Source organism: Blautia sp. An249, assembly GCF_002159835.1.
In the GTDB taxonomy this organism is placed as follows: Bacteria; Bacillota; Clostridia; order Lachnospirales; family Lachnospiraceae; genus Blautia_A; species Blautia_A avistercoris.
In genome coordinates this window covers 57,672-105,277 of record NZ_NFJL01000014.1, presented here as the reverse complement: position 1 = coordinate 105,277, position 47,606 = coordinate 57,672, and the positions used below count along the sequence as shown (strand labels likewise).

At 43.8% G+C, this 47,606-nt stretch carries 38 protein-coding genes and 2 pseudogenes; 17 read left to right on the top strand and 23 right to left on the bottom strand.

Annotated elements, in window-relative coordinates; genetic code table 11:
- Positions 1–340 precede the first annotated feature (340 nt).
- From B5F53_RS13560 to B5F53_RS20130, 6 genes are all read left to right on the top strand, one after another.
- Positions 341–1,159 (top strand): helix-turn-helix domain-containing protein, encoded by an 819-nt coding sequence (locus tag B5F53_RS13560; protein ID WP_087224292.1) that lies wholly within the window; start codon positions 341–343, stop codon positions 1,157–1,159.
- 127 nt (positions 1,160–1,286) lie between these two features.
- Positions 1,287–1,559 (top strand): DUF3847 domain-containing protein, encoded by a 273-nt coding sequence (locus B5F53_RS13555; RefSeq protein WP_242970322.1) that lies wholly within the window; start codon positions 1,287–1,289, stop codon positions 1,557–1,559.
- A 218-nt stretch (positions 1,560–1,777) separates the two neighbouring features.
- Positions 1,778–2,044, top strand: a complete 267-nt coding sequence (locus B5F53_RS20370; protein WP_242970321.1) for a MobA/MobL family protein — start codon at positions 1,778–1,780, stop codon at positions 2,042–2,044.
- Positions 1,981–2,910 (top strand): MobA/MobL family protein, encoded by a 930-nt coding sequence (locus B5F53_RS13550; RefSeq protein WP_242970320.1) that lies wholly within the window; start codon positions 1,981–1,983, stop codon positions 2,908–2,910. Before B5F53_RS20370 ends, B5F53_RS13550 begins: the two co-directional genes overlap by 64 nt.
- Before the next feature lie 72 nt (positions 2,911–2,982).
- Positions 2,983–3,441 carry a VOC family protein gene (locus B5F53_RS13545; protein WP_087224288.1) on the top strand — a complete coding sequence of 153 codons (459 nt, stop codon included), beginning with the start codon at positions 2,983–2,985 and terminating at the stop codon, positions 3,439–3,441.
- Positions 3,442–3,490: 49 nt separating this feature from the next.
- On the top strand, positions 3,491–3,631 hold the full coding sequence (locus B5F53_RS20130) for a hypothetical protein (protein WP_204246939.1): 141 nt from the start codon (positions 3,491–3,493) through the stop codon (positions 3,629–3,631).
- Between the two features lie 368 nt (positions 3,632–3,999).
- On the opposite strand, the gene B5F53_RS13540 is transcribed toward B5F53_RS20130, so the two are convergent.
- Positions 4,000–4,482, bottom strand: coding sequence for an NADH-quinone oxidoreductase subunit NuoE family protein (locus B5F53_RS13540; protein ID WP_162610611.1), 483 nt, complete (start codon positions 4,480–4,482; stop codon positions 4,000–4,002).
- Complete coding sequence (locus B5F53_RS13535; RefSeq protein ID WP_087224284.1) at positions 4,472–4,924, bottom strand: Rrf2 family transcriptional regulator; 453 nt, start codon at positions 4,922–4,924, stop codon at positions 4,472–4,474. The genes B5F53_RS13540 and B5F53_RS13535 overlap by 11 nt, the downstream gene beginning before the upstream one ends.
- Before the next feature lie 310 nt (positions 4,925–5,234).
- On the opposite strand from B5F53_RS13535, the gene B5F53_RS13530 reads away from it, so the two are divergent.
- Both B5F53_RS13530 and B5F53_RS13525 read left to right on the top strand, forming a co-directional pair.
- Complete coding sequence (locus tag B5F53_RS13530) at positions 5,235–6,215, top strand: NAD-dependent protein deacetylase (protein ID WP_087224282.1); 981 nt, start codon at positions 5,235–5,237, stop codon at positions 6,213–6,215.
- Positions 6,212–7,048, top strand: coding sequence for an NAD-dependent protein deacetylase, SIR2 family (locus B5F53_RS13525; protein ID WP_242970319.1), 837 nt, complete (start codon positions 6,212–6,214; stop codon positions 7,046–7,048). The genes B5F53_RS13530 and B5F53_RS13525 overlap by 4 nt, the downstream gene beginning before the upstream one ends.
- Before the next feature lie 18 nt (positions 7,049–7,066).
- Here B5F53_RS13525 and B5F53_RS13520 read toward each other — a convergent pair whose 3' ends face one another.
- The 16 genes from B5F53_RS13520 to B5F53_RS13445 form a co-directional block, all read right to left on the bottom strand.
- Positions 7,067–7,702, bottom strand: coding sequence for a DUF3786 domain-containing protein (locus tag B5F53_RS13520; RefSeq protein WP_087224280.1), 636 nt, complete (start codon positions 7,700–7,702; stop codon positions 7,067–7,069).
- A gap of 233 nt (positions 7,703–7,935) precedes the next feature.
- A complete protein-coding gene (locus B5F53_RS13515) occupies positions 7,936–8,244 on the bottom strand; it encodes a DUF2442 domain-containing protein (protein WP_087224278.1) in 309 nt (102 codons plus the stop codon).
- Between the two features lie 16 nt (positions 8,245–8,260).
- Positions 8,261–8,521 (bottom strand): DUF4160 domain-containing protein, encoded by a 261-nt coding sequence (locus tag B5F53_RS13510; protein WP_087224276.1) that lies wholly within the window; start codon positions 8,519–8,521, stop codon positions 8,261–8,263.
- Between the two features lie 447 nt (positions 8,522–8,968).
- Positions 8,969–11,593 carry a pyruvate, phosphate dikinase gene (ppdK, locus tag B5F53_RS13505; protein ID WP_087224274.1) on the bottom strand — a complete coding sequence of 875 codons (2,625 nt, stop codon included), beginning with the start codon at positions 11,591–11,593 and terminating at the stop codon, positions 8,969–8,971.
- A 193-nt stretch (positions 11,594–11,786) separates the two neighbouring features.
- Positions 11,787–13,034 (bottom strand): 6-phosphofructokinase, encoded by a 1,248-nt coding sequence (locus B5F53_RS13500; protein ID WP_087224272.1) that lies wholly within the window; start codon positions 13,032–13,034, stop codon positions 11,787–11,789.
- Positions 13,035–13,268: 234 nt separating this feature from the next.
- Positions 13,269–14,663, bottom strand: a complete 1,395-nt coding sequence (locus B5F53_RS13495; RefSeq protein WP_087224270.1) for a glycine--tRNA ligase — start codon at positions 14,661–14,663, stop codon at positions 13,269–13,271.
- A gap of 94 nt (positions 14,664–14,757) precedes the next feature.
- On the bottom strand, positions 14,758–15,513 hold the full coding sequence (recO, locus tag B5F53_RS13490) for a DNA repair protein RecO (RefSeq protein ID WP_087224269.1): 756 nt from the start codon (positions 15,511–15,513) through the stop codon (positions 14,758–14,760).
- Positions 15,510–16,421, bottom strand: coding sequence for a GTPase Era (gene era / locus B5F53_RS13485; protein WP_330396208.1), 912 nt, complete (start codon positions 16,419–16,421; stop codon positions 15,510–15,512). Before era ends, recO begins: the two co-directional genes overlap by 4 nt.
- Positions 16,422–16,437: 16 nt before the next feature.
- Positions 16,438–19,368 carry an insulinase family protein gene (locus B5F53_RS13480; protein ID WP_087224267.1) on the bottom strand — a complete coding sequence of 977 codons (2,931 nt, stop codon included), beginning with the start codon at positions 19,366–19,368 and terminating at the stop codon, positions 16,438–16,440.
- 61 nt (positions 19,369–19,429) lie between these two features.
- A complete protein-coding gene (locus tag B5F53_RS13475) occupies positions 19,430–20,047 on the bottom strand; it encodes a DUF6553 family protein (protein ID WP_087224265.1) in 618 nt (205 codons plus the stop codon).
- A gap of 8 nt (positions 20,048–20,055) precedes the next feature.
- Complete coding sequence (gene glf, locus B5F53_RS13470; RefSeq protein WP_087224263.1) at positions 20,056–21,174, bottom strand: UDP-galactopyranose mutase; 1,119 nt, start codon at positions 21,172–21,174, stop codon at positions 20,056–20,058.
- A gap of 119 nt (positions 21,175–21,293) precedes the next feature.
- Positions 21,294–22,826, bottom strand: a complete 1,533-nt coding sequence (putP, locus tag B5F53_RS13465) for a sodium/proline symporter PutP (RefSeq protein ID WP_330396207.1) — start codon at positions 22,824–22,826, stop codon at positions 21,294–21,296.
- Positions 22,827–22,919: 93 nt separating this feature from the next.
- Positions 22,920–23,453 (bottom strand): DUF5662 family protein, encoded by a 534-nt coding sequence (locus B5F53_RS13460; protein WP_087224259.1) that lies wholly within the window; start codon positions 23,451–23,453, stop codon positions 22,920–22,922.
- A complete protein-coding gene (locus B5F53_RS13455) occupies positions 23,431–25,341 on the bottom strand; it encodes a Type II secretory pathway, pullulanase PulA and related glycosidase (protein WP_087224257.1) in 1,911 nt (636 codons plus the stop codon). Before B5F53_RS13455 ends, B5F53_RS13460 begins: the two co-directional genes overlap by 23 nt.
- Positions 25,342–25,366: 25 nt before the next feature.
- Positions 25,367–26,119: an exodeoxyribonuclease III gene (locus tag B5F53_RS13450; RefSeq protein WP_087224255.1), complete on the bottom strand. Its 753-nt coding sequence runs from the start codon at positions 26,117–26,119 to the stop codon at positions 25,367–25,369.
- Between the two features lie 31 nt (positions 26,120–26,150).
- On the bottom strand, positions 26,151–27,701 hold the full coding sequence (locus B5F53_RS13445; RefSeq protein WP_087224253.1) for a ClC family H(+)/Cl(-) exchange transporter: 1,551 nt from the start codon (positions 27,699–27,701) through the stop codon (positions 26,151–26,153).
- A gap of 182 nt (positions 27,702–27,883) precedes the next feature.
- Between B5F53_RS13445 and B5F53_RS13440 the strand changes: the two genes are divergently transcribed.
- On the top strand, positions 27,884–28,258 hold the full coding sequence (locus B5F53_RS13440; RefSeq protein WP_087224251.1) for a DUF1292 domain-containing protein: 375 nt from the start codon (positions 27,884–27,886) through the stop codon (positions 28,256–28,258).
- 102 nt (positions 28,259–28,360) lie between these two features.
- On the opposite strand, the gene B5F53_RS13435 is transcribed toward B5F53_RS13440, so the two are convergent.
- From B5F53_RS13435 to B5F53_RS13415, 5 genes are all read right to left on the bottom strand, one after another.
- Positions 28,361–29,554 (bottom strand): YibE/F family protein, encoded by a 1,194-nt coding sequence (locus tag B5F53_RS13435; protein WP_087224249.1) that lies wholly within the window; start codon positions 29,552–29,554, stop codon positions 28,361–28,363.
- Positions 29,555–29,557: 3 nt separating this feature from the next.
- The gene (locus tag B5F53_RS13430) at positions 29,558–31,162 is read right to left on the bottom strand and encodes an alkaline phosphatase (protein WP_087224246.1); all 1,605 of its coding nucleotides are present in this window, start codon (positions 31,160–31,162) and stop codon (positions 29,558–29,560) included.
- A gap of 154 nt (positions 31,163–31,316) precedes the next feature.
- A complete protein-coding gene (locus B5F53_RS13425) occupies positions 31,317–34,637 on the bottom strand; it encodes a leucine-rich repeat protein (RefSeq protein ID WP_087224244.1) in 3,321 nt (1,106 codons plus the stop codon).
- A gap of 30 nt (positions 34,638–34,667) precedes the next feature.
- A complete protein-coding gene (locus B5F53_RS13420; RefSeq protein ID WP_162610610.1) occupies positions 34,668–37,427 on the bottom strand; it encodes a leucine-rich repeat protein in 2,760 nt (919 codons plus the stop codon).
- A gap of 192 nt (positions 37,428–37,619) precedes the next feature.
- Positions 37,620–40,169, bottom strand: a complete 2,550-nt coding sequence (locus B5F53_RS13415) for a CAP domain-containing protein (protein ID WP_087224240.1) — start codon at positions 40,167–40,169, stop codon at positions 37,620–37,622.
- Positions 40,170–40,390: 221 nt separating this feature from the next.
- On the opposite strand from B5F53_RS13415, the gene B5F53_RS13410 reads away from it, so the two are divergent.
- From B5F53_RS13410 to B5F53_RS13360, 8 genes and pseudogenes are all read left to right on the top strand, one after another.
- On the top strand, positions 40,391–41,056 hold the full coding sequence (locus tag B5F53_RS13410; RefSeq protein WP_087224238.1) for a nitroreductase family protein: 666 nt from the start codon (positions 40,391–40,393) through the stop codon (positions 41,054–41,056).
- 236 nt (positions 41,057–41,292) lie between these two features.
- Positions 41,293–41,667, top strand: a complete 375-nt coding sequence (locus tag B5F53_RS13400; RefSeq protein WP_001129922.1) for a TnpV protein — start codon at positions 41,293–41,295, stop codon at positions 41,665–41,667.
- A gap of 366 nt (positions 41,668–42,033) precedes the next feature.
- Positions 42,034–43,953, top strand: coding sequence for a tetracycline resistance ribosomal protection protein Tet(O) (gene tet(O) / locus B5F53_RS13395; RefSeq protein WP_000691758.1), 1,920 nt, complete (start codon positions 42,034–42,036; stop codon positions 43,951–43,953).
- A 51-nt stretch (positions 43,954–44,004) separates the two neighbouring features.
- Positions 44,005–44,178, top strand: a complete 174-nt coding sequence (locus B5F53_RS13390) for a cysteine-rich KTR domain-containing protein (protein ID WP_002779755.1) — start codon at positions 44,005–44,007, stop codon at positions 44,176–44,178.
- 490 nt (positions 44,179–44,668) lie between these two features.
- Positions 44,669–45,178 carry a sigma-70 family RNA polymerase sigma factor gene (locus tag B5F53_RS13375; protein WP_105116765.1) on the top strand — a complete coding sequence of 170 codons (510 nt, stop codon included), beginning with the start codon at positions 44,669–44,671 and terminating at the stop codon, positions 45,176–45,178.
- Positions 45,179–45,272: 94 nt separating this feature from the next.
- Positions 45,273–45,698: a sigma-70 family RNA polymerase sigma factor gene (locus tag B5F53_RS13370; protein WP_000323895.1), complete on the top strand. Its 426-nt coding sequence runs from the start codon at positions 45,273–45,275 to the stop codon at positions 45,696–45,698.
- An 83-nt stretch (positions 45,699–45,781) separates the two neighbouring features.
- Positions 45,782–46,256 (top strand): annotated as a pseudogene (locus B5F53_RS19655) (RNA polymerase sigma factor).
- A 154-nt stretch (positions 46,257–46,410) separates the two neighbouring features.
- Positions 46,411–47,443, top strand: a pseudogene (locus tag B5F53_RS13360) (AAA family ATPase).
- Positions 47,444–47,606 lie beyond the last annotated feature (163 nt).

Below are 47,606 nucleotides of genomic sequence, written 5' to 3'. Positions count from 1 at the left end.
GGAAATGGAGCGGCTGGAAGCGAAGCCGGAAACCACCGTGGAGAACACCGAGGAAACCACCGAGGGAACCACGGAGGAAGCCAAGGCTGCGGCTTAGTAGTACGGGCGGTTTTACTACTGTTTCTACTACTTCCCATAGCAAAGACGTGAGGGGTTATGAGAGGAAACGTGAGTATCTTCCACTATCGAAAATGCCGGAAAAGCCCGGAGTGATGGGCTATACCGGCATATAAGAACTTCTAAAGAGATAATCGAAAATCTATCAAACTATTCAACTTATAGTTCGTGTACGGTGGCTGATAAAAATTGTAAAGTGTAGCATGAAAGGAGGCATATTGTAGTGAATCAAATTGATACAGGAAGATTTATTGCAAGTTGCAGAAAAGAAAAAGGGTTGACGCAGGCACAATTAGCAGAAAAGTTAAATATTACTGACAGGGCTGTTTCAAAATGGGAAACAGGAAAATGTATGCCTGACTCATCTATCATGCTGGAACTTTGCAATATCTTAGATGTTACAGTCAATGAACTATTAAGTGGAGAGAGGATAGAAATGAATAATTACGAAGAAAAAGTCAATGAAAATCTCATTGAGTTTAAGAAAAAAGATGAGAATAACATGAATAAGAATACCATAATTTCAACAATATACACAATTGCTATGGTAATTGGTATTCTCGTATGTTGCATATGTGATATTGCTATTTCGGGAACATTGACATGGTCACTTATTGTGCTTAGTTCTATATTGGTCACATGGATAGCATCTTTTCCTGTTATATTGTTGGGAAAGAAAGGGGTGTTAGTGGCGATGATTGCTATTAGTATCCTAATTGTACCTTTTATGTACACATTAAGTATTTTGATAAAAGTCAATGGGATATTCAGCATCGGCACAATTATGTCAATTATTTCACTTGTATTTCTGTGGATAGTTTATGTTTTATATTATCGACTTAAAGAACGAAAACTATTGGCAACAGGAATTACATTTTTGTTTGCAATCCCATTTACGATTTTGATAAACGGTACATTGTCAAAAATGATTGGAGAGCCTGTGATTGATATTTGGGATATATTATCTGTATTTATTTTGTTGATTGTAGCAGTTGCTTTTATTATTGGTGATTATGCACGAAAAAATGGTTATGTAAGATAAATCCCAGTTTGTAGAACTCATTCACAACTAAATAACCGCTACCCTCACAGTAGCACCACCGAGCAGGAAATCCCGAAACGGACTTCCTGCTTTTCTTATGCCCGAAATCAGAAAGGAGATTGTAACCATGACAGACATTGAAGAAAAGATTGCAAAAGCCGAGGAAGAAATCCGGCAGTTGCAAAACAGAAAGCGGAAACTTCTCAATCAGAAAAAGGACGCAGAACGCAGGGCGAGGACACACCGCCTTATTGAGCGTGGGGCGATACTGGAAAGCCTGTTGGAGAAGCCGGAGCAGTACAGCAACGAGCAGATAAAGGGCTTGTTGGAGATTGCTTTTCAGACCGCACAGGCACAGGAGCATTTACGGAAAATCGGGGAAGAAAACGGGGAGAATTAAATCTCCCTTGCTTAACAAGGGCGCACTTATACACCTTTACAGGTGTGTGCGCTCTGCCGAGGGCTTGTATCAGCGTTCCGCTGATACAGGGGAGCTACACTCCCCTACGGGGATTTCATTCCCTACCCCTTGTGTACTTCACGCCAGACGATACCCTGCTTTGCAGTCTATCGTCTGCCATGAAGTCTGAATATACCGCCCGAAAGGAGGTTGACAGCGTGGCGATATATCATTGCAGTATTAAGATAATCAGCAGAGGGAAAGGCAAGTCAGCCGTTGCCGCCGCTTACCGAAGCGGAGAAACCCTCACAAACCACTATGACGGCGTTACCCATGACTTTACGAGGAAAGGCGGTATCGTGCATACGGAAATCCTCTTGCCGCCCCATGCGCCGCCGGATTTTGCAGACCGTTCTATCCTTTGGAACAGCGTGGAGAAAATGCAAACCGCTATCTTGCGGCGCAGGACAGACCAGAGCGCATAGACCACCGTTCCTATAAGCGGCAAGGCATAGAGCAGATACCTACCGTCCACATGGGCGTTGCCGCCACCCAAATGGAGCGCAGAGGGATTGTGACGGAGAAAGGCGAGCATAACAGAGAGATACGGGAGCAAAACCGACTGTTAAAGGAAGTCAAACGCCGGATTGCCGCCCTCACAGCATGGATAAAAGAAAAGGCTTCACAGGCAAAGGAAAATCAATCGGTCAATCCTTTCCCTTCCGTTCCTATCCCTTCCGAGCGTCCAGAACAGCCGCTTACCCTTTTAGAATTGCTTGACCGAGCCTACACAGAAGCCGCCAAGCCGCAAAGCCGGTACGGGAAAATCCAAGACTTGAAGTTGTACGCAAAGGCGTTTCAATTCTTGCAGAGCAGGAATATCACTACCCTTGTGCAGTTGCAGGAAGTTGTGTCGGATATGAAAAAGCGGTACTGGAATACCAATGGGGAAATCAAACAGACGGAAAAGCTACTCCATGAGCGCAAGGAACTGATAAGCCAAGCCGAGAAATATCTGGAACACCGCCCCACCTACAAGGCGTATATGCAGACCAAGCCCAAGAAGCAGGACGCATTTTTTGAGAGCCACCGAGCCGCATTGATTTTGTACCAAAGTGCCGAGCGTTATCTCAAAGAGCATTTAGGGAAAGACAATGTGCCGAAGCTGAAAGCATGGAAAGCCGAAGTTGCCGACCTTACCCAAAAGAAAAGCCGCTTGTACGGCAGTTTGCAGACCTTGAAAGCGGAGGTACAGGAAGCCGAAGCGGTCAAGAAGTGCGTGGAACAGGCGGTACAGCCGGAACAGACCAGAGCCAAGACGCAGAACAAGCGGCGTGATATGGAATTGTGATTGCGCCGAAGAAATGGTATAATAGCAATAACGAAAATCAAGAAAATTTTTCTATTTGTGGAGGTAGGGAAAATGAAAATGAAAAATCCTATGTTGGTGGTAACCGATATAGATAAATCAGTCGAGTTTTATAAAAAGATTTTTGGACTTCATGTGATTATGGATTTTGGAGCGAATAAAACTCTAACAGGCGGTTTGGCTTTGCAGACAGTTGAAACCTATAAAGACTTTATCGGGAAAAGCGATATTTCTTTTGGTGGCAATAACTTTGAAATTTACTTTGAAGAAGATAATTTTGATGAATTTGCGGATAAGCTGAAAGAATGTGATGTTGAATATGTCCACCCTATTGTAGAACATTCATGGGGACAGCGTGTTGTTCGTTTCTATGACCCGGATAAACATATTATCGAAGTTGGCGAGAACATGAAAATAGTATGCAAGCGTTTCTTAAACAGTGGAATGACACCAGAACAAGTAGCAGAACGCATGGACGTACCCATGAAATTTGTCAATGCCTGTATGCGTTAAATACCAGCTTGTAGAACAGAGAAAATTGGAATTTGAGGAGGATTTTGTAATGAATGATTTTTGGCTTTTAGTTTTGATTGTTGTGCTTCTTTTAGGTGGAGGCTGTTCACTGGCTGGTACTTTTTGGAGTAGAAAGTATTGGCAGGACAGAAAAAATAAAAAGAATGAAACGGATAAAGATAAACAATAAATCCCTGTTTGTCACTTTGAAAATGCCTTGTATTGTTACGCAGTAGGCGGCTTCAAAATCGCAAAGACGATATTTTATACCTTTGCCCTCAAAAATGGGCTTCTATTGCGTAACACAGCCATTGAAAACTGAATAACCGCTACCCTCACAGTAGCACTACCGAGCAGGAAATCTTGAAAAGGACTTCCTGCTTTTTCTTTTGCCAAAATCAGAAAGGAGAGCCTATGCAAGAAAACACTCAAACAGCCATTAAGACCACCGCCGCCCAAGGCTCAGTATCTTCCTCACATTTTTCTTCTTTCTCCGGTCTTCTGGCCGGATTTCGTCAGTCTCTTCCGGCTCCCAGCATTTCTTGCGACGACAACCAGTTACGCATGGCGTGAAATGCAGCTTTTCACAACATCCAAAGCCTGCTCAACTGTCATATAGGAAAATAATTCGCCGTTTATGGTAAGATTAGGGCCGTCCTTACAGCGCTTCATACAATTCTGGGTAGTGAAGTAAATCTGTTTGTCCCGGGAAAATCCGTCCTTTCCTATCTGAAGCTCCTTTTTCAAAGCCTGAAGAACAGATAAATTCCCTCTCTTGCCACAGCGCCCGCCTTCACAGACAACCAACTTATACTTATAGTCCTCAAGTTTTAAATGAGCGGAAAATTTCACGAGGCAGGCAAGGACAGAAGCCTTGATCCCCAGAACCTCTGCCGCTTCTGAAAGAAGCTTCGGCGACAAGGCTCCGAACGTCTCCTGTAATTCTGTAAGCATGGCTGTATACATCTCCTGGGTTCTTGGCTGACTCTGGTAATAGCGGTATATTTCTTTTTTAATTTCTTCCTGGCTTTTAGCTGTCATAATCCCTTTCACCTCCCTGTATTTCATATTTTTCCCGAAATGTACGGATAACATCCGATAAATGAATCTCATTCATTCGTTTTTCTGCTTCCTGTTGGATCTCATCATAATAATCCTGCAGTGCATATTGTATGTACACACCTACATGGCATTCCGGATTTGTATGGGTATCCAGATGCAGAAGTGGCTTTGTTCCTTCTACCGCCCGGTAAACATCCAGCAGAGTGATTTCCTCCGGTTTACGATCTAAGCATGGTTTTGCCTGTCCCCGGCGGCTCTGAATCAATCCTGCAGCCTTCAGCTTCGCCATCAGCTGCCGCACATAAGCCGGATTAGTCTGAATACTTGCGGCTATTTCTGTACTGGTCAATGTAATTTGATTGCTTAGTTCTATAAATACCATAATGTGAACCGCATCACTTAATTTTGTAGAATATTTCATTATCACAATTTCCTCCTGATATATATTCAAAATATCTTACTTTCAAAAAATTACATATTATGTTTCGTTTCATTCGTTGTAATTCAAAAAATAACACACCCACAGGTGGTTGTCAAACATGTCACTACCAGTTTCTGCGTCACTGTCTATTTTTTATTTCACTCTTCTATTTTCTTTTAAAATCATCTTGCAATTTTATAATTTACATGTTATTCTTTTGATGTAATTTTAAAAATAACAAATATATTTATGCAGAAATATACAAATTCTTGAGACGTACAGGATTTTATGCGGAAAGGACGGTCAGTCTATGACTCTTTATGAAACTCTGGTTACCCAAACACAAATGAACTATTCCAGATATTACCACGTATATGCTTCAGGAAGCACCCCGGTAAAGCTGAGCGAAAAAACGCCGCTTCCATATCAGAAACAGATTCAGGAATTTGCCCGGCAGGTGAATGAGGCCGACTGTATCATCATCGGAGGCGCTTCCGGGCTGTCGGCTTCCGGCGGCGGAGATTTCTATTATGATGATACACCTTCCTATCGAGAGCATTTTGGAAAATTTGCGGAGAAATATGGTTTCAAAGGTGCCTTTGCCGGAATGGCTCATCCCTTTGACACCCGTGGCGAATTTTGGGGCTACCTGGTAACGTTTCTTCATACCACACAGCATGCCCCTATCCGGGAACCTTACCTGGATTTGGACGCCATTTTGAAAGGGAAAGACTTTTTCATTCTGACTACCAATCAGGACACGCAGTTTGTAAAAATCTACCCGGAAGATAAGGTCAGCCAGATTCAGGGAGACCACCGTTTCTTCCAGTGTTCCAAAGCATGCTGTGATGAAACCTGGGATGCCCTGGAACCCGTGGAAAAAATGTTCCAGGCCATGGGGGAAGGTACCAGCGTTCCCGAAGAAATGATTCCCCGCTGCCCTCACTGCGGCGCTGAAGCCTTTCCCTGGGTGCGGGGTTACGGCAACTTCATGCAAGGCACGAAGTACGAAGAACAATATCAGAAAATTTCCGATTACATCCAGAAAAACAGCACAAAAAAGCTCCTTCTCATTGAACTTGGTGTGGGAAGAATGACCCCGATGTTTATCCAGGAGCCCTTTTGGAGCCTGACCTGCAGCCTGCCGGATACCCGATATATTTCCGTCAACGCCCAGTATGCTTTCCTGCCCCGACAGATTGAGGATAAGGGCGTAGCAATCCAGGGGGACATTGCCGCAGTTTTGAAAGATGTAAGAGCTGAAATGGAAAAGGAGGAAATACGGAAATGAAAGAACTGAAACAAATCGCAGAAAAAATCAGAGAGGCAGATGCTGTTTTAGTCGGGGCAAGCAACGGTCTGTCCATCACGGAAGGACTTCATTTGTTTGCCGCTGATGAAGCTTTCCAAAACCTGTTCGGCGACCTGAAAGTAAAGTACGGCCTGCGCTGCATCCTTCATGGAATGGGCGCCCAGTGGCCCACGGAAGAAGAAAAATGGGGCTTCTGGAGCCGTCTGGTCCATCATTACTGCAGCGGTTACACTTCTACTCCGGTGATGCAGAATCTAAAATCCATTGTTGGTAAAAAAGATTACTTTATTGTCACCAGCAATGGCGAATGCCATTTCGAAATGTCCGGATTTGCACCGGAGAAAAAATATGAAGTAGAAGGTAACTGGCTCACCATGCAGTGCGCGAATCCTTGTCATGGCAAAATTTATCCGGCCTTTGATAAACTGGAAGAAATGGCGGCCGAAGAGCAGGGCGGCAAAATTCCTTCCCATCTGCTTCCCCGCTGCCCCAGATGCGGGGGTCCTATGGAAATCCATATGGCCGGAGGCTCCTGGTTTCTTGAGGATTCAGACGCAAAGCAGAATTTCCACACATTTTTAGAAAAGTATCATAACAAAAAGGTCGTGGTACTGGAGTTGGGAATTGGTCCCCGCAACCAGCTCATCAAAGCTCCTTTGATGCGTCTGGTCGCCCAGGAGCCAGAATACACCTATGTAACCATCAATCTTGGAGAACTGCTTATTCCCGACCAGATTCAGTCAAAATCCTTTGGTTTGGATGGCTACTTGGATCCTATTTTGTCCCAGCTTAAGGATGTGTGTCAGTCATAACCCTGCCGTCACCGCGTCTTATTTAACATGTTCTGCATCTTTAAGCCTCCTCAGCAATACATCACCTGCAGTAACCGCATCCTCTATCGTCAGATAATGGTCTGCGCTTTTATCTACCAGGAGTTTACCTGTAGCCGGAAATTCCTCATCTTCCATCCAGAGATTTAAAAGGAACGGATAACGCGGAAACAATAGAAGTTCTGCACTTAAATCTGCTCTTCCATTTACAATTCTGGCTCCCAGAGTGTCTAAAATTCCCTTTAGCTCTTCCACATCTTTTCCCTTCAGGAATTTCCCTAATTCTATGTCTGCTGTGCGGTCAAATCCTGTCCCCCTGATCAATCCATCTTTTAGATTTCCGAAAGTCACCCACTCTCCGGATACCGGCGTTCCGTCCGCTATTTCAAGGTAATGCAGCAGCAGAAGCGTATGCCATGGCTCCAATTCCTCTCGAAGTTCCCAGGAAGGGTATGCAATCTGTATTTTCTGTCCCAGACTCTCCAGTTCCAGAAATCCTTGCTCTCTCTTTAATAATACATCTGCTTTTTCAGCTATTTGTTCAATGGACTTTCCCTGAAGCCTTTCTACTGCAGCTTTTTTCATTTCCTGGAAAGCTCTGTTTCCAGAATTGCTTTGTACTTTTATTTTTACCATATCTTCTCCCTTCGGTTCTAATAGCGCTACCCATTGGACACAATATACGTCATGTTCTCGGCCGAAATTTATTTCCACTATAAACTGCCTCAAACCTAAAAGAATCTCCGTCTGAAGCAGGTCAGCACAAACGAGCAAAATAAGCGTACCACTATTTCTAATGATACGCTTATAATCATTCAGATATAAACATCAATAGGCAAATCCCTGTGAATGTTTCTTATTTTCCCGATTCAGATTTCAGGGATTTCCGGAACAATCTTACACTTAAAAATTGTCATAGGGTCAATATCAATACATTCATATTCATTACGGTTTCCTGCCACATCCCATGCAACAGTCCCGTTCAGGACGGTCAATGTGTTTCTAAATGTAGTTTCATCCTCAATTTTCCGAAAAACCCCCCCCTGTTTTATCAAGGGTGCAACATCAAATTCTCTCACGCTGCCATCGCTCAGATAAGCATACACCATATAGTTTTTACCTGCTACAGCCTGATATATCTCCGGGTAGAAACGGACATCGAGTTTATTATTACTCATACGATTCACCTCTTTATTAAACTAACGGGTTTATTCTGTTCAGCGGCTTATTATCCTTTGACAATTCCCAATTCTGCATTAATTCGTCTTTATGAATTTCTGCCCATGCAAGCACAAACTTTAACTGCCGTCTCGGCAAATATCCCTCGCTGACTATCCCTTCTTCAATTAATACTATTGCTTTATTATTTCCATATTCAGCATGAAAATGTGGTGGGTTGTGGTCGCTCCAATACATCGTAATGCGTATTCCATAAAACAAACTGATTTCAGGCATTGGTTGATTCCATCTCCTTTTATTTTTAAATACCTCTTTGTCTCTTCTTCATTATTTAGTCACATTATAACACTTGTTTTAGTTATAAGCCAGAAAAACTATTGGCATTCTATCTGTTTTTGCAATACAGTAACCATGTCCTTTGGGCGAACAGGGCGAACAACACTTCTACCCGTCCGACAAAAACAAATAATCGACTGTCTTCCCAGCTCTTGTACTCTTTACGCGCCAGATGCAGACTGCCGCAGGCAGTCAAATTCCATATGCATCTGGTGGCATCCATAGCGGAGCGTTTTTTATGTAATAGGAAATCCAACGGAATTTCCTATTACATAAAAAACAAGACCTCATACTATGGTTTCCCATAATACAAGGTCTTTATTTTATATTTCAGGGCAAGTTAAGTTCTCGCTGAACTGTGTTGCCTTTTCATATTACAGAGTTGAATTATCTCTGCGCAATTGCTGCCTGCGCAGCTGCCAGGCGGGCAATCGGTACACGGAATGGTGAGCAGGATACATAGTCCAGACCAATCTTGTTGCAGAATTCAACAGAAGAAGGATCTCCGCCGTGCTCTCCACAGATTCCCACGTGCAGATTCGGATTTACAGGCTTACCTAATTTGATAGCCATTTCCATTAACTTACCAACGCCAACCTGATCCAGTTTTGCAAATGGATCGTTTTCAAAGATCTTAGCATCGTAGTAAGCTTCCAGGAATTTTCCTGCATCGTCACGGGAGAAGCCGTAAGTCATCTGTGTCAGGTCGTTGGTACCGAAGCAGAAGAAGTCAGCTTCTTTTGCGATTTCATCTGCAGTTAAAGCTGCTCTTGGAATCTCGATCATAGTACCTACTTCATATTTCAGTTCAACGCCTGCTGCTGCGATTTCTGCATCTGCAGTCTCAACAACTACGCTCTTAACATATTTTAATTCTTTAATGTCGCCTACCAGCGGAATCATGATTTCCGGGCAAACATTCCAGTCAGCATGTGCTTTCTGTACATTGATGGCAGCGCGGATAACAGCTTTTGTCTGCATCTTTGCAATTTCCGGATAAGTAACTGCCAGACGGCATCCACGATGACCCATCATCGGGTTGAATTCATGTAAAGAATCAATGATTGCTTTGATCTGATCTACCGTTTTGCCCTGTGCATCTGCCAGTTTCTGAATGTCCTCTTCCTCTGTAGGAACAAATTCATGAAGAGGCGGATCCAGGAAACGGATAGTAACCGGGTTACCTTCCAGAGCTTCATACAGTTTCTCAAAGTCTCCCTGCTGTACCGGAAGAATCTTATCCAGAGCTGCTTCTCTCTCTTCTACTGTATCAGCGCAGATCATCTCGCGGAATGCGTCGATTCTGTCACCTTCAAAGAACATATGCTCGGTACGGCACAGACCGATACCTTCTGCTCCCAGTTCACGTGCTTTCTTAGCATCTGCAGGAGTATCTGCATTGGTTCTTACTTTCATGGTTCTGTATTTGTCAGCCCATCCCATAATTCTTTCGAATTCGCCGGCAATCTTAGCATCTACTGTAGCGATAACGCCGTCATAGATGTTACCTGTGGAACCGTCAATGGAAATCCAGTCTCCCTCATGGTATTCCTTGCCTGCAAGAACGAACTTCTTGTTTTCTTCATCCATGGTAATGTCAGAGCATCCGGATACACAGCAGATACCCATACCACGAGCAACAACGGCTGCGTGAGAAGTCATACCGCCACGTACAGTCAGAATACCCTGAGCTGCTTTCATACCTTCAATATCTTCCGGAGAAGTTTCCAGACGTACAAGTACGACTTTCTCTCCTCTTGATGCCCATTCTTTTGCATCTTCTGCGGAGAATACAACTTTACCGCAGGCTGCTCCCGGAGAAGCTCCAAGTGCCTTTGCTGCCGGAGTTGCTGCTTTTAAAGCTGCAGCGTCAAACTGAGGATGCAGTAAGGTATCCAGGTTTCTCGGATCGATCATTGCAACTGCTTCTTCCTCGGTTCTCATTCCTTCGTCTACCAGATCGCAGGCGATCTTCAGAGCTGCCTTTGCAGTTCTCTTACCGTTACGTGTCTGCAGCATGTACAGTTTGCCGTGTTCTACGGTAAATTCCATATCCTGCATATCTCTGTAGTGGTTTTCCAGTTTCTTGCAGACTCCCTTAAACTGTTCGAATGCTTCCGGGAATTTCTGCTCCATTTCGGAAATGTGCATTGGTGTACGAACACCTGCAACAACGTCTTCACCCTGTGCATTTGTAAGGAATTCTCCGAACAGACCGTTTTCGCCGGTAGCCGGATCTCTTGTAAATGCAACACCGGTACCACAGTCGTCTCCCATGTTACCAAATGCCATCATCTGAACGTTTACGGCAGTTCCCCAGGAATATGGGATGTCGTTGTCACGACGGTATACGTTTGCACGCGGGTTGTCCCAGGAACGGAATACAGCTTTTACAGCTTCCATCAGCTGTACTTTCGGATCAGACGGGAAGTCTTCACCGATTTTTGCTTTGTATTCTGCTTTAAACTGTTCAGCAAGGCTCTTCAGATCGTCAGCAGTAAGCTCAACGTCCAGAGTAACTCCTTTTTCAGCTTTCATTTTATCAATTAATTCTTCAAAGTATTTCTTGCCGACTTCCATTACTACATCAGAGAACATCTGGATGAATCTTCTGTAGCAGTCCCATGCCCAACGGGGATTTCCGGACTTTTCAGCCAATACTTCTACAACTTCTTCATTCAGTCCAAGATTCAGAATGGTATCCATCATACCCGGCATAGAAGCTCTTGCACCGGAACGAACAGACACAAGCAGAGGATTTTCTTTGTCACCGAATTTTTTGCCGGTGATTTCTTCCATCTTTGTAATTGCATCCATGATCTGATCCATGATTTCATCATTGATCTTTCTTCCGTCCTCATAATACTGGGTGCATGCTTCGGTAGTAATTGTGAATCCCTGAGGTACCGGAAGGCCTAAATTGGTCATCTCTGCCAGGTTCGCACCCTTACCGCCAAGCAGGTTTCTCATATCGGCATTGCCTTCTTTAAATAAGTAAACCCATTTTGCCATTTTACATTTCCTCCTGATTTGTACTTTTACACATAGCACTTATTTTACGCACACATTTATTGTAAATTTTTCTCACTTAATAGTCAAGGGGAAAATTGGCAAAACATGATTGTACAGGAAAAAAAGCACCCCGGATGTTTCAAACCGCCGTCCGGATAAACCGAAACGGCGGTGTGCGTACAATTTCTTAAATTTATCTTCCCTTTTTCCTTAATACCAGATGTCTTGGAAGACCATTTACCATTATCGGCTGGTAATCTCCCTGAATCAGCGGTTTAATGTAATCAATGAAGTCTTTTGTTACATAGTTGCCTTCTTTATTCATCCAGTTTCTGGGCACCAGTTTCTCTTCGTTGGCGATTCGGTGTACATCGTAGATTCCCGTAGCGCTCATATAAGGATCATCAGAAACACGGTCAATAACTACCATCTTTCCGGTATCTCCTTCGTCAGCCGCCTTTACTGCTGCTCCTCCAACCATGAATGCTTCGTCTATATCCACCCGGGAGGCCATATGAGAAGCGCTTCTCTGAAGTGTGGAAAGTTCCACAGCTCTTGTCTTGCATCCGCATTCTCCAGCCAGGAAGTTGGCAAGGTAAGTAGCCGTTCCCTGAAGCTGCTTATGTCCGAAAGCGTCTACATAATCTCCCACATTTCCAAGTTCGCATACATACCGGCCGTCCGCCAGTTTGATTCCTTCTGAAACAGCGATAACGATGGATGATTTCTTTTTCTGCAGTTCTTTCACCTTGCTTAAGAACTTGTCAATATCAAAGGGCACTTCCGGCAGATAAATCAAATCCGGTCCTTCGCAGTCTTCTGACTTTGCCAATGCCGTTGCGCCTGTGAGCCATCCTGCATTTCTTCCCATGATTTCCATAATGGTAATCATATTTTTCTTATAGGTCAGACCGTGAGCGTCCCGGATAACTTCTTTCGTGGAAGCGCCGATATATTTGGCCGCACTTCCGAATCCAGGTGTATGATCGGTCAGAGCCAGGTCATTGTCGATGGTTTTGGGCACACCCAAAAACTTCTGAGACTGTCCCGTAAGAATGGCATAATCCGACAGTTTCTTAATGGTATCCATAGAATCGTTTCCGCCGATATAAATGAAGGCTTCAATGCTTAATTTATTCAGAATTTCAAAAATCTTCTCGTAAATATTTCTGTCTTCATGTATCTCCGGAAGCTTAAAACGGCAGGAGCCTAAAAAAGCTGACGGCGTTCTTTTTAACAGTTCAATATCCAGTTCAGAATGTATCTGCGTAGAAAGATCCACATACTGTTCATCCAGTAAACCCTGAACTCCGTGAAGCATGCCGTAAACTTTATCAAATCCTCTTTCGATTGCATTCTTGTATACGCCGGCGAGACTGGAGTTAATTACTGATGTGGGGCCTCCTGACTGTCCCACGATGATGTTGCGTTTTTTCGCCATAATTGTTCATCCCCCTTTGATAAATTGCTGTAACTTTAACCATTATAGCAAATTTTCCTGATAAGCACAAGTTTTAATTGTCTGATATACCCTTAATTCCTTCCATTTTTTTACTTTTTTCGTTCTTTTTGCACAAATCAAAACTTTTTTCTTCAAAACCTTGTAAGCTCCCGGACTGCAGATGATGGCAGTTTACAAAAATCCGCCGGGTCTTCAGCCCGGCGGATTCTCTTCTTAAAATGTAAATTTTTCTTCGAAATAAGCTTTTAAATCTTCAATTTTGATTCTTTCCTGTTCCATGGTATCTCTGTCACGAACGGTAACTGCCCCGTCGGTTTCCGAATCAAAATCGTAAGTGATGCAGAATGGGGTTCCAATCTCATCCTGTCTGCGGTAACGTTTTCCAATATTTCCTCTGTCATCAAACTCACAGTTATACTTCTTAGACAGCTCTTCGTAAATCTTCATTGCCGGCTCGGAAAGTTTCTTTGAAAGAGGCAGAACGCCAATTTTCACAGGAGCTAATACCGGATGGAAATGAAGTACCGTACGTACGTCGTTTTTCTCTGCGTCCAGCACTTCTTCATCATAAGCGCTGCATAAAAATGCCAGAACCATACGATCGGCGCCCAGGGAAGGTTCAATTACGTAAGGAATGTACTTCTCTTTCTTTTCATCATCGAAATAACTTAAATCCTGGCCGGATACTTCCTGATGCTGAGATAAGTCATAGTCTGTACGGTCAGCAATGCCCCACAGTTCTCCCCAGCCGAAGGGGAATAAGAATTCCACGTCTGTGGTTGCCTTGCTGTAGAAGCTCAATTCCTCTTTCTCATGATCCCGGTAACGTACTTCATCCTCTTTCAGTCCCAGAGCGCTGAGCCAGTCCAGACAGAATTTCTTCCAGTAAGCAAACCATTCCAGATCGGTTCCCGGTTCACAGAAGAATTCCAGTTCCATCTGTTCAAACTCGCGGGTACGGAACGTAAAGTTGCCCGGCGTAATCTCGTTACGGAAAGACTTTCCTATCTGTCCGATTCCGAAAGGAATCTTCTTTCTGGAGGTTCTCTGGACATTTTTAAAGTTTACAAAGATTCCCTGCGCCGTTTCCGGTCTTAAATATACTGTATTCTTTGCATCTTCTGTAACGCCCTGGAAAGTTTTAAACATCAGGTTAAACTGACGGATGTCTGTGAAATTATGCTTTCCGCAGGTAGGACAGGGAATCTGATGTTCTTCAATAAAGTTTGTCATTTTCTCCTGGCTCCAGGCATCCACGGATTCCTCCAGTGTAATCCCTTTTTCCATACAGAAGTCTTCAATAATCTTGTCTGCGCGGAACCGTTCATGGCATTCCCGGCAGTCCATAAGGGGATCGGAAAATCCGCCCAAATGACCGGAAGCCACCCAGGTCTGCGGGTTCATTAAAATTGCACAGTCCACGCCTACATTATAGGGGGACTCCTGAATAAATTTCTGCCACCATGCACGTTTTACATTATTTTTTAACTCAACGCCCAGATTACCATAATCCCAGGTATTTGCAAGGCCGCCGTAAATCTCAGAACCCGGATATACAAAACCTCTTGCTTTTGCCAAAGCAACGATTTTATCCATTGTTTTTTCCATTGTCGCTCTCTCCTAATCTATTGGTTTTCCGCCTTTTCAGGCTATCTTCATTATTATAACTGTCCTGTCTGAATTTTTCAACTTGAAATCTTCTTTAAATTCCCGTCCCGCAGATAATCTTTAAAATTTCAAGGCTTTTTAATTTTTTATCTATCTGTCTGGAAAAATAGACACCCACCAGTTTTTTTAAGCCTTCCAGAACTTCCTGTTTCACTGTAAAAGAATACAGCTTCGTAAGAGGTACTCCTGCTATGTACTGCAAGGCGTAAATTACGGAAGGCAGAACCGGTCTGGCATCTGCGACCTGCCGGGCACAGGATCTGCATAACATCCCGTGGCTGTTCTGGGAGAAAAACTGCAGCTCCTCCTGTTGCTGACAGGAAACACACTGATAAATCTCCGGATACTCTCCCTGAATGACCAGAACCCTAAATTCAAAGGTATAACGGATAAGGGGATTCTCTATCTGCGGATTTAAGAGGGCTTTCAGACTGACATATAAAAGATTGATCATCTCAATCTCGTTATTCCCCTCTCTCCCGTAATAATCCGCCACCTCCAGAAAGTAGAAGCCATAGTAGACTTCCGGCTGCGCTCCCGCAATTTCCGTAAAATGACTGGTAACCGAAACCTGGTTAAGATTATAGCTGCTCCTCCCTTCGTATAAGGTAAAGCTGCCAAATACAAAGGGATTGGCCGCCGCCAGATAAGGGCTGTTGGGTCTGCGGGCTCCCTTGGCGAAAACCGAAATTTTTCCCCGCTCTTTTGTCAGAAGAACCAGCCTCTTATCGTATTCGCCTATGGGCATGGCAGACAGAACCACACCCTGGACTGTAATTAAATCACTCATGCTTTCTCATCATATCCGAAATTTTTTATTAAGAAATCGCTGTCTCTCCAGTCTTTTTTTACTTTTACCCAAAGTTTCAGATTTACCTGGCATTCCAGCATCCTCTCCAGCTCGAACCGGGCGTTGCTTCCGATTTTTTTCAGCATGGCGCCCTGTTTTCCAATAATAATTCCTTTATGAGAATCCCGTTCGCAGATAATTGTGGCGTCTATGTCCATCAGTTTCCCATGCTTCCTGGCATGCATGGTATCAATCGCCACCGCAATGCCGTGGGGAATTTCCGCATCCAGGGCATGAAGGGCCTTTTCCCGGATAATTTCCGCTGCAATCTGCCGCTGGGGCTGATCGGTCACCGTATCCTCATCATAATACATAGGGCCGTAGGGAAGATACTTAAAAATGCAGGCCGGAATATCCTGGGTATTATTTCCCCGTAAAGCGGAACAGGGAATAATTTCGTCAAAGGGATAAAGCTCTTTATAAGTATCAATGGCTTTCGCAATTTCTTCCCTGGATACCGTGTCAGTTTTGTTAATAATTAAGATTACAGGGAGATGAAGCCCTCCTAACTGTTCTGCAATATGACGCTCTCCTGCTCCGATGTAGGTGGTAGGCTCCACCAGCCATAAGATCACATCCACTTCTTTGAGAGTCCTTTCTGCGACCTTTACCATATATTCTCCCAGCTTATTCTTTGCCTTATGAATTCCCGGCGTATCCAGAAAAACAATCTGCCCCTCGCCGGAAGTATAAACCGTCTGAATGCGATTTCTGGTGGTCTGGGGTTTCTTGGAGGTAATTGCAATCTTCTGTCCAATCAGATAATTCATCAGCGTGGATTTACCCACGTTTGGTCTGCCGATAATTGCAGCAAAACCGGATTTAAATGTTGCCTGTTCTTCCATCATTTCTCACTTTCCTGTATTAATGCATCAGATTTTTCACTTCTTTAAACAGTTCTTTTTCCTGTTCTATGGCGCTTTCGCTTCCCACCACGCAGATATGATGCTGGCTTAACACACTTTCCACCAAACCTGCAAGATTCCGGATGTCTTCAGGCGTGGCATTTAAGATCTCATCTCTTTCTCTTTGCAGGGTCTCCTCAGTCGTCCCGCTGAAATATGCTACCGTGGAAAGATCTCCTTTCATTTTCGGTGTTTTCGGAGTATCTTTTCCGCTGATCGTTCCGATGATATATTTGGTCATTTCCCTCTCGTCTGCCTGGAAGTTCCGTATATATTCCGGAATTTTTTCAAAGGTCTCAAGGGTCTGCTTTAAGTTGGGATCCCGGTAAGAAACAAAGAAACTGTCCCCGGTCCGTTTAAAACCGTTCATACACCCGTAGGCTCCGCCCTTTACTCTCAGATTCATCCAGAGATAATCATATCCCAGAATGATCTTTAATATATCCAGGGCGCCGGTGTAAGAATATCCGGCCTTTCTGAAGTTTCCTACCTGAGCCACATACTGAACCTGTCCTGAAGTTTTCAGGCCCTCGTTTTTCACCTGCAGATCTTTTACAAGGTTTCCCTTTTCCGTCTCTTCTGTATGAAGATTGTTACGCAGCTCTTCTGCCAGTTTCAGTACGGTATCTTTCGATTCTTTTTCCCCGGTATAGCTGACCCGGAAATTTTCCGGACGGAAAATCATTCTTGTTAATTCTTTCAGATTCTGTATAATCTCATCCTTTTTATTCTCAAATTCCGCCTCCAGTTCTTCGAGGGACCAGAAATACTCCACTCCGCCAATTTCATCCTGAAATTTGGCCATGGAGGACTCATAGGAGGACGCGCGCAGGACTGCTGTAGAATGCCCGTTGCCTGTCAGGCTTGTCTGGGCTCTGGATTTCGTCTGGGCAATAATTTCATATAGGCGTTTTTCCTGATCCATATTAGAAGTAAACACAATCTCATGGACCATCTGAAACAGAAACGGAATTTTCGAATACAGCGCTTTTCCACGAATTCCGAACATGGCCGTAAATTCTCCCGGTGTCTGTGAATTTTCATACGCTTCAATTCCGCAGATAATGCCTCCCGTATTTGCATTGATCTCATTAAACAGCTCTCCGTAAGTATAATTCTGCGTATCCACATAGGCGAGCACAGATTTTAACAATCCAAGGTAAGGAACCAGCCGCTGAGGAATCCGGGACAAATCAAACAGCAGGCTTACGTATCCGATTCCATTGGTGCAGACATCATGGTATAAAAACAGGTTCTCTCCAAAATAGATTTCCTCATTGCAGAAACCACCCGCCTTTCTTTCGATGTCGCTGCGCTTCAGCATGGGGATACAGTTGAGGTTCTCAGGATTTTCTTCCGCCTCCTGGTACTCTCTCAGCTTTCTGGTACAATCTACAATGGCCTGACGCTCCTCTTCGCTTAAGGACTCTTTCCATTGGGCGAGCTTTGTCTCTACTTCTTTTTCTCTAATCTGGGCCAGTCCTTTCTGAGGCTTTAATGTCAGAATGGATCCATGGGCGTTGTTTAATAAATACTTCTCCACTACTGACTCAAAATAGCCTTCTGAGAGATTTTCTTTCAGTTCCCTGAAAACCTCCAACCTCTCTACCATGGCGAAAGGATTTTCCTCATCGTAAATCCAACTGCTTAAAATATCCAGTCCGAACATCAGTCCTTTGGGATAAGAGGCAAAGTCTGCCTCCCGATAACGGAATTCCATGTAGTTGATTCCGGCCTCCACAGCCTTTGGATCGATGCCTTCTTCAACGATCTTTCTTAATGCCTCTTCGATCACTGCGATAAAGCGTCCCCTGTCTTCTTCATTGGCTCCTTTGGCAACAATGGTAAAATAGGGCTGATAGATTCCGTCATCGTAAGCGCCATAAATATCTTTTCCGATCTTTGCATCCAGCAGAGCCTTTTTCAAAGGTGCGCCCGGTGCGCTCAGCAAAGCATAGTCCAGTATTTCAAAAGCCGTACACAGCTTATAATCCAGAGCGTTTCCCGCCACCACATTATAGGAAAGATAGGTATTGTCCTTCTCGCTTTCCCCTTCGGAAATCGGGTAAAACAGCACAGATTCTTTCTTTTTCTCAAAAGGTTTCTGTTCCTGAATCCGGGAAGCTTCTCTCACTTCAGGATTTTCTTCAAATCTGGACAGATACTCTTTATCCAGGAATTCCAGTTTCTGTACCATGTCCATATTTCCATACAGATAGATATAACTGTTGGACGGATGGTAGTAAGCTCTGTGGAAATTTAAAAATCCTTCGTAGGTCAGATCCGGAATGCAGGCCGGATCTCCGCCGGATTCACAGCCGTACGTGGTATCCGGAAACAGAGAATTCATGACTTCCCTCTCTAAAACGTCATCCGAAGAAGAAAACACACCTTTCATTTCATTATAGACTACCCCATTGTAGCTGATGGGAGCGTCTGTGGACTCCATCTGATAACTCCATCCTTCCTGCCGGAAAATTTCCTCCTTTTGATAAATATTGGGGAAAAATACGGCATCCAGATAAACATGCATCAGATTCTGGAAATCCTGCTCATTGCAGCTTGCCACAGGATATGTGGTTTTATCCGGATAGGTCATAGCATTTAAAAACGTATTTAAAGATCCCTTCACCAGTTCCACAAAAGGATCTTTCAGAGGGAACTTTTCCGAACCGCATAAAACACTGTGTTCCAGTATATGGGCAACGCCTGTGCTGTCAGAAGGCGGGGTTCGAAAAGCAATGTTAAACACCTTATTTTCATCCTCATTTTCAATCAGCATAACCCTTGCCCCGGATTTTTTATGACGCAGCAGGTAGCCCTGGGAATGAATGTCTGTCAGATCTTTTTTCTGTATCAATTCGTAAGCAGTCACTTCGTTAATTTTCATTCTTTCTCCTTTCATGGCGCACCAGCTGCGCCAATAATGGTAGATTCTCCAGGAATGGCATCTATTTGTTTTTCCAGGAATCGATCCGTTCTTCCAGAGAACGTCTTTCCTGGGGATAGGTATAAATGTAAGCGTCAATCACTGCGGATAAAAGAGGTTCCAGTTCCTCTTCCATTTCCAGTCTTGTCGGCACCTTACAGGCCACATTGAAAATATCCGCACCAATCTTATCCTGCAGTTTCTCTTTATTTAAGGCCATCATTCCAAGGAGAGTGGAACCATAGGTTCTGTCGTTTTCACATAAATACAAATATAATTGTCCCATATGGTAGCACTCTTTATACAGGAGTTTCCGGGTTGCTTCATCTTTTTGCTTCAGTTCTTCAAAATTTAATTTTTTCAGAGCCTTGCGGATGTCCCGTTTCACACCCCGGTATCCGAAGATTCCGGTGGTATTATCTCCGGCGTATTTCATAACCATCCATAACTTCAAAAATCCGTCTGCACGCTCGTTTTTATTCTGGGATTTCTCCCGGTAACGCGCCTCCCACAACTCCATTCGGATCGGATTACCTGCAGGATCTTCTCCGGCTGCAATAGACTGCTCCAGCAGTTCTTTTCTTTTCATAGGATCCGTTTCTTTGTAATACTGTTCTAAATATTTTTTCTCCTCTGACATACTTCCTCCTAATGCCTGTCTTCGTAAGTTAATTCTGTCTCCGCCATGGAAAGAGCCTCGGCGATGACTTCATCCATATCCATATACCGGTACATACCCAGACGCCCTCCGAAAAGCACTCCCGGTTCCTTCAGGGCTTTTCTCTCATATTTGGCAAACAGTTCACTGTTTTTGGGATCGTTAACAGGATAGTACGGTTCCTTTCCCTGTTCCCAGGCAGCAGGATACTCTCTGGTAATCACTGTTTTGGGTTGAACTCCGAACTCGAAATGTTTGTGTTCAATAATCCTGGTATAGGGAACTTCATAATCCGTGTAATTTACCACCGCGTTTCCCTGATAATTACTCATGTCCAGAACCTCCGTTTCAAAACGCAGGGACCGGTATTCCAAAGGTCCGTAACAGTAGTCATAGAACTCATCAATCATGCCGGTAAAAAGTACCCTGTCAGCCTTCGCCGTCAGTTCCTCTCTTCTGGCAAAGAAATCCGTATTCAGGCATACCTGAACACCCTCCAGAAGTTTTTTAATAATCCTGGTATAGCCTCCTTTGGGGATTCCCTGATAAGGATCCTTAAAGTAATTATTATCATAGGTATAACGCAGAGGCAGCCTCTTGATAATAAAAGCAGGCAGGTCTTTGCACTCCCGTCCCCATTGTTTCCGGGTATAGCCTTCCACCAGTTTCTCGTAAACATCCTGTCCCACCAAAGCCAGTGCCTGCTCTTCCAGGTTTTTCGGATGCACAATGTTCATTCTTGCAATCTGCTCCTGGATTTTTGCCTTTGCCTGCGCCGGTGTTTTCACTCCCCAAAGAGCATGAAAGGTGTTCATATTAAAGGGCAGATTATACAATTCATCTTTATAAACTGCAATGGGGGCGTTTACAAAATGGTTAAATTCTGCAAACTGGTTCACATACTCCCAGACTTCTTTTCTGGACGTATGGAAAATATGCGCCCCGTATTTATGAACCTGGATTCCTTCTGTTTCTTCTGTATAAATATTTCCTCCAATGTGCTCCCTTTTGTCGATAACCAGACAGGTTTTTCCGCACTTTGTCGCTTCATGGGCAAACACTGCGCCGAATAATCCGGCTCCCACAATTAAATAATCATATTTTCTCATTCTGCCACCTTCTTTCTCAGCGTTATTCCTATTATAACAAAAACTTCTGCAAATGAACAGAAGAGGCTGTTCTAAAAGGTGATTTTCCCTTTTAAAACGGCCCCTTTGTTTTGCAGCTTCTATTTTCCTGCTACCTGATCAAAAGTTTTCAAAATTTCTTCCGATGGTTTCTTTGTCGTAAGACTGAAAATTACAATGCATAAAATACTGATTACGAAACCAACGGCAAGGGAATACAATCCTGTACTGTTTCCCAGAGTTTCTCCGGAAACCAGCGGAATATAGTCCCAGATAATAACAGTAAGTCCCCCGGAGACAATTCCGGCAACGGCTCCCGGAAGGTTAGTTCTTCTCCAGAACAAAGATAAAAGAACCACCGGTCCGAAGGCGGATCCAAGACCGGCCCAGGCATTGGATACCAGATCCATGATGCTGTTATTCGGATCCCAGGCAATGGCAAAGGCAAGCACAGCCACTACGATAACGGTGATACGGCTGACATTCATAACCTTTTTATTATCCGCATCTGTTTTAATGAAGTTGTGATATAAGTCTTCTGACACTGCAGAGGCTGTAACCAGAAGCTGGGAATCAGCCGTGGACATAATTGCAGCCAGAATTCCGCACAGAAACAGCCCTCCTATAAACGGCAGTGACAAGTCAGACATAAATACTTTCTGAATCATTTCCACAAAAACGTTTTCCGCGGAAGTACCGTTTTCTCCCAGAAGTACCGGATACAGATAGGCTCTTCCCAAAACCCCGATGATGCAGGCTGCTCCCAGAGAAAGGATAACCCATACAATTGCAATGCATCTGGATTTTTTCAGTTCTTTTTCATCCCGGATTGCCATGAAACGGGTCAGGATGTGCGGCATTCCGCAGTATCCCAGTCCCCAGGCAAGCTGAGAGAAAATCTCAATGGGAGTGTAAGGTTTCCCTCCGCTGTAGAACAAATCCAGATACTTTCCTGCTCCGCCGGCTACCTGGCTCTGCTCCAGTAAATCCACAAGACTTCCCGGCATTAAGAAATACGCCACAATGGGAACCGCAAGCAGACCCACAAGCATCAGAGAACCCTGAACAAAGTCCGTCACGCATACCGCCATGAATCCGCCCATGAAGGTATAAACAAGGATAACACCCGCTCCGATTGCCAGAGCCAGATGATAATTAATTCCAAAAACCGAGTTAAACAGTTTCCCTCCTGCCGCTAAAGCAGACGCTGTGTACACCAGGAAAAAGATTACGATTACAATGGATGAAATCAGAAGTAAAATTCTCTTTTTATCTCCGAAACGATTCTCGAAAAATGCCGGAATCGTAAGGGAGTTGTTCGCAGCAATGGTATACTTTCTCAGTCTTCCCGAAATAAAAATCCAGTTACAGACTGTTCCGATAAATAAACCGATGGCAATCCAGGCCTGGCCTGTTCCCAGTGAGTAAATCGCTCCCGGCAGACCCATTAAAAGCCAGCCGCTCATGTCAGATGCCTGGGCAGAAAGCGCTGCCACCCATCCGTTTAAGCTTCTTCCTCCTAAAAAATAATCTTCTGTACTGCTTGCAGTTTTCATATAAATAATTCCGATAACAATCATTAACAGAAGATATGCGACAAAAGCCGATAATACGATAAGTGTTGTACCGTCCAATCTATCCCCTCCTTTATTCATTCCTTCCTACTTTAACATAAGACAGTCTTTGTTTGCAAGAAAGAATTAAGGAAATCCGGACAAAATCTGCACTTATCTCTTTAAATACCGGTTTTTCATGTACCAAATCAGGGTTTCTTCCCCATAATCAGATAAAATCCGAAGCAACGCCTCCAGATCCCTCCGGGTATCTTTATGAATAAACCACAGTTTCTGCTTTCCTTTCATAAAATACTTCAGAGGTTCTTCCTGTGTATAAGCATCCCCCAGATACGTTCTGGAAGCGCTGATTCGATCCATCACCATTTCCGCCACATATTTTTTCGGCATCCGGGTTCCCCCGATAACCGTATCTCCCTCCAGAGTGTAGTCCACCCAGTGTTCAAAGTGATGTTTGTTTCTCCCTTTATGGTGCAGCCAGGAACGGGACACTCCCGTATCCTCCCTCTCTGCATTATTGGGGCTTCTGGTTCCCTGATAGTATTTGCATCCCACCAGAAATTCCGTGGGCGAATATTTGGATAAATCGTGGAGAAGCCCCTGTTTGTATAATCCTATACGAAAACAATAGTTCATTACCATCCACTTATGTTTTGTGATTGTTTTAAAATGAAGCCATGGATGCATCTTTTTCTCTCTCCTGTCTGCTTAACAGCACTACGATAGAACGAGGCTGCACGGTTAATACTCTCTGATTTTCCAGCTCTTCGGCCTCTTTTTCCCTGTAAATTCCGGTTCCGGAAGGATCACTGGTATCAATGACTTTCTTCCACTTCATTTCTTCCGGAAGATTGGGAAGAGCCAGCTCTCTTGGCTCCCAGTGGAAATTATAAGCCACGTAAATATCGTCGTCCTTTTCCTGATTCTCCCGTTTCGCATAAGCGCCGCAGTACATGATTCCCAATACGCGGCAGGTATTGTCAAAACTGGTATACCAGGCTCTCTGACTGTGGTAAGACATATCGGGGCATCCGTATGCCTGGTAATCCATTCCCTTTAATTCCTCTTTCATATGGAGAATGGGATGTGCCCTGCGAAAAGCAACTGCCTGTTTTACAAAATCCCGGAGACAGGTATTTTTCTTTTCTGCATTCCAGTTTACCCAGCCCACAGGATTATCCTGGCAGTAGGCATTATTATTTCCCATCTGGGAATTCCCGAACTCATCGCCTCCGTAAATCATGGGTGTTCCCTGGGAAAGTAAAACCATCAGAAAAGCATTTTTTATCTGTCGCTCCCGCATCTGACGTACAGAAATTTTCCTGCTTGGTCCCTCCACTCCGCAGTTCCAGGAATAATTGTAGCTGCTGCCGTCCTGGTTGTCTTCTCCATTTTCTTCATTATGTTTATAGTCATAAGAAACCATATCCATCATGGTAAAGCCATCCTGACAGGCCATATAGTTAATGACTCCGCAGTTTTCGGGGTTTCTCTTGATCCGGTAAGCGGCTCCCTGTAAAGTGTCCTCATCACTTTTTAAGAAGCGCCTCATATCCTGTAAAAATCCCATGTTGTACTCTGCCAGAGTCTTATCTTCCGATCCTGTTGCCAGGGTCTGACCGGGATCAAAATTTGTCATCATCAGCTTGGTTCCCGCCAGCATGGGATCCCTGGATAGCAAATCTGAAGGAATGCCTTCTCCCACCAGGTGGAACCCGTCAACCCGGTATTCCGTCTTCCAATACCGCAGAACTTCCAGCACTCTCAGAGGCGGAACGGAAGCCGGGAAATAAAATTCCATGATACAGGCGATTCCTTCTTTATGGAGGGCGCGGACCAGTTCTTTAAATTCACTCTGGGGATATTTTCCTGCACAATAAGCGCTTTTCGGAGCGAAATAGAATCCTTCCGTATAACCCCAGTAATTAATTTTCTGATGTTCGGTCCGTTCCACCACCATCTCTTTTTCTTCTCTGTCCCTCATCTGGTATGGAAGGACTTCCCAGAATTCATACGCGGGCATCAGCTCCAGGGCATTGATTCCCAGCTCTTTCCAGTAAGGAATCATTTCTGTCAGCCCCTGAAAGGTTCCTTTTTTCTTAATCTTTGTACCGGCCTGTTTCGTATATCCCCGCACATGGATCTTGTATAAAATCATATTGCTGTAAGAAATCTCCGGCGCCGGGGTATCTTCCCAGTCAAATTCTTCCGGTTCCGGAAAGGCACATCTGACCTTGTGGGGATGCTCCAGATCTTCTGGTTTTCCGAAGTTCTTCCTTCCCACCACCGATACGGCATAGGGATCCTGACATATCTGTCCGTTGATTTTGTAGTTATACTCATAATTTTCCGTCTTAAGACCCGGGAGATAGACTGCCCCCATCCGTCCGATCCGCATGGAAAATGGGATAGGGATTTCTTCTGCTGCTTCTGCCTTTCCCTTTTTATAAAGCAAAAGGGAAGCCTCTGCTCCTTCCGGAATTTCCACGGCAAAGTTGCAGCCGTCCTTTTCTTTCTGAACGCCTGGTCTCCATGGAGAGCCCGGCTTTACTTCTCTCATCATTTTTTTCTGCATGTGTTTTCCGCCTTCCCTGCTATTCTTAATTCATTTCCAGCTCTACCGGACAGTGATCAGAACCCTGTACTTCTGTGTGTATCCTGGCTTCCTTTAACCTGTCCTGCAGACTGTGGGAGGTGAGAAAATAATCGATTCTCCATCCCGCATTTTTCTCTCTGGCTTTAAAACGATAAGACCACCAGGAGTAGATTCCTTCTGTATCCGGATAAAAGTAACGGAACGTATCAATATATCCGTTTTCTAAAATCCTTGTAAAGCAGGCCCGCTCCTCGTCTGTAAAGCCTGCATTTTTTCTGTTGGTTTTCGGGTTTTTTAAATCAATCTCCTGATGAGCCACATTCAAATCACCACAGACGATCACCGGCTTTTTCTCCTGAAGCTGATTCATATATTCCAGAAAAGCCTTCTCCCATTCCATCCGGTAAGAAAGACGGGCCAGTTCTGACTGGGAGTTAGGTGTGTAGACAGTAATCATATAAAAATCCGGATATTCCAGAGTAATGACTCTTCCTTCTTTGTCGTGTTCTTCTATTCCCATTCCATAAGTCACCGTTTCCGGTTCCTGTCTGGTAAAAACAGCCGTTCCGGAATAACCTCTCCGATTGGCATAATTCCAGTACTGATAATAGCCCGGCAAATCCAGATCGACCTGTCCTTCCTGGCATTTTGTTTCCTGAATGCAGAAAATATCCGCATCAATGTCATGAAAAAAATCTAAAAATCCCTTCTTTAAACATGCACGTATTCCGTTTACATTCCAAGAAATTAATCTCATTGTCTGCAGTTCCTTTCTTTTCTAGTCTCGATTAAGTACAAATCCTGCGCATAGCGTCGTAAATCCCGCCTTCATCTGATGCCGCAGTCATAACTGCCAGTGTATCGCCGGGCAGAAGAACCGTATTTCCCCTGGGAATCATTTCCCTTCTTCCCCTCTGGATAGAAACCAACAGGCAGTTTCCCGGAAGTTTTAAATCTTTTACCTTCTTTCCGGACGCTTCGGAACCATGACGAATCACAAACTCCAGAAGCACCTTTTCCTGATTTTCCGGTATGGTATTCCCCTGTCTCTTTAAAATAGCATCCAGAAGGCTTTCATAGATCGGATCCGAACGCAGCCAATTGGCTACAATATACGCCACAATGGATACTATGGACAGGGACAACATCTGGCTGACGGACCCTGTCATCTCAAAAATCAATATAATTCCTGTCAGCGGCGCCCGGACAATAGCCGTAAAGTAACCTGCCATAGATAGTAAAACAAAGTTGTTCACATCTGAGGGATCCAGTCCGAAAAACTCCACTCCCGCCGTACCAAAAGCCCCTCCGATAAGGGAGCCCAGTACCAGAAGGGGAAAGAAGATACCTCCCGGTGCGCCGGAACCAAAAGAAACGGCCGAAAACAAAAACTTGCCCACAAAGAGAAGCAGCAGCACTCCCAGTGTCCATTCTCCGCTGGTAATGCTGGTCACCATATTGTTCCCGCTTCCCAGCAGTTCCGGGACGGTAAAGCCCAGCACACCGGCCAGCAAAAAGGGAACCATCATCCGGGTCAGCGGATTCAGATACCGGCAAGTCTGCATCAGGCTTTGAATCTTCAGCATGGCCTTATTATAAAATGCCCCCAGCACTCCCAGCAGCGCTCCCAACAGCAGCAGACTCCAGTATAATTCCGGTTTCAGTTCAAACCCTATGTCAAACTGAAATACCGGTTCAAATCCCAGAATATTGGAAGATAAATAATCGGCTGTCAGTGACGCGGTCATCACAGAAACAATAACTGCTGCGGAAAAACTTTTATGTATCTCCTCCAGAGAGAACATAATGCCCGCCAGAGGTGCGTGAAAGGCAGCCGAAAGCCCTGCGCTGGCACCACAGGTTAAAAGAAACTTTTCTTCTGTGATTCCCCGTTTCGTCAGCCTGGAAAATCCCTTCCCTGCCATTGCTCCCAACTGTATGGACGGACCCTCCCGCCCCAGAGACAGGCCGCAGAGCAGGGACAGAAATCCTCCGGTAAACTTCACCAGCAATACTCTCCACCAGCAGGGATCCAGTTTCCCTGTCATCTCCCCTTCCAGTTGGGGAATTCCACTTCCGGAAGCCATTGGCTCCCACTGGACCAGTTTAGAGACCACAAACGCTGCACCTGCTAAAATCACGAACCAGAGTCCCGTGGTAAGGGGACTTTTCTGCATATACTGCAGAATTGCCTGCAGAAAGGTATCCGCATATTTCAGTGCAACCCGGTATAAAAGCACTACCATACCGCTGACTGCACCGATAATAAGCCCTTCTCCAATTAATGCCCCCTGAAAGTGTTCCGTTCTGTTTAGTAAATGGGGTGTCGTCTTCTGCACATATCTTCCTCCCTCATAAAGACTCTCAGCGTCTCAAATTCATTGAGCGTTCTACAATTAGTATACAATCGCGCTGTAAAAAATGCAAAGGATATTTCCCCTTTGACTCCTTGCAATTTTCCCTTATTTCTGTTACAGTTATTGCAGCCTTTAAAATATAAGATATAAAAGTGAGGATCATTATGAGTAACGAAAATTTTGATGCAAAGTGCAGCCCGGCTGATTGCGCCTCCTGCACAAGTAACTGCTCTTCTAACCTTTCCGGCAATCACAGCACCATCACTTTAACCATGGATGACGACACAGAAGTAACCTGTGCTATTTTAACAGTCTTCCCCGTAGAAAAAAATGAATACATCGCCCTTCTCCCGCTGGACGAGAACGGTCAGAACCATGAAGGAGAAGTTTATCTGTACAAATTCAGCCGTACGGAAAACGGGGATCCCATGCTGGAGAACATTGAAGACGATGACGAATATATGGCTGCCGCAGACGCTTTTGATGAAGTACTGGAAAAAGCCAGACAGGCAGAGGAAAACGGAGAACCTCTGGAATAACTGGAATAAAAAGAGGACAAGTCCTCTTCAACTTACATAAAAAGAAACCGACTCCTAATCGTCAGCTTTGAACTGACTTTTGGTAGTCGGTTTTTTTGTTTTTCATTCCGGCTGTCCTTTTCTCTCTGCCTGCAGTGCGGTCTGAACTGCCGAAAGAGCACTTCTCTTCTTCCGGGTAAGCAGAATTCCTGCAGTAAGAGCTGTAAAGGGCGCCACTGTTACAAGTCCGAAACTTCCCACAACTGTATCCAGCACTTCCGCTGCCACATACTTATAGTTCATAATATGGTCAATGGGAGTTCCCTGGGCCATAAATACCATAAGTAATGTCACATATCCACCGGAATAAGCCAGTAAAAGAGTGGTGGTCATAGTTCCCATAGCTGCCCGTCCCACATTCATTCCTGATTTTGCAGCCTCTTTCCAGGAAATATCCGGCTTCTTCTCTACAACTTCATGGACAGCAGAAGTAATATCCACTGACAAATCCATCATAGCTCCGGAAGCTCCGATAAAAATACTGCTCATAAAGATCGCAGTCAAATCCAGATTCTGAAATCCGCTGTATAAAAGAGACTCGGAATCGGGCATTACCGCTCCGTTAATTTTAAATAAATCTGTAAACAGCATTCCCAGAATACAGGTTGTAAAAATTCCCAGAAGGGATCCCAGGGAAGCTGTAACTGTCCTCCGATCAAATCCATATACGAAAAAGATAATCATTAAAGTAAGGAAGATGGTGATGATAATTCCGATCCAGATGGGGGAATATCCATTTAAATACGCCGGAACCAGAATCTTCCAGAGTGTCAGAACCGTAATGGCGAAAGAAAATATGGCAAGAAACCCGTTCTTTCCGGCCACCACAATTAACAGCAGAGCAAAAGCGGCAAAAAGGAGTACTTCTTTATCCAGGCGGTAATGATCCGACATCACCACCGAATTAATCTCGTCACCCTGATAACTGATTGTCACCAACGCCTTCTCTCCCTCTTTATAGATCTTGTCTTTTTCCAGAGAGCCGCTCAGGAAGTTTACTCCTGTCATCTCTTCTCCCTGAAAGATTCCATCCTGAATCTCCAGTGTGCAGGACTGCTCGCCGGACTGAATCAGTCCGGAAGATTTAATGGCTGAATTGTCTGTCTTTGTTATAAGGGCGGTGGCTCTTTCCATGTCCTGATAAATCAGAGCATCCTCATAGCCGGTCGGAATGGCTATGAGGATACCAATCATCATGATTCCAATGAGAATCATCAGGAACAGGGAATTTTTCTTTGGAAAAAATACCTGTTTCATTTCTTACTGTACTCCTGTCAATGCTGCAACTTTGTTATAGATTTCCGTGTTGTCATAATATCCGCTGAAACTTTCCTGTCCCACTCCCTGGGCCAGAACTTCTACAGGAAGACCTGTATGTGCATAGGATCCGAAGTTTACGCCGCTTTTGTTATTCAGAATATGGGTGATCGTTACGGTCAGAGGTTCATAGCTTCCGTATTTTACATATTCATCCTGGGCGAATTCTTCTTCCTCTCCCGTTCTGGTCATGGTTGTGTCATAGGCTTCTTTCAGTTTATCATATTCATACTGTGTCATTTCCAGGGTTCCGTCGTCTGTAGATTCCGGATGTTTGTCTGCACTGTCTTTCTGTGAAGTCTCCTCTGCACCCTGAGCGGATGGCGCGGACAAACCAAATAATTCGGTTACATCTTTCATCACTGTATCAAAGTCTGTCTTTTCTTCTTTATATTTTGCCACATAGTCAGAATCATACTTTGCATAAGAAATTTTCTGGTTATTAAAGTTAGTCAGGAAGGTATCATAGTCTGTTCCTGCATATCCGATGGTCAGACCACCGGTTTCATGGTCGCCGGTAACCAGAATCAGCGTTTCTTCCGGGTGTTCGTTATAAAATTCCAGGGCTTTTCCCACTGCTTCATCCAAAGCGATGGTATCTGAAATTGTGGAAGCTGCATCATTGGCATGACAGGCCCAGTCAATCTTTCCGCCTTCTACCATCATAAAGAAGCCGTTGTCATTATTTAACATTTCGATCCCCTTTGCCACATAATCTGCCAGCGCCCATTCGCCCTCTTTTAAGTCCATATCATAAGCCATTGCGTCGGAATCAGCCAGATGTTCGTCCACAACGATTGCCTTTCCGTCTTCTGCCTTCAGGGCTTCTGCTTCTGCCTGTGTTTTCACAACTTTATATCCGCTCTTTTCTGCAAGGCTGTACAGATCTTCCTGTTTCTCATCTTCCCCTGTGGGATCCAGAAGAGCTCCTCCCGCAAAATAGTCAAAATTACTTTCAATTAACTCTAATCCGATGTCATAGTAATCGTTTCTGGATGCCTGATGGGCATAGAAGGCCGCCGGTGTGGCATGATTCATATTTACGCTGGAGATAACTCCTATCTTATAATCCTTCTGCGCTTTTAATTTCTCTGCAATGGTTTCGTATTCCTGACTGAAGTCTGTACTCACATTGATGCTTCCGCTCCAGGTCTTGTTTCCTGTGGCAATGGATGTTGCCGTAGAAGCAGAATCCGGCGCAAAGGAAGTGCTGTCATAGGTCTGAGCGGAACCGGAAACCGGAAAATTCATCATATTCAGATTGTTTTTGCTGCTGAGAACTTCCTTTTCTTCTCCCTCCACAGTAACTTTTTCTGCGGATTTCTTAGCTTCATTGGCGCTGACAAAATAATTGGTCAGCTGAATCTGGGGATAACTCATTCCATCTCCAATAAATAAGAAAACATATTTAGGTGTTTTCCCCTGGGTCTGCGCCTCCTGTGCCTGGGCATCCTGAGCTGCTGCTTCTACTGTGTATGACAGATTACCTGTAATTACTCCTGCTGTCATAATCGATGCCAATAATAAACCAAATGCTCTTTTCTTCATCATTTTCCTCCTAAATTGGTTTTCTGAAACATCTACAGTATAGAAAAAAAGAACCTCTGGCTTCTATCCGTTTTTTGTAAAGTAAATGAAAATTATTGTAAAAAAATCGCCCGGAAAGAAAATAAAATTTTACTTTCCGGACGGTTTTCCTTTGCTATCTTTTTAATTCCACACCGTTTGTGTCATAATTTCCCCATAAATTGCTTCCGTCTGCCATTCGCACATAGGGCCGTACCGTATAATAATAAGTCGTTCCTTTTTTCACGGTTGTATCTTTATATTGCCGTACATTTTTACCAACAGTTGCCAGTGTTTTCCAGCTTTCCCCTTTTGTTTTACGAAAAACCCGGTATCCCGTCACAAAAGTATTGGCTCCTGACTTGGAACCAGTCCATCTGACACCAATTCCACCCTGAACCACAACTTTCTTCTGCCCTGAAGTATACTTCTGAGTTGCGGTTGAAAAAGCATGTCCATATAAAGAAGGAGCTGAGGGCAGTGCTGTTCCCGTAACATTTTTCTGGTATCCGCTGCACTCCGATCCTACATACGCCTTTACTGTATAATAATATTTAGTGCCCATTTTAGCTGTACTGTCACGGTATTTCTGTGTATATCGATCTACCGTTTTTATGGATTTAAAAGAAGTTCCTGCTTTTGCCTCTTTTCGGTAAATCACATATTTCTCTGCATAATCTATTTTGTTCCAGGATACATCCACAGTACAGTAATTCATAGATTTTGTTGTAACTTTAGGGGTCGGCAGGTTAACCGGAGGAACCGTGACTTTTGCACCTGCAGGATATTTTGTACACGTTCCTTTGGCATCTTCTTCCCAGAAACCTTTCACTGTATAATAGTAGGTCTTGCCCATTTTTACATTTGGATGTATAACAGCGATACTTCCTCCATATCCTTTGGAATCGCTAATATTTCCTACACCTACAAATTTTCCTCCTGCCTCTTTCTGATATACACGATAACTTTTCGCACCGTCTATTCTATTCCAGGAAATCCGAATAGAGCACCTGGTGCCTCCATTTTCCAGAACACTTTGTACACTTACCTGAGGCATCGCCTCTGCAAATGTTTTTTCGGTTTGAGGCATGTAAAACAAAACATCTAAAGGATACTTGCTGTAGAATCCGTTTGCATCCTCTTCGGAGAAAGCCTTTACCGTATAATAATATTTAATTCCATATGAAACTGTCGTATCTACGTACACATTTTCCCCTGCAGGTACAGTTACAATCCCGGCAAAATTTCCTCCTGCTTCTTTCCGGTAAATCCGATAGCTCTTTGCACTTCGGACGGATTTCCATTTAATAACTGCTTTCTCATCCTTCTCAGAAGCCGTAACACTGGTAACTGTATTTTGGAATTTTTCCTTCTCTGCTTCTTCTGCCTCTTCGCTTCCGGCAGTTACAACTTTATAATCTGTCCAGGGCGCTGTATCATATCCTTTCGCATCTGAAGGAACCAGTATAAGAAGATCCTCCGGGCATCCGAAAAAGCTTCTGTATGATGCACCGGGCGCATCCCCTTCCATGGTCAGATAACCAAGCCTGCTGCAGTATTGAAAAGCATAATTCTCTATGGTTTCTATATTTGAAGATATGGTAATACTTTCCAGTCCACTGCAGTTCCCAAAAACGCTTTCTTCTATTGTATGCAGTTTTTTCGGCAGATGGATATTTTCCAAATCGCTGCATTTACTAAATGCGCCGGAAGCAATCGTACGCACGCTGTCCGGAATCTCCAGACTCTTTAAACTGCTGCAGTTTTCAAATGCATATCTTCCGATGGAAGTAAGGCTGTCTACCATTCCCACTGTTTTTAAACTTCTGCAGCCGGAAAAAGCATAAGCAGGTATCTCTTCTACTCGTTCCGGTATGTCTATCTCTTCTAATCCTGTACAGCCAAAGAATACATAAGAATCCATTTGTCTGACGCTTTTTGGGATCTGTATGGTTTTCAGACTTCTGCAATTTCCAAACAAGTACTGAGGAAGAATTTCCAGACCACTGGAAAGATCTATTTCTTTTAATCCTGTACAACCGGAAAACGCACGAATTCCCAAACTTGTCACATTTGAGGGAAGTTCTATTCTCTCCAGACTGCTGCAGTCGGAAAAGGTGCTGTTTCCAATACTGTCTATCCCATCTGAAATAGCTATTTCCTTCAGACCACTGCAGCCGGAAAATAAATTATCTGACAGACTGCTTACCTTTTCCGGAATCTCTATTGTTTCCAGACTGCTGCAGTTTTCAAATACTCCGTTGCCAAAACTGATAATACTTTCCGGTAATTCTATCTTCTGCAGGTTCCTGCAGTTTAAAAACATCCCTTCCTGAATTTCACTTACGCCTTCAGGAATTCCCAGACTTTCCAGGCTGCCGCAGCCAGAAAAAGCGCGTACTCCTATTGTAGTTACACTGTCCGGCAAATCTACCGTTTTCAGAGAACTGCACCCAAGAAAACATTCCGCTCCAATGGTATTTACCGATTCCGGCAGTTGGATTTCATCTAATCGAATACAATTAGAAAAGGTTCCGTCTCCAATCTTCTCTATATTTCCCAGAATGTATACATCTTTCAGACTGCTGCAGCCGGAAAATACATTCTTTCCCATTTGAAGTACATTTTCTGGAATATCAATAGTTTCAATATCGCTGCACTTATTAAATGCAGATTCTCCGATACTTTCTACTCCTTCCGGAATTGTCACTTCACTTAATCCGCTGCAGCCGGAAAACGCCTTGTCTCCAATTGTTTTCATCATTTCCGGAAGAGTAATATTTTTTAATCCTTCACAGCCGGAAAACACAGAATCTGCGATTTCTGTAACTTTTTCCGGGATATAAAGCTCCTCTATGCTGCTGCAATTTTCAAATGCATTTCTATGTATGGCTGTAATACTGTCGGAGAGAGTCACTGTATTTAATCTGCTGCAATTTTTAAATGCAGATTCTCCAATACTGGTTATGCCGTCTTCCACTGTAACGGTTTTAATCAGATAGTCATAAGAACTCCATGGTGCAGTCCGGATTCCATAGTTATTCATCTCTCCTGAACCGCTGATAACCAGATTCCACTCCTCATCCAGTTTCCATATGGCCTGTACTCCGCAGCTTCCCTCTGCTTCAATCCCGTCTTCTGTTGAATCTTCTGGAACATCCGGATTTTGAATTATTTCTACCCCCTCTAAACCTTCCACATCCGTCGTTTCCCATTCTTCAATTTCTCCCAGTGTCTGCAATTCCCCGTAGCCGCTTTCTTCCTGCAAAGGTTCTTCTGTCTCCTCCTCTATCTCCTCTGTCAGAATTTCTTCCGTTCCTTCTTCCTCAGGCTGCAATTCTGATTCTTCTAACTGAACAGGTGATTCCAGTTCCGTCCCATAGACGAATCCACTGTTGGTAAACAGCAGTACCCCTGCCATTAATAAAGCAACTCCTGTTTTTCCTTTCTTTCTCATTTTCTTCCTCCTGATGTAATCTAATTACTGTTATCTTCTCACTGATTTCCCTGCTGTGTCATAACTTCCCCATAAGTTGGTTCCATTGCTTAATTTCACATAAGGACGTACTGTGTAATAATAAGTTGTTCCGCTTTTCCCTGTACTGTCATCAAAACTTCTGACGTTTTTCCCCACAGTTCCTATTGCCTTCCAGCTTCCCCCTGCTGTCTTGCGGAAAATACGATAACCATCCACAAACTGATTGGAACCTGCCTTAGAGCCTGTCCACTTTATTCGGACTCCGCCCTTATGGGTACTTGAACTAGCAAAATGCGAGATTTCGCTTAATTTGGGAGCTGAAGGCACTGCCATTCCCTTTACATTCTTCACATAATCACTGGCGGTGTTTCCGGCATACGCTTTCACTGTGTAGTAATAGCTTACACCCATTTTCGCTGTGCCATCCCGATATTTCAGACTGCTGCCGCTTACAGTTTCCAGAGATTTAAAAGAAGTGCCTGCTTTAGCTTCTTTTCGGTAAATCACGTATTTCTCTGCATCATCTATTTTCTTCCAGGAAATATCCACGGTACAGTAATTCACGGATTTCGTACTTATCTGCGGCGTCTCCAGAGAATCTATCGGTAATTTTATGGTTAGATTAGAAGGATAATCAGTTGCAATTCCTCTCGCATCTTTTTCCCAGAATCCTTTAACTGTGTAACAGTAAGTTTTTCCGGCTTCAGCCGTTGTATCTACATAAGTGGTTGTATTTTCATCCACACTTGCCAGACCGGTAAAACTGCCTCCCTGTTCTTTTCGATAGATTCGGTAACTTCTGGCATTTTCTGCCTGTTCCCACTGAATCGTCACTTTCCCTTCATTTTCTAACAGATTTATCTGCAAAAGGGTATTTTGAAATTCACATTTCACCCGTTCATCTGCTTCTGTTAATTTACTAATAGCCTCTTCTAATTTTTCTGCCTGCAGATTAATTTCTTTTTGGGAAACATCGGTCTTGTCTAAAAGGTTTTCTGTCTCTTTGATAACTTTTTCCAACGCCTGATAAGTCGCTTTTACGTGGGAATATTCTTCTTCCTCGTACCCTTTGGCTTTTTGAAGAATTTTTTCTAAAGCACCGGTATCCGTACCATATACAATTCGGTAAGAATTCCATGGTTTCTCTTCATACCCCTGGGCTTTCTCAGGAACATAGATTACCATATCTGAAGGGCATCCTGCAAAACTGTCGTAATAAGCCTTTGGTGCATCTCCCTTCACTGCAATTTCCAGTAAGCTGCCGCAATTCTCGAAAGCAGAATATTTTATTTCACTTACACTATTTGGTATTGTTATTTCCTCTAACCCGGTACAACCATCAAAAGCAGAATACCCGATCTCCATCACGCTGTCTGGGATAATTACTTCCTTTAAACTTACGCAATCTCTGAACATATTGTCTGAGATACCTGCACATCGATCAGAAAGTTCTGCTTTTTGCAAAGCACTGCATCCGGAAAATAACCCTCTCCCAACTTCTGTAACTGTATTGGGAATCGTTATTTCCGTTAGTCCTGTACATAAAGAAAAAGCATAATCGCCAATTTCTGAAACGCTCCCTGGCAAGGCGAAAGATTCTAAACTGCAGCCAGAAAAGGCGTAATCACCAATAGCTTCTAGATTCTCGGGAAAATCTATAGTATTCAGACTGGTACAGCCAGAAAAAGCATAATCACCAATAACTTCCAGATTCTCAGGCAAATCTATAGTATCCAAACTAATACAGCCAGAAAAGGCATCTTTTTCAATTTCTTTTACATCATCTGGAATTGAAACACTTCTAAGTTTTATACAATTTGCAAACATACCATTTGATAAACATTCTATACTATCAGGTAATGTTATATTTCTCAAATTTTTACAGTTATCAAATGCACCTTCTAATATCGTTACACTATCTGGAATAACTACATTTATCAATTTATCACAATTACCAAATGCACTTCCTCCTATCTTCACCAAACTTTGCGGAAGTTCTATCTCTTCTAAATTCACACAACCACTAAAAGAAACTGAACCTATTTCAATTAAATTCTCTGAAAATTCTATACTCTTTAAATTAGAACATGAATAAAAAGCTTCCCAGCCAATATAGGTTACACTATCAGCCAATACAACTGTTTCTAAATTTTTCATTGTACCAAACGCATAATTTGCTACACTGGTTACACCTTCTTCAATAATAATCTTTTTGATTAGTGAATCATATTTTTCCCAACCTTTCCGTTCTTCCATGTCTCCATTACCGCTAATATAAAGCGTTCCGCTGCTGTCTAACTTCCATATAAGATTTTCTCCGCAAGTACCTTCTGCTAATATACTTGTCTCTTCCTCAGGAACCGTTATTTTAATATCTCCCGGATACTGTGTTGCAGTTCCTTTTGCATTTTCCTCCCAGAACCCCTTTACTGTATAATAATAGGTCTTTCCGGGCTGAGCCGTTTTATCTACGTAGTTTCGCGTATCTGCATCCACCGTAATAATTCCGGCAAATCTGCCTCCTTCTTCTTTCCGGTATATTCGATAACTTTTTGCATTATCGACTGTTTTCCATTCCACCAACACCTCATTATTATCATCTGTGTTCACAGTGACTTCTGTAACCGTATTTTGGAATATTTCCTGCTCTGCTTCTGTATCCTCTGCATATAATAAAACTTCTCCTGCGGTCTCTTCCGAAAATTCTTCTTCTGGTTCTGAAAGCGCTTCTTCTAAATCCGTTTGAATATCCGCTTTATCTTCCTCCATCAGAGTTTCTTCCAGTTGTTCTTCCTCAGACAGCAGTATCCTGTCTGCTTCTGCCCCATAGACAAAACTGCCGCTGTTAATAACCAAAGCTGCCGTTAATATCAACGGCCATATTTTTTTCTTCCTCATCTTTCCCTGCCCTTTTTGCCGGAAAATCCATGGATTTTCCGGCTGTTGTAAACTTTTAGATACTTATTTTCTCGTTCCTGCAACTCCTGCGGTATTGTAACTTCCCCAGAGATTGCTGCCGTCACTTTGTTTTACATAAGCCCTCACTGTATAGTAATAAGTTGTACCTTTTGCTCCGGTTGTGTCTGTGAAACTTCTTGTATCTTTTCCCACAGTTCCCACTGTCTTCCAGCTTCCCCCGGCTGTTTTCCGAAATACCCGGTAACCTGTTGCATAACTGTTGGCCGATGCTTTGGATCCGGTCCAGGTTACAGTCACTCCCTTTGTGCTGCCTGCAGTCTTTACTGTGGGAGCTGAAGGAACTGCCGTTCCTTTTACATTCTTTACATAATCACTTGTCACATCTCCTGCACAGGCTTTTACTGTATAGTAGTAGCTTACTCCCAGTTTTGCTGTGCTGTCCCGGTATTTCAATGTGCCCTCACTTACGGTCGCCATAGATTTAAAGGAGGTGCCTGCTTTGGCTTCTTTTCGATAGATCACATAAGTTTCTGCGCCCTCAATGGAGTTCCAGCTTACGTCGATGGTACAGTAATTCATTGACTGAACTGTAACTTTTGGCGTTTCCAGGAACTCTGCCGGTATCCTTGCACTCACATCGGAAGGATATTTCGTGGTGATTCCCTGGGCGTTTTCCTCCCAGAAGCCTTTCACTGTATAATAATAGGTTTTTCCCGGTTTCGCTGTCTGATCGGTATAAGATGTGGTATCTGCTCCCAACGTGGCAAGCCCTGCAAAGCTTCCCCCGGCTTCCTTCCGATAGATCCGGTAGCTGGCTGCATTGTCTACTTCGTCCCAGGATACCGTTATGGTCTTATCCCCATTGGCGCTGGCCGATACCTTTGTAACCGTATTTAAAAATACTTCCTGGGGATTGTTGGGATCTACGGGGATGGTTACATTTACATTAGAAGGATATTTGGTCGCCGTCCCGGCAGCCCCTTCTTTCCAGAAACCTTTTACTGTGTAATAGTAGGTCTTTCCTCCCTGCACTGCCGTATCCCGGTAAGTGGTTGCCTCTGCTCCCACTGTGGCAAGTCCTGCGAAACTTCCACCCGCTTCTTTTCGGTAAATCCGGTAGCTGGCTGCTTTATTTAGTTTTCCCCAGTTTACGGATACACTGCGATCCTCGTTTACTTTAGCTGTTACCTGGGTAGTAAGGTTTGCAAACTGCTGTTCCTCCGTTGGAATCTTTACAGACACGTTCGTTGGATATTTGGTGGTAATTCCCTGTCCGTTCTCATCCCAGAAGCCTTTTACTGTATAATAATAAGTTTTTCCCGGCTTTGCCGTCTTATCTGTGTAGGAAGTAACATTGGCTCCCACCGTGGCCAGCCCCTGGAAGCTTCCGCCCGCCTCTTTCCGATAAATACCATAGCTATAGGCATTGGTAACTTTTTTCCAGCTAATCAGCGCGCTTCCGTCTCCATTGGCTTTGGCCGATACCTGCGGGGTCGTATTACGGAAAACAGTCTGGCCTGCCGGATCGTCTACTGTCACGGTTGCGCTGGCCGAAGCCTGGGGATAGTTCTTTAAAGCAGCTGTAATTTTCGCTCTTCCTCCTCTTTTGGCAGTAAGTTCTCCATTGGCATTTATGGTACAAACCGTTGGATTCTCACTGGTAAAATTAAAACTGCTGTTTTCAATCCAGATATTACTAAAGCTGTTATCAAATCCCACACGGACCGGCGCAGTTACTCCTACATCATAACTTCCGTTTACTTCCAGAAACATTGAAAAATCTTCATCATTCTCTGTGAAACTGATGTTCGTCTTTTTCCATCCGTTCGTGTAGTCCTGAGAGCTGGCTGTTTCTGCGTTTTCTGTTCCGAACACCTGTACCCAGTAGGTAACTTCATCTATCTGAACTGATCCTACGCCGAGGCTTTTATATCTCTCTGTTAAAATATTCTGCTTATGTCCCGGAGAAAGCATCCACAAATCCATAACATCTGATGCCTCACTAAAGAAGAAGGCCGTCCCCGCCGCAATGTTTTCACCCATAATTTTGGGATCTGCTGTATAACAGCCTTCCCCGGTAGGACGTGTATGAGAATAGTAAATCCCAAGCTCTGCTGCTCTTAACATTCCTGCATCAAGCAAATCCTTATCCATTTTGAGGGCTGACAGACCTCTGCTTGTCCTCTCTTTATTTACCAGTTCCAGCACTTTAAAAGCTTCGGTGTACCGCCGGTATCCTGTTACAGGTACCTTCATGATCTCTTCCTGTGCAGCTCTCTCTGCGGCTGAAGCCTGATATTCTTCCTGGCCTTCGTACACGCCCGGCGTTTCTGTCGCTTCTTCATTTAGCTGCAGTTCTTCTGGTAAAACCGGTTCTGCTTCCTCCGCTTCCTCCTCTCTGTCCGTATCCGTATCCCATTCTTCCTCTTCTTCGGACAGAAGATCCCCGGTTTCTTCCAGCAGTGTTTCTGTCTGCTCTTCTTCCGGCTGTAACTCCGGTTCCATTTCCGCGCCATAGACAAAGCTGCTGCCGGAAAGCAGCATAGCTGCGGTTATGGTAATGGCAAGGAATTGCTTTACTTTCTTTCTCATAGTTTCATCCCCTTTTCTTTTTCATAAGCTTATTTTACACCCCATCTATTTCCGCGTCTATACTCATGAAAGAAATTAAATCCTGATTTATATCCTGATTTTCTTTACAAATACGCTGCTTCCAATAAAATATGTTATAATATGAACATTCACGTGCTGACACGTAATCCATATTGCATATCAGACCCAGAAGCATCGAAATAGAACCAGGAGGACTAAACATGGATTTATTAAAGGCAATGAAGGAAAGACATTCCGTAAGAACTTATACGGACAAAAGAATTGAAGGAAACGTAAAAGAAGATTTGTTTTCGTTTACAGAACAATGTAATAAAGACAGTGGACTGCATTTACAGCTCATTCTGGACGAGCCTGACGCATTTGATAGTTTCATGGCACACTATGGCAAATTTTCCGGCGTCAGGAATTATATTGCACTTGCAGGAAAAAAGAGCAGGGACTTAGAAGAAAAATGTGGATATTATGGAGAAAAGATCGTCCTGTATGCACAGATGATGGGCTTAAATACCTGTTGGGTAGCTATGACGTACAGTAAGGGAAAAGCTAGGTTTCAAATCAATAAAGGGGAAAAGCTGTGCCTTGTAATTGCTCTTGGCTACGGAAAGACTGCCGGCATCCCTCATAAATCAAAATCCAGAGAACGGGTTATGAATGTTCAGGGAACACCGCCGGAATGGTTCCTCAATGGAATTGATGCGGCTTTGCTCGCTCCTACGGCTGTCAATCAGCAAAAGTTTACGTTTACTTTGGATGGTAATACTGTATCATCCAAAGCAGGAATGGGATTTTACAGCAAAATTGATCTTGGCATTGCCAAATACCATTTTGAAATCGGGGCAGGAAAAGAGAACTTTCAGTGGAAGTAGAAGAAAAAAAGGAACCGGATTGATATGCCCCCTGTCAAGTAGACAGGTCAAATATCTAAAATAAGATGCTCTGAATCAGTCGCACGATTTCGTGCGGCTGGTTTTTTATGCACACCACTTAGCTTTGTATTTCTCAATTCGTTTATTTTTTGCTATTGGATATGCTTGTGGGACGACAGATGTAGGACGGATTTTGCGGACATTCAAAATAAAAAAGAATGTGGAGGTAACAGACAATGGCAAAATCATTATTTGAGGAACTGGGCGGCAAATACGAAAGGCAAGGGGATTATTTGATACCGTGCTTAACTGTACCCGCCGAAGAAGAACAGGCAATAGGCATCTGGGGGCAACGGCATTTAGATTATCTAAAACAGTACCGTAAAGTTACATACACCAATCTTCTTACAAGCGGCAGGCTAAACGCCTACCTTGCCGACATCAACAGACAGGCACAGGAACGCTTTGAAAGGCTCATAGAGGGTATGAAACAGGCACAGGGCATAACGGAACAGCTAAAGGCAGAAAACGCCTTAGAATGGACAGGATGCCTCAATAACATAAGGGCTTGTGCGAGGGAGATTGTGGAAAAGGAAATTATTTTTGCATAAACAGATGATTAGTGGCAGGGGGAAATCCTGCCGCTTTTTCTGCTTTAGTTTGTCAGCTTGACAAATAAAGGGTTAAGGAATATAATTAGATTCAGTATTATACAAGGAGTTAATAAATATGCGGCAAGGTATTCTTAAATAAACTGTCAATTTGATAGTGGGAACAAAAAGTAGCAGTCCCGTTTCACTTTTAATATGGGGCTTAGTTTTTTGTACCCAGTTTAAGAATACTTTTATCATGTAATTTTATATGCCCGAAAACATATAAGTGTTTTGGGGCTATTGGAGTTATTTACCCAGTGATAGGAGTATTTATCACTGGGTATTTTTATGCCCTTTTTTGGGTGTTGATAGGAGGAAAATCACATGAAAATAATTAACTTAGGCATTCTGGCTCACGTTGACGCAGGAAAGACAACATTAACGGAAAGTTTATTGTATACCAGTGGTGCAATTGCAGAACTAGGGAGCGTAGATGAAGGCACAACAAGGACAGATACAATGAATTTGGAGCGTCAAAGGGGAATCACTATCCAGACAGCAGTGACATCTTTTCAGTGGGAGGATGTAAAAGTCAACATTATAGATACGCCAGGCCATATGGATTTTTTGGCGGAAGTATACCGTTCTTTATCCGTATTAGACGGAGCAGTATTATTAGTTTCTGCAAAGGATGGCATACAGGCACAGACCCGTATACTGTTTCATGCACTACAGATAATGAAGATTCCGACAATTTTTTTCATCAATAAAATTGACCAAGAGGGGATTGATTTGCCAATGGTATATCGGGAAATGAAAGCAAAGCTTTCTTCGGAAATTATAGTGAAGCAAAAGGTTGGGCAGCATCCCCATATAAATGTAACGGACAATGACGATATGGAACAGTGGGATGCGGTAATTATGGGAAACGATGAACTATTAGAGAAATATATGTCAGGGAAACCGTTTAAAATGTCAGAACTGGAACAGGAAGAAAACAGGAGATTCCAAAACGGAACGTTATTTCCCGTTTATCACGGAAGCGCTAAAAACAATCTGGGGATTCGGCAGCTTATAGAAGTAATTGCCAGTAAATTTTATTCATCAACGCCTGAAGGTCAATCTGAACTATGCGGGCAGGTTTTTAAGATTGAATATTCAGAGAAAAGGCGGCGTTTTGTTTATGTGCGTATATATAGCGGAACATTGCATTTGAGGGATGTTATTAGAATATCTGAAAAAGAGAAAATAAAAATCACAGAGATGTGTGTTCCGACAAACGGTGAATTATATTCATCCGATACAGCCTGCTCTGGTGATATTGTAATTTTACCAAATGATGTTTTGCAGCTAAACAGTATTTTGGGGAACGAAATACTGTTGCCGCAGAGAAAATTTATTGAAAATCCTCTCCCTATGCTCCAAACAACGATTGCAGTAAAGAAATCTGAACAGCGGGAAATATTGCTTGGGGCACTTACAGAAATTTCAGATGGCGACCCTCTTTTAAAATATTATGTGGATACTACAACGCATGAGATTATACTTTCTTTTTTGGGGAATGTGCAGATGGAAGTCATTTGTGCCATCCTTGAGGAAAAATATCATGTGGAGGCAGAAATAAAAGAGCCTACTGTTATATATATGGAAAGACCGCTTAGAAAAGCAGAATATACCATCCACATAGAAGTCCCGCCAAATCCTTTCTGGGCTTCTGTCGGGTTGTCCATAGAGCCGCTCCCTATTGGAAGCGGAGTGCAGTATGAAAGCAGAGTTTCACTTGGATATTTAAATCAATCGTTCCAAAATGCGGTTATGGAGGGGGTTCTTTATGGCTGCGAGCAGGGGCTGTATGGATGGAAAGTGACAGACTGTAAAATCTGTTTTGAATATGGATTGTATTATAGTCCTGTAAGTACCCCCGCAGACTTTCGGCTGCTTTCCCCTATCGTATTGGAGCAGGCTTTAAAAAAAGCAGGGACAGAACTATTAGAGCCATATCTCCACTTTGAAATTTATGCACCGCAGGAATATCTCTCACGGGCGTATCATGATGCTCCAAGGTATTGTGCAGATATTGTAAGTACTCAGATAAAGAATGACGAGGTCATTCTGAAAGGAGAAATCCCTGCTAGATGTATTCAAGAATACAGGAACGATTTAACTTATTTCACAAATGGGCAGGGAGTCTGCTTGACAGAGTTAAAAGGATACCAGCCAGCTATTGGTAAATTTATTTGCCAACCCCGCCGCCCGAATAGCCGTATAGATAAGGTTCGGCATATGTTCCACAAGTTAGCTTAACAGCTTGCAAAAGTCATATAAAATGAGATTTGAAAGGATTAGAGACTAATTATGATGAAATGCGAATGGATATTGTGTCCTGTTTGTGGGAGCAAAACCCGTAATAAAATTAGGAAGGACACTGTTTTGGAGAATTATCCCCTTTATTGTCCAAAATGCAGACAAGAAAGATTGATTAAAGTTGACAACTTGAAGATAACTGTCATCAAAGAGCCAGACGCTTAAGACGCAGAGCCGATGAAATTGTGGAACAATTCACGAATCATCGGCTCTTTTTGTTTCGTATTTGAAAGAACAAACTCACCAAATAAAAAAAACGATATTCGGGTGGGTTATTTTGTTATACCCTAAATTACCCTCTGAATTTGTTTTTAAATTTGGAGGGATTTTTTTATGTCCTTTTTTCGGGCAGTTATCTATCTGCTCATACGAAGCAAAATTTATCAATACATAGCATATCAGAGAACGGCAGGAAACCAGTTAAAAAAATTTCTGCCAGTGCAACGGTACTTCTCACCTTGAAAGTAGAAGTACAATCTCCATACAATAGAATTACTATTTCCTATAACCGTAAAGGTCACAGAGCCTTTGCGGTTTTTCTTTTGTCGATTTTTGTTGGAAAGTGCCGTAGGGCTGTTTCTGATATGCGGTGTCGTTCTCCGCCTCTCCATCTGGATTTTTTACATTTCAAAAATTCAGATGGGAGGTATTTATGGTGAAATATGCACCAAGAAAGGTATATATCAGAGAAAGTGGCGGCTATGTGGAATTATCCTACACGGAGTTCTGCCGTTGCAGGGAATCCGACCAGACCTATATGGACAAGCTGTTTATCCCCATTCAAGGCTGTCTGCTTGAAGTCGTGAGGGAGCAATACACAGACTTCTACCGTGACAAGGAACGGTGGCGTTATCTGCAAAAATTAGATACAAAGAATAGACTGCTATCTCTCGACGGATTTACGGACAGCGAGGGGAATCCTCTGGACTTTATCACTGATGAAGCGGTGGACATTGCAGAAACCGTTGTCAATGCGGTCATGGTGGACAGGCTGAAAGCCGCCCTGCCTTTGCTGTCGGATAGTGAACAGGAGCTGATACAGGCAATCTTTTTTGACGGACTTTCCGAGCGTGAAGTCGGGGCGAGGTTGGGCATAACCCAGAGCGTTGTAAACAAACGCAAAGCCAGAATCCTAATAAAACTAAGAAAGATAATAGAAAATTAAAATTTAAGGCGTTCAGCCCCCTTGTTTTTTCCTTTGGGAAGATGAGGGGGCTTTTCTCTGCCCTCTCAATCAATTCTGATTGGAGGAAGTAAGAATGGCATACAACCACGGACGGGAGGACAGGAAATGGCGTATCTGGAAAGAAGCGGAGGAAAAGCTGCTGCGTGAGTGCGGCGTTGATGAAGCGACCATTGAGCAGATACGCATGGCGGACAGGGCAGACTTCAATTCCAACAGGCGGTTTTACCGATGGACGAATGACGTTGCGGAATATCTTGAGGACATGGCAGGCAGGGAGCGGCAGGCGGAAGTGGGTACGGTTGCGGAGTTACTGGAAGAGATTGAGAGCGAAAATCTCTATCAAGTATTAGTCACGGTGGACGGGCGTACCTTGAAAATCGTCCTGCTGAAAATGCAGGGGTATTCCACAAAGGAGATTGCCCCGCTTGTGCATTTGACGACTGGTGCCATCTATGCGAGGTTAGACCATCTGCGGAAGAAGCTGCGGAAAATTTTATAGCTTCTAAAACAGCCTGCCATCCTGCGGGCTACTGGGTGAGGGATGGAAATCCCCTCACTCATTTTTTGCAGGAGGACAACAGGATGGCATACAGGGTTAAGGCATACACGCTTCGGGAGGAATCCACGGAAAGCGGCACAAGGTATTTTATCAGCTTTAAGGACGGGCAGGGCAAATCCCACGAGTTGGAAGTGTCGGAACAGTTCTTTATGGAGTTTCGGCAGATGGAGCGCAGGAACAGGAATCTTTTCTAATGGGACGAGCGGCACAGGGAGTTTAACGAGGTATGGGACGAAACCCTTTACAGACGGGCGTTGCGTGTGCCTAAGAGCCTTGATGAACGCATGGTTGAGGAAGAACGGAATGAAACGCTCTATAAGGCGGTTGGGAGCCTTCCAGAGATACAAAGGCGGCGTTTCCTGCTCTACTACGAGTATGAGTTCAATTTTTACCAAATCGCCGCTATGGAGCATTGCACCGCTTCGGCAATACAGAAATCTGTTGCGATTGCAAAGGAGAAAGTAAAGGCGGAAATTGAAGAAATATCTCCAACCGTGACCGACACCGCCCGAAAAAGAAATCTGTTTTTTATTTGTGTGGGATTGGCGGCATTACATACTCTCACTTTTTTCCGTGGGAGTAAATCTATTTTTAAGGAGGTCAACGCCTATGTGCAACGAAAACAAAGACACCGCCCGAAAGGAGGAAAGCCATGCAGAAGTTACAGACAGTCAACGCCGAAACGCTCCTTTATGAACCGCTTGAGAAACCATCCTTTGTGGTGGACAGCCTTATCCCGACAGGCTTATCGCTGTTCTGCGGCTCACAGAAGATAGGCAAAAGCTGGCTCATGCTGAAGCTATGCTTATGCGTGTCGCAGGGAATCCCTTTATGGGATATGCCGACAATGGAGGGCGATGTGCTTTACCTCTGCCTTGAGGACACGTTCTGCCGCATACAGGACAGGTTATTTCGTTTGACGGACGAAGCAAGCGGGCGGCTCCACTTTGCCGTGGCAAGCTGCAAGCTGTCAGACGGTCTTATCGTGCAGCTTGAAGATTATCTGAAAGATTACCCAGACAGCAGGCTCATTGTCATTGATACCTTGCAGAAAGTCCGTACAGCTTCAAAAGACAATGCCTATGCAAGCGACTATGGGGACATCTCCCTCATCAAAGACTTTGCCGACAGGCACTCTCTGGCGGTCATTGTCGTACACCACATCCGAAAGCAGAATGACAGCGACGTGTTCAACAAGGTGTCTGGGACGACAGGATTAACGGGGAGTGCGGACGCTACCTTTGTTCTGGAAAAGGAGAAACGTGCGTCTGACACCGCCAAGCTGTATGTGACGGGCAGGGACACGCCTTATCAGGAATACACGCTGCGTTTCCGTGATTGCCGTTGGGAGCTTGTGGAGCGGAAAACGCAGGAGCAGCTTGCGAAAGAAACGATACCAGATGTCCTTTTTCGGTTGGTGGATTTTATGAGGGATAAGGAAGAATGGATAGGCACGGCAACGGAACTGTTAGCCGCTATGGGGGAAACGGAAACCATACCCACGGTGATTACGAAATGGCTGAATGAATACCGCACCACATTTTTAAGCGAGAACCGTATCTGCTACCAGTACAGCCGCAGGAAAGACGGCAGGCGGATTGCCCTTGCAAGGAGGGCGGGTGACAGCGGTGATGGTGGTGACAGCGATATTAGGATACCCCCCTGTTACTGTCATTGACGCTTAAAGCCATGTAAAGCTGGCGGCTCTGCCCTGCGGGTGACAGCAGTGACGGTGGTGACAGTGATTTTAGGATACCCTGCCGCTGTCATCCCTACGGGAGAACACCCCGTAAACGCAAAATGCAGGCGTGAGATTTACTCGCCCTTTTCGGTCGTGTAAAACCACCC

What these genes read in the sequence shown, in the direction of transcription:
- B5F53_RS13555 (WP_242970322.1), top strand. Translation starts at nt 1,287, where the DNA reads ATGACAGACATTGAAGAAAAGATTGCAAAAGCCGAGGAAGAAATCCGG.
- B5F53_RS13545 (WP_087224288.1), top strand. Translation starts at nt 2,983, where the DNA reads ATGAAAATGAAAAATCCTATGTTGGTGGTAACCGATATAGATAAATCA.
- B5F53_RS20130 (WP_204246939.1), top strand. Translation starts at nt 3,491, where the DNA reads ATGAATGATTTTTGGCTTTTAGTTTTGATTGTTGTGCTTCTTTTAGGT.
- B5F53_RS13540 (WP_162610611.1), bottom strand. Translation starts at nt 4,482, where the DNA reads ATGACAGCTAAAAGCCAGGAAGAAATTAAAAAAGAAATATACCGCTAT.
- B5F53_RS13535 (WP_087224284.1), bottom strand. Translation starts at nt 4,924, where the DNA reads ATGAAATATTCTACAAAATTAAGTGATGCGGTTCACATTATGGTATTT.
- B5F53_RS13530 (WP_087224282.1), top strand. Translation starts at nt 5,235, where the DNA reads ATGACTCTTTATGAAACTCTGGTTACCCAAACACAAATGAACTATTCC.
- B5F53_RS13525 (WP_242970319.1), top strand. Translation starts at nt 6,212, where the DNA reads ATGAAAGAACTGAAACAAATCGCAGAAAAAATCAGAGAGGCAGATGCT.
- B5F53_RS13520 (WP_087224280.1), bottom strand. Translation starts at nt 7,702, where the DNA reads ATGGTAAAAATAAAAGTACAAAGCAATTCTGGAAACAGAGCTTTCCAG.
- B5F53_RS13515 (WP_087224278.1), bottom strand. Translation starts at nt 8,244, where the DNA reads ATGAGTAATAATAAACTCGATGTCCGTTTCTACCCGGAGATATATCAG.
- B5F53_RS13510 (WP_087224276.1), bottom strand. Translation starts at nt 8,521, where the DNA reads ATGCCTGAAATCAGTTTGTTTTATGGAATACGCATTACGATGTATTGG.
- ppdK (WP_087224274.1), bottom strand. Translation starts at nt 11,593, where the DNA reads ATGGCAAAATGGGTTTACTTATTTAAAGAAGGCAATGCCGATATGAGA.
- B5F53_RS13500 (WP_087224272.1), bottom strand. Translation starts at nt 13,034, where the DNA reads ATGGCGAAAAAACGCAACATCATCGTGGGACAGTCAGGAGGCCCCACA.
- B5F53_RS13495 (WP_087224270.1), bottom strand. Translation starts at nt 14,663, where the DNA reads ATGGAAAAAACAATGGATAAAATCGTTGCTTTGGCAAAAGCAAGAGGT.
- recO (WP_087224269.1), bottom strand. Translation starts at nt 15,513, where the DNA reads ATGAGTGATTTAATTACAGTCCAGGGTGTGGTTCTGTCTGCCATGCCC.
- era (WP_330396208.1), bottom strand. Translation starts at nt 16,421, where the DNA reads ATGATGGAAGAACAGGCAACATTTAAATCCGGTTTTGCTGCAATTATC.
- B5F53_RS13480 (WP_087224267.1), bottom strand. Translation starts at nt 19,368, where the DNA reads ATGAAAATTAACGAAGTGACTGCTTACGAATTGATACAGAAAAAAGAT.
- B5F53_RS13475 (WP_087224265.1), bottom strand. Translation starts at nt 20,047, where the DNA reads ATGTCAGAGGAGAAAAAATATTTAGAACAGTATTACAAAGAAACGGAT.
- glf (WP_087224263.1), bottom strand. Translation starts at nt 21,174, where the DNA reads ATGAGAAAATATGATTATTTAATTGTGGGAGCCGGATTATTCGGCGCA.
- B5F53_RS13460 (WP_087224259.1), bottom strand. Translation starts at nt 23,453, where the DNA reads ATGCATCCATGGCTTCATTTTAAAACAATCACAAAACATAAGTGGATG.
- B5F53_RS13455 (WP_087224257.1), bottom strand. Translation starts at nt 25,341, where the DNA reads ATGCAGAAAAAAATGATGAGAGAAGTAAAGCCGGGCTCTCCATGGAGA.
- B5F53_RS13450 (WP_087224255.1), bottom strand. Translation starts at nt 26,119, where the DNA reads ATGAGATTAATTTCTTGGAATGTAAACGGAATACGTGCATGTTTAAAG.
- B5F53_RS13440 (WP_087224251.1), top strand. Translation starts at nt 27,884, where the DNA reads ATGAGTAACGAAAATTTTGATGCAAAGTGCAGCCCGGCTGATTGCGCC.
- B5F53_RS13435 (WP_087224249.1), bottom strand. Translation starts at nt 29,554, where the DNA reads ATGAAACAGGTATTTTTTCCAAAGAAAAATTCCCTGTTCCTGATGATT.
- B5F53_RS13430 (WP_087224246.1), bottom strand. Translation starts at nt 31,162, where the DNA reads ATGAAGAAAAGAGCATTTGGTTTATTATTGGCATCGATTATGACAGCA.
- B5F53_RS13425 (WP_087224244.1), bottom strand. Translation starts at nt 34,637, where the DNA reads ATGAGAAAGAAAGGAAAAACAGGAGTTGCTTTATTAATGGCAGGGGTA.
- B5F53_RS13420 (WP_162610610.1), bottom strand. Translation starts at nt 37,427, where the DNA reads ATGGAGGAAGATAAAGCGGATATTCAAACGGATTTAGAAGAAGCGCTT.
- B5F53_RS13415 (WP_087224240.1), bottom strand. Translation starts at nt 40,169, where the DNA reads ATGAGAAAGAAAGTAAAGCAATTCCTTGCCATTACCATAACCGCAGCT.
- B5F53_RS13410 (WP_087224238.1), top strand. Translation starts at nt 40,391, where the DNA reads ATGGATTTATTAAAGGCAATGAAGGAAAGACATTCCGTAAGAACTTAT.
- B5F53_RS13400 (WP_001129922.1), top strand. Translation starts at nt 41,293, where the DNA reads ATGGCAAAATCATTATTTGAGGAACTGGGCGGCAAATACGAAAGGCAA.
- B5F53_RS13390 (WP_002779755.1), top strand. Translation starts at nt 44,005, where the DNA reads ATGATGAAATGCGAATGGATATTGTGTCCTGTTTGTGGGAGCAAAACC.
- B5F53_RS13370 (WP_000323895.1), top strand. Translation starts at nt 45,273, where the DNA reads ATGGCATACAACCACGGACGGGAGGACAGGAAATGGCGTATCTGGAAA.